Annotated in this window: 54 protein-coding genes (2 of these 54 running past the window's edge); 24 read left to right on the forward strand and 30 right to left on the reverse strand. The window is 58.5% G+C overall.

Annotated elements, in window-relative coordinates; all coding sequences use genetic code 11:
• The 3 genes from ACQR3R_RS10380 to ACQR3R_RS10390 all read left to right on the forward strand — a co-directional run.
• A protein-coding gene (locus tag ACQR3R_RS10380; RefSeq protein WP_428272027.1) for a diguanylate cyclase domain-containing protein crosses the window boundary here: on the forward strand, positions 1-739 show its 3' portion. It extends 197 nt beyond the left edge of the window; the window shows 739 of its 936 coding nt (coding positions 198-936); the start codon falls outside the window, past its left edge; it ends in the stop codon at positions 737-739.
• Between the two features lie 284 nt (positions 740-1023).
• Positions 1024-1899, forward strand: coding sequence for a 4-hydroxy-tetrahydrodipicolinate synthase (gene dapA, locus ACQR3R_RS10385; protein ID WP_428272028.1), 876 nt, complete (start codon positions 1024-1026; stop codon positions 1897-1899).
• A gap of 60 nt (positions 1900-1959) precedes the next feature.
• On the forward strand, positions 1960-2334 hold the full coding sequence (locus ACQR3R_RS10390) for a DUF2784 family protein (RefSeq protein WP_428272029.1): 375 nt from the start codon (positions 1960-1962) through the stop codon (positions 2332-2334).
• A gap of 13 nt (positions 2335-2347) precedes the next feature.
• Here ACQR3R_RS10390 and ACQR3R_RS10395 read toward each other — a convergent pair whose 3' ends face one another.
• Entirely contained in the window at positions 2348-3925 is a 1578-nt protein-coding gene (locus ACQR3R_RS10395; protein ID WP_428272030.1) for a diguanylate cyclase, read from the reverse strand.
• 15 nt (positions 3926-3940) lie between these two features.
• The gene (locus ACQR3R_RS10400) at positions 3941-4516 is read right to left on the reverse strand and encodes a DUF3087 family protein (RefSeq protein ID WP_428272031.1); all 576 of its coding nucleotides are present in this window, start codon (positions 4514-4516) and stop codon (positions 3941-3943) included.
• Between the two features lie 171 nt (positions 4517-4687).
• On the opposite strand from ACQR3R_RS10400, the gene ppnN reads away from it, so the two are divergent.
• On the forward strand, positions 4688-6061 hold the full coding sequence (gene ppnN / locus ACQR3R_RS10405) for a nucleotide 5'-monophosphate nucleosidase PpnN (RefSeq protein ID WP_428272032.1): 1374 nt from the start codon (positions 4688-4690) through the stop codon (positions 6059-6061).
• A 73-nt stretch (positions 6062-6134) separates the two neighbouring features.
• Here the strand turns inward: ppnN and ACQR3R_RS10410 are convergent, their stop codons facing one another.
• From ACQR3R_RS10410 to ACQR3R_RS10420, 3 genes are all read right to left on the reverse strand, one after another.
• On the reverse strand, positions 6135-7559 hold the full coding sequence (locus ACQR3R_RS10410; protein WP_428272033.1) for an FAD/NAD(P)-binding protein: 1425 nt from the start codon (positions 7557-7559) through the stop codon (positions 6135-6137).
• A gap of 384 nt (positions 7560-7943) precedes the next feature.
• Positions 7944-9998 carry a cytochrome P450 gene (locus ACQR3R_RS10415; protein ID WP_428272034.1) on the reverse strand — a complete coding sequence of 685 codons (2055 nt, stop codon included), beginning with the start codon at positions 9996-9998 and terminating at the stop codon, positions 7944-7946.
• A 371-nt stretch (positions 9999-10369) separates the two neighbouring features.
• Positions 10370-10933, reverse strand: a complete 564-nt coding sequence (locus ACQR3R_RS10420; RefSeq protein WP_428272035.1) for a helix-turn-helix domain-containing protein — start codon at positions 10931-10933, stop codon at positions 10370-10372.
• 93 nt (positions 10934-11026) lie between these two features.
• Here ACQR3R_RS10420 and ACQR3R_RS10425 point away from each other — a divergent pair, with 93 nt between their 5' ends.
• From ACQR3R_RS10425 to ACQR3R_RS10455, 7 genes are all read left to right on the forward strand, one after another.
• Positions 11027-11959 carry an EamA family transporter gene (locus ACQR3R_RS10425; RefSeq protein ID WP_428272036.1) on the forward strand — a complete coding sequence of 311 codons (933 nt, stop codon included), beginning with the start codon at positions 11027-11029 and terminating at the stop codon, positions 11957-11959.
• A 539-nt stretch (positions 11960-12498) separates the two neighbouring features.
• Positions 12499-15417, forward strand: coding sequence for a monovalent cation/H+ antiporter subunit A (locus ACQR3R_RS10430; protein WP_428272037.1), 2919 nt, complete (start codon positions 12499-12501; stop codon positions 15415-15417).
• Entirely contained in the window at positions 15417-15761 is a 345-nt protein-coding gene (locus ACQR3R_RS10435) for a Na+/H+ antiporter subunit C (protein WP_428272038.1), read from the forward strand. The genes ACQR3R_RS10430 and ACQR3R_RS10435 overlap by 1 nt, the downstream gene beginning before the upstream one ends.
• Positions 15758-17443 carry a monovalent cation/H+ antiporter subunit D gene (locus ACQR3R_RS10440; RefSeq protein ID WP_428272039.1) on the forward strand — a complete coding sequence of 562 codons (1686 nt, stop codon included), beginning with the start codon at positions 15758-15760 and terminating at the stop codon, positions 17441-17443. Before ACQR3R_RS10435 ends, ACQR3R_RS10440 begins: the two co-directional genes overlap by 4 nt.
• A complete protein-coding gene (locus tag ACQR3R_RS10445) occupies positions 17440-17928 on the forward strand; it encodes a Na+/H+ antiporter subunit E (RefSeq protein WP_428272040.1) in 489 nt (162 codons plus the stop codon). The genes ACQR3R_RS10440 and ACQR3R_RS10445 overlap by 4 nt, the downstream gene beginning before the upstream one ends.
• Positions 17925-18203 (forward strand): K+/H+ antiporter subunit F, encoded by a 279-nt coding sequence (locus ACQR3R_RS10450; protein WP_428272041.1) that lies wholly within the window; start codon positions 17925-17927, stop codon positions 18201-18203. The genes ACQR3R_RS10445 and ACQR3R_RS10450 overlap by 4 nt, the downstream gene beginning before the upstream one ends.
• Positions 18200-18619 (forward strand): Na+/H+ antiporter subunit G, encoded by a 420-nt coding sequence (locus ACQR3R_RS10455; RefSeq protein ID WP_428272043.1) that lies wholly within the window; start codon positions 18200-18202, stop codon positions 18617-18619. The genes ACQR3R_RS10450 and ACQR3R_RS10455 overlap by 4 nt, the downstream gene beginning before the upstream one ends.
• Here the strand turns inward: ACQR3R_RS10455 and ACQR3R_RS10460 are convergent.
• The 3 genes from ACQR3R_RS10460 to ACQR3R_RS10470 form a co-directional block, all read right to left on the reverse strand.
• Complete coding sequence (locus ACQR3R_RS10460) at positions 18562-18999, reverse strand: DUF3995 domain-containing protein (protein WP_428272044.1); 438 nt, start codon at positions 18997-18999, stop codon at positions 18562-18564. The genes ACQR3R_RS10455 and ACQR3R_RS10460 overlap by 58 nt on opposite strands.
• Positions 19000-19101: 102 nt before the next feature.
• A complete protein-coding gene (locus ACQR3R_RS10465) occupies positions 19102-20118 on the reverse strand; it encodes a glycine betaine ABC transporter substrate-binding protein (protein WP_428272045.1) in 1017 nt (338 codons plus the stop codon).
• Positions 20119-20269: 151 nt separating this feature from the next.
• Positions 20270-20740, reverse strand: a complete 471-nt coding sequence (locus ACQR3R_RS10470) for a hypothetical protein (protein ID WP_428272046.1) — start codon at positions 20738-20740, stop codon at positions 20270-20272.
• An 805-nt stretch (positions 20741-21545) separates the two neighbouring features.
• Between ACQR3R_RS10470 and ACQR3R_RS10475 the strand changes: the two genes are divergently transcribed.
• Complete coding sequence (locus ACQR3R_RS10475) at positions 21546-21776, forward strand: hypothetical protein (protein ID WP_428272047.1); 231 nt, start codon at positions 21546-21548, stop codon at positions 21774-21776.
• Between the two features lie 129 nt (positions 21777-21905).
• Complete coding sequence (locus tag ACQR3R_RS10480) at positions 21906-22145, forward strand: DUF2789 family protein (RefSeq protein WP_428272049.1); 240 nt, start codon at positions 21906-21908, stop codon at positions 22143-22145.
• A gap of 80 nt (positions 22146-22225) precedes the next feature.
• Here ACQR3R_RS10480 and ACQR3R_RS10485 read toward each other — a convergent pair whose 3' ends face one another.
• The 14 genes from ACQR3R_RS10485 to ACQR3R_RS10550 all read right to left on the reverse strand — a co-directional run bounded on the left by ACQR3R_RS10485 (position 22226) and on the right by ACQR3R_RS10550 (position 40002).
• Positions 22226-23782, reverse strand: coding sequence for a methyl-accepting chemotaxis protein (locus ACQR3R_RS10485; RefSeq protein WP_428272050.1), 1557 nt, complete (start codon positions 23780-23782; stop codon positions 22226-22228).
• A 245-nt stretch (positions 23783-24027) separates the two neighbouring features.
• A complete protein-coding gene (locus ACQR3R_RS10490; protein ID WP_007907888.1) occupies positions 24028-24432 on the reverse strand; it encodes a TraR/DksA family transcriptional regulator in 405 nt (134 codons plus the stop codon).
• 327 nt (positions 24433-24759) lie between these two features.
• The gene (locus ACQR3R_RS10495) at positions 24760-25782 is read right to left on the reverse strand and encodes an ABC transporter permease subunit (RefSeq protein ID WP_428272051.1); all 1023 of its coding nucleotides are present in this window, start codon (positions 25780-25782) and stop codon (positions 24760-24762) included.
• A 48-nt stretch (positions 25783-25830) separates the two neighbouring features.
• Positions 25831-27396 carry an ATP-binding cassette domain-containing protein gene (locus tag ACQR3R_RS10500; RefSeq protein WP_428272052.1) on the reverse strand — a complete coding sequence of 522 codons (1566 nt, stop codon included), beginning with the start codon at positions 27394-27396 and terminating at the stop codon, positions 25831-25833.
• A gap of 70 nt (positions 27397-27466) precedes the next feature.
• Positions 27467-28393 carry a substrate-binding domain-containing protein gene (locus tag ACQR3R_RS10505; protein ID WP_428272053.1) on the reverse strand — a complete coding sequence of 309 codons (927 nt, stop codon included), beginning with the start codon at positions 28391-28393 and terminating at the stop codon, positions 27467-27469.
• Positions 28394-28548: 155 nt separating this feature from the next.
• A complete protein-coding gene (locus ACQR3R_RS10510) occupies positions 28549-29601 on the reverse strand; it encodes a Gfo/Idh/MocA family protein (RefSeq protein ID WP_428272055.1) in 1053 nt (350 codons plus the stop codon).
• 48 nt (positions 29602-29649) lie between these two features.
• Entirely contained in the window at positions 29650-30510 is an 861-nt protein-coding gene (locus ACQR3R_RS10515; protein ID WP_428272056.1) for a TIM barrel protein, read from the reverse strand.
• Between the two features lie 140 nt (positions 30511-30650).
• Entirely contained in the window at positions 30651-31661 is a 1011-nt protein-coding gene (locus ACQR3R_RS10520) for a bifunctional inositol 2-dehydrogenase/D-chiro-inositol 1-dehydrogenase (protein WP_428272057.1), read from the reverse strand.
• 40 nt (positions 31662-31701) lie between these two features.
• On the reverse strand, positions 31702-33633 hold the full coding sequence (gene iolD / locus ACQR3R_RS10525) for a 3D-(3,5/4)-trihydroxycyclohexane-1,2-dione acylhydrolase (decyclizing) (protein WP_428272058.1): 1932 nt from the start codon (positions 33631-33633) through the stop codon (positions 31702-31704).
• Positions 33634-33817: 184 nt separating this feature from the next.
• Entirely contained in the window at positions 33818-34639 is an 822-nt protein-coding gene (locus ACQR3R_RS10530; RefSeq protein WP_428272059.1) for a TIM barrel protein, read from the reverse strand.
• Between the two features lie 24 nt (positions 34640-34663).
• Complete coding sequence (locus ACQR3R_RS10535) at positions 34664-36166, reverse strand: CoA-acylating methylmalonate-semialdehyde dehydrogenase (protein WP_428272060.1); 1503 nt, start codon at positions 36164-36166, stop codon at positions 34664-34666.
• Between the two features lie 31 nt (positions 36167-36197).
• Positions 36198-37007, reverse strand: coding sequence for a 5-deoxy-glucuronate isomerase (gene iolB / locus ACQR3R_RS10540; RefSeq protein WP_428272061.1), 810 nt, complete (start codon positions 37005-37007; stop codon positions 36198-36200).
• Positions 37004-37897, reverse strand: a complete 894-nt coding sequence (iolE, locus tag ACQR3R_RS10545) for a myo-inosose-2 dehydratase (protein ID WP_428272062.1) — start codon at positions 37895-37897, stop codon at positions 37004-37006. The genes iolB and iolE overlap by 4 nt, the downstream gene beginning before the upstream one ends.
• Positions 37898-38064: 167 nt before the next feature.
• Positions 38065-40002: a bifunctional 5-dehydro-2-deoxygluconokinase/5-dehydro-2-deoxyphosphogluconate aldolase gene (locus tag ACQR3R_RS10550; RefSeq protein WP_428272063.1), complete on the reverse strand. Its 1938-nt coding sequence runs from the start codon at positions 40000-40002 to the stop codon at positions 38065-38067.
• A gap of 308 nt (positions 40003-40310) precedes the next feature.
• Here ACQR3R_RS10550 and ACQR3R_RS10555 point away from each other — a divergent pair, with 308 nt between their 5' ends.
• Both ACQR3R_RS10555 and ACQR3R_RS10560 read left to right on the forward strand, forming a co-directional pair.
• Positions 40311-41231 carry an SIS domain-containing protein gene (locus ACQR3R_RS10555; RefSeq protein WP_428272064.1) on the forward strand — a complete coding sequence of 307 codons (921 nt, stop codon included), beginning with the start codon at positions 40311-40313 and terminating at the stop codon, positions 41229-41231.
• Positions 41232-41306: 75 nt separating this feature from the next.
• Entirely contained in the window at positions 41307-41918 is a 612-nt protein-coding gene (locus ACQR3R_RS10560; RefSeq protein WP_428272065.1) for a glutathione S-transferase N-terminal domain-containing protein, read from the forward strand.
• 160 nt (positions 41919-42078) lie between these two features.
• Here the strand turns inward: ACQR3R_RS10560 and ACQR3R_RS10565 are convergent, their stop codons facing one another.
• The gene (locus tag ACQR3R_RS10565) at positions 42079-43020 is read right to left on the reverse strand and encodes a hypothetical protein (protein WP_428272066.1); all 942 of its coding nucleotides are present in this window, start codon (positions 43018-43020) and stop codon (positions 42079-42081) included.
• Positions 43021-43691: 671 nt separating this feature from the next.
• On the opposite strand from ACQR3R_RS10565, the gene ACQR3R_RS10570 reads away from it, so the two are divergent.
• Complete coding sequence (locus ACQR3R_RS10570; RefSeq protein ID WP_428272067.1) at positions 43692-44375, forward strand: winged helix-turn-helix domain-containing protein; 684 nt, start codon at positions 43692-43694, stop codon at positions 44373-44375.
• Positions 44353-45747, forward strand: coding sequence for an ATP-binding protein (locus ACQR3R_RS10575; RefSeq protein WP_428272068.1), 1395 nt, complete (start codon positions 44353-44355; stop codon positions 45745-45747). Before ACQR3R_RS10570 ends, ACQR3R_RS10575 begins: the two co-directional genes overlap by 23 nt.
• 366 nt (positions 45748-46113) lie before the next feature.
• Here ACQR3R_RS10575 and ACQR3R_RS10580 read toward each other — a convergent pair whose 3' ends face one another.
• Complete coding sequence (locus ACQR3R_RS10580; RefSeq protein ID WP_428272069.1) at positions 46114-46524, reverse strand: SRPBCC family protein; 411 nt, start codon at positions 46522-46524, stop codon at positions 46114-46116.
• A 220-nt stretch (positions 46525-46744) separates the two neighbouring features.
• On the opposite strand from ACQR3R_RS10580, the gene ACQR3R_RS10585 reads away from it, so the two are divergent.
• The 5 genes from ACQR3R_RS10585 to ACQR3R_RS10605 all read left to right on the forward strand — a co-directional run bounded on the left by ACQR3R_RS10585 (position 46745) and on the right by ACQR3R_RS10605 (position 51660).
• Positions 46745-48163 (forward strand): FAD-linked oxidase C-terminal domain-containing protein, encoded by a 1419-nt coding sequence (locus ACQR3R_RS10585; RefSeq protein ID WP_428272070.1) that lies wholly within the window; start codon positions 46745-46747, stop codon positions 48161-48163.
• A gap of 51 nt (positions 48164-48214) precedes the next feature.
• Positions 48215-49153 carry a LysR substrate-binding domain-containing protein gene (locus ACQR3R_RS10590; RefSeq protein ID WP_428272071.1) on the forward strand — a complete coding sequence of 313 codons (939 nt, stop codon included), beginning with the start codon at positions 48215-48217 and terminating at the stop codon, positions 49151-49153.
• A gap of 54 nt (positions 49154-49207) precedes the next feature.
• Positions 49208-50536, forward strand: coding sequence for an MFS transporter (locus tag ACQR3R_RS10595; protein ID WP_428272072.1), 1329 nt, complete (start codon positions 49208-49210; stop codon positions 50534-50536).
• Between the two features lie 82 nt (positions 50537-50618).
• Positions 50619-50936, forward strand: coding sequence for a DUF2388 domain-containing protein (locus ACQR3R_RS10600; RefSeq protein ID WP_428272073.1), 318 nt, complete (start codon positions 50619-50621; stop codon positions 50934-50936).
• A 64-nt stretch (positions 50937-51000) separates the two neighbouring features.
• Positions 51001-51660: an isoprenylcysteine carboxylmethyltransferase family protein gene (locus tag ACQR3R_RS10605; RefSeq protein ID WP_428272074.1), complete on the forward strand. Its 660-nt coding sequence runs from the start codon at positions 51001-51003 to the stop codon at positions 51658-51660.
• Here the strand turns inward: ACQR3R_RS10605 and ACQR3R_RS10610 are convergent.
• The 5 genes from ACQR3R_RS10610 to ACQR3R_RS10630 form a co-directional block, all read right to left on the reverse strand.
• Positions 51657-52328, reverse strand: a complete 672-nt coding sequence (locus tag ACQR3R_RS10610) for an HAD-IA family hydrolase (protein WP_428272075.1) — start codon at positions 52326-52328, stop codon at positions 51657-51659. The genes ACQR3R_RS10605 and ACQR3R_RS10610 overlap by 4 nt on opposite strands.
• Before the next feature lie 60 nt (positions 52329-52388).
• Positions 52389-52796, reverse strand: a complete 408-nt coding sequence (locus tag ACQR3R_RS10615; RefSeq protein ID WP_428272076.1) for a response regulator — start codon at positions 52794-52796, stop codon at positions 52389-52391.
• Positions 52797-52983: 187 nt separating this feature from the next.
• On the reverse strand, positions 52984-53262 hold the full coding sequence (locus ACQR3R_RS10620; protein ID WP_428272077.1) for a pentapeptide MXKDX repeat protein: 279 nt from the start codon (positions 53260-53262) through the stop codon (positions 52984-52986).
• A gap of 71 nt (positions 53263-53333) precedes the next feature.
• Positions 53334-54113: a molybdopterin-dependent oxidoreductase gene (locus ACQR3R_RS10625; RefSeq protein ID WP_428272078.1), complete on the reverse strand. Its 780-nt coding sequence runs from the start codon at positions 54111-54113 to the stop codon at positions 53334-53336.
• Entirely contained in the window at positions 54110-54730 is a 621-nt protein-coding gene (locus ACQR3R_RS10630) for a cytochrome b/b6 domain-containing protein (RefSeq protein ID WP_428272079.1), read from the reverse strand. Before ACQR3R_RS10630 ends, ACQR3R_RS10625 begins: the two co-directional genes overlap by 4 nt.
• 174 nt (positions 54731-54904) lie before the next feature.
• Between ACQR3R_RS10630 and ACQR3R_RS10635 the strand changes: the two genes are divergently transcribed.
• Entirely contained in the window at positions 54905-55840 is a 936-nt protein-coding gene (locus ACQR3R_RS10635) for a class I SAM-dependent methyltransferase (RefSeq protein WP_428272080.1), read from the forward strand.
• A gap of 12 nt (positions 55841-55852) precedes the next feature.
• Here the strand turns inward: ACQR3R_RS10635 and ACQR3R_RS10640 are convergent, their stop codons facing one another.
• Entirely contained in the window at positions 55853-56629 is a 777-nt protein-coding gene (locus ACQR3R_RS10640) for a LuxR C-terminal-related transcriptional regulator (protein WP_428272081.1), read from the reverse strand.
• A gap of 111 nt (positions 56630-56740) precedes the next feature.
• On the opposite strand from ACQR3R_RS10640, the gene ACQR3R_RS10645 reads away from it, so the two are divergent.
• Positions 56741-57671: the 5' portion of an extracellular solute-binding protein gene (locus ACQR3R_RS10645; RefSeq protein WP_428272082.1), read on the forward strand. Its footprint extends 173 nt past the window's final position; the window shows 931 of its 1104 coding nt (coding positions 1-931); its start codon is at positions 56741-56743; its stop codon lies beyond the right edge, outside the window.

The raw sequence follows: 57671 nt of genomic DNA on the forward strand, positions 1-57671 counted from the left end.
GTACGTGGTCGAGTTTTGTGTCTCGCAATCACGTGCCGGGGTAGACCACGAGGCAGATTATCGAGCGCTGACCGCAAGCGGCGACTACGTGTGGATTCGCGACGTGGTGCACGTGGTGCGCAAGGACGGCGAAGTGGAAGCGCTGGTGGGTTTCATGTTCGACATCAGCGAGCGCAAGAAGACCGAAGAGCATTTGATTCGGCTGCAAAAGCAGCTTGAAGAATATTCGTTCCAGGACGGCCTGACCGGTATCGCCAACCGGCGCATGTTCGACACCGTGCTCGAACGCGAATGGAGCAGCGCGCAACGCAGCGGTCTGCCGCTGTCGCTGTTGATTCTGGATATCGATTACTTCAAACAATTCAATGACCACTACGGGCACATAAAAGGCGATGAATGTTTGCGCACAGTGGCGCAAACCTTGTCGCTGGCGGCTAACCGACCACGGGATTTCATCGCGCGCATCGGTGGCGAAGAGTTCGTTTGGCTGCTGCCGGAATCTGACGCCGAGTCGGCGCGTCTGGTTGCCAATAAATGCCTGCACTTGATCCGTCAGCAGCACATTGCTCATCAATCGTCGCCCGTTTCACCCTTGCTCAGCCTCAGCGTGGGCGTCGGTACCACCAAAGTGAAGCCGCAAGCAACGGCACTGGATTTCGTCGAACAGGTCGATAAATTGCTGTACCGAGCCAAACACAACGGGCGGATGCGCGCAGAGTTCGCTGATTTTCGCGATTGACAAAAACCGCGCCGGCTTTTAAAACTGAGCGCCTCATTCAGGGTGTAAGTAAATATGTTCGCAACGTTAACGCTCAACACTGACGCTATTGGCTTGATTGCCAAGGCGCAAGGTTGCGTTGCGCACGCCCCTAAATCGAAGAAACAGTCGCTCATGTGACCGGGGCTCGCTGTCCCGTCAGATGAGCTGACAGGACATTGAGCGCGACGGGCACCCTTCCCCCTGCTTACTTCCTTCTACGCTTCTGACGGTGACGAAATCGGTCAACTTTCAGGAGTATGTTTATGTCAGCGTTTCAAGGTATTTGGGTTCCCATCGTCACCCCGTTTCACAACGGTGCCATCGACTTCGCGAGCCTGCGTCGACTTGTCGGCCATTTGCTGGAAAAAGGTATCGCCGGAATTGTCGTCTGCGGTACCACTGGGGAGGCGGCAGCGCTGGGGAAGCACGAGCAACTGGCCGTGCTTGATGCCGTGCTGGAGTGTGTGCCGGCGCAGCAGGTGGTGATGGGTCTGGCCGGCAATAACCTGACCGAACTGCTGCAATTTCAGAGCGAAATACTCACGCGCCCAGTGGCCGGTTTGCTGGTGCCGCCGCCGTATTACATTCGCCCGTCCCAGGCCGGCCTGGAAGCGCTTTACAAAACCGTGGCCGATGCATCCAGTGTGCCGCTGATTGTGTATGACATTCCGTATCGAACTGGGGTCGCGTTTGAACAGGCGACCCTGCTGAACATCATCGCTCACCCGCAGATCGTTGCAATCAAGGATTGCGGCGGCAATCCGGCCACTACTCTGGCGCTGCTGGCCAGCGGCAATGTCGACGTGTTGTGCGGGGAAGACGCGCAGCTGTTCAGTGCGCTGTGCCTGGGTGCCAAAGGTGCGATTGCGGCTTCAGCGCACGTTCACCCTGAACGTTTCGTTGAGTTGTACCAGCAACTGCGAGACCAGCAATTGACCGACGGCCGGGCGACGTTCTTCACACTGTTGCCGCTGATCAACAGCCTGTTCATGGAGCCCAATCCAGCCCCGGTGAAAACCGCACTGGCGCTTGAAGGCCTGATCGCCGACGAGTTGCGCGCTCCGATGCAATGCAGCAGCGCAGCCATGACTCAGCGTTTAAAGGCAGTGCTCGCGGCGTTGAACCGCACACATCGATAGAGCGCCAGCCAGCCGTGCGCGTAATATGTAGCGATTCGCCTAACGTGCCAGGGAGTGAACATGCTGTACCGGATCGCTGCGGACGGGTTGGTGCTGTTTCATCTGCTGTTCATTCTGTTCGTGCTGTTCGGCGGGCTGTTGGTGCTCAAATGGCGCCACCTGATCTGGTGGCACCTGCCCGCTGCGACGTGGGGAGTGATGGTGGAGGTTTTCCACCTGACCTGCCCGCTCACCTACTGGGAAAACCTTGCGCGGGACGCCGCCGGGCAAACTGTGTATGGCGGCGGTTTCATTGAGCATTACGTGTTGCCGGTGATTTACCCCGCTGGCCTCACGCCCACTATTCAGTTGGGCCTGGGCTGCGTGGTACTGGTCATCAACCTGTGGGTGTACGTGCGGCTGATCAGGTTGTGGCGGCTACGGCGGGCCGCTTGACGCAGGGTCGGGCTTAGTTGGCAATCACACTCATGTTCCGACCGCTGGCCTTGGCCACATACAACGCCTTGTCTGCGGCGGCGAGAAAGTCATCAGGGTGAAGCTGGGTTTCTGCTTTATAGGCGCAGACACCCAGGCTGACGGTGACCGTTCCTTCAACACCTTCGCTGTGCAAGATCCCCGCCTCTTGAACCGCATGGCGAATTTTCTCCGCCACCAGAAACGCGCCCACATAGTCCGTGCCGGGTAACACCACCGCGAACTCCTCGCCCCCATAACGGGCGGCCAGATCCCCGGGTCGCTGGATATTTTCTTTAATGATCGCGCTGATCTTGCGCAAACACACGTCCCCGGCCACGTGCCCGTATAGGTCATTGAACCGTTTGAAGTGATCGACATCGATCATCAGCAGCGCCAGTTGCACTTGGGTGCGCTTGGCCCGCCCCATTTCCGAGAGGATAAAAAGATCAAATTGACGACGATTGGAGAGCCCGGTCAGCGCATCCTCCAGCGCCAGCAATTCCAGGCCGCGATTCACTTCGAGGAGTTTTTCCTGCGCGTCCAGCAGCACCGCCTGCACCTGATTCTGCTGCCTCATCAGTCGGATCAGGCGATAGCTCAAAACCCCCAGAAAACACAGGAGCACAGTGACAATACCCGCGCTGAGCATTGATTCCTGGCGCCATCCCGCCAGCACTTCATCCTTGTCCAGCGCCACAAAAATGATCAGCGGATAACCTTCTACCCGTTGAAAACCGACCACTCGCTCGACGTTATCCATCACCGACCTGACGGTTGCCGTGCCTGAGTCGCCCTTGGGCAGCAGTTGAGTAAATAACGGGCCCTTGGCGACGCTACTGCCGATATCGGCCTCATTGAATGGCCGCCGCGCGACAATCGTGGCGTTGTCTGCGAGCAGGCTGATCACGCCGTTATGGCCCATGTCGATGCTGTCGTAGAGGTCCAGGAAGTGGCTGAGGTACAGGGTTGCCAGCGCCACGCCGGCGAAGCTGCCGTCGGGGTGATTGACGCGCCGTGACACGGTCATGATCCATTCACCGCTGGAACGGCTCTTGATCGTCGGGCCAATGTGCGGGCCACGATCGGGATTATTCAGGTGAAACTGGAAATACTCACGGTCGGCGTTATTCGCTTGCGGCAAATCAGCGCCGTTGGAGTTGACGATCCATCGACCCTTTTCGTCGTACACAAACAACCCGTGCAACTGGCGCAACTCGCTGCGCTGGGCACTGAGCAAACGTTGCATCCGGGGCTGGCGCGCCTGCTCGACACCCTCGTTCTCCAGACGCTCAACCAGCGTCAGCAACAACGTATCAGCCTGTTTGATCGACGCGTGCGCTTGCGAAGCCAGGGTTTGCGCAAGGTTGGACATGGCCACTTCCTTGTCGCGCAAATGGTATTGGCGTGAATTCCAGCCTTCCCAGATAACAATGCTGGTCATGGCCAGGCACACCGCCACCAGCAGAAACACCACGTGGCGGATCTTCAGGCGGGTCTTGACGTGTTCAGCGCCCGGTAACGCACCGGGCCGGGCATTCTCAAGACGCTTGCTGATGGACAATTGGCCCATGTCGTTCCTTTACGCTCAGGGTTTAGGCATTTGTTTCACGGCCTCGATCCACGCCGGATTCAACTGCGTCTGTTCGGTATCAATACCCAACGCCTCCATGTGCGCCTTGTGCTGCTCGATTTCACGGTTCAGTTGCCCATGATCACTTGAGTTACCGTCGAGCAGATGCATCTGAGTTAAGCCTAAATGATAAAAACGTAACAATTTGATTGCGCTCGGGTCGTCCTTGGCCACCGCGTCCGTCACCTGATGCATGACATTGGTGATGCTCATCAGGCTGCGCTTGAGCTGCCAGCCATACACCGCCGGCGCCATCCATTGCTGGGTCCAGAACGTACCGCGCATCAGTGCCGCCATCAGCAGTACCGCGACAAACACACCGCCGACGTTGAAGCGCATGTTGTCACCGCCAGGCTCGCCGAACAGCGTAACGGCCAGGGTCGCCAGCAGCATCGCCAGCGCCAGGAAAATCAGGGCGATGATCACCGTGCTGCGCCGCGTCTGTTGTCGATAGGTCTGGGCGTTCATCGGCTTGATTTCGAACATCGCGTCGGGTTTCCTTGGGTCATTGGCAAAAAGACTGCGGGGCATTATCGCCTCCCCGAGGGATTTAGCTATGCTGGGGCTCCTTTTCATCTTTTCATCGTCAAAGGGGAACATGGCGATACCTCGCAGTTCGTGCCATCTTCTTTATTGGAAACACACTATTCGGATGCCATTTGCCAATCCTCGGGTGAACGACATCGTTTTAAGGATCATTGAATGACCCAAAGACACGTAATCAACGCCTCCGTCAGCCCTAAAGGCAGCCTGGAAACACTCTCCCAACGTGAAGTACAGCAACTGAGCGAAGCCGGATCCGGCAGCACCTACACCTTATTCCGCCAGTGCGCCCTGGCCATTCTCAACACCGGCGCTCACGTTGATAACGCCAAGACCATCCTCGAAGCGTACAAAGACTTCGAGATTCGCATTCACCAACAGGATCGCGGCGTACGCCTCGAGCTGCTGAACGCCCCGGCTGACGCCTTCGTCGACGGCGAAATGATCGCCAGCACCCGCGAAATGCTCTTCAGTGCATTGCGCGACATCGTCTACACCGAAAATGAACTCGACAGCCAGCGCATCGACCTGAGCAACTCCCAGGGCATCAGCGACTATGTGTTCCACTTGCTGCGCAACGCCCGCACCCTGCGCCCAGGCGTCGAGCCGAAGATCGTGGTGTGCTGGGGCGGCCACTCGATCAACACCGAAGAATACAAATACACCAAGAAAGTCGGGCATGAACTGGGCCTGCGCAGCCTCGACATCTGCACCGGTTGCGGTCCTGGCGTAATGAAAGGCCCGATGAAAGGCGCCACCATTGCCCATGCCAAGCAACGCATCCATGGCGGACGCTACCTCGGTTTGACCGAGCCCGGCATCATCGCCGCCGAAGCGCCAAACCCGATCGTCAATGAACTGGTGATTCTGCCGGACATCGAAAAACGCCTCGAAGCTTTCGTTCGTGTAGGTCACGGCATCATCATTTTCCCGGGCGGCGCTGGCACGGCCGAAGAGTTTCTGTACCTGCTGGGCATTCTGATGCACCCGGACAACGAAGGCCTGCCCTTCCCTGTCATCCTCACCGGGCCGAAACACGCAGCGCCGTACCTGGAACAGCTGGATGCGTTCGTAGGCGCCACGCTGGGTGAAACGGCCAAGCAGCATTACGAGATCATCATCGACGACCCGACAGAAGTTGCGCGGCAGATGACCCAGGGCTTGAAAGCGGTCAAACAGTTCCGCCGCGAGCGTAACGACGCTTTCCACTTCAACTGGCTGCTGAAAATCGACGAAAGCCTGCAACGTCCGTTCGATCCAACGCACGAAAACATGGCCAACCTGAAACTCAGCCGCGACCTGCCGCCCCACGAACTCGCCGCCAACCTGCGCCGCGCGTTCTCAGGCATCGTCGCTGGCAACGTCAAGGACAAGGGCATTCGCCTGATCGAAGAACACGGTCCTTATCAGATCCGTGGCGATGCGGCGGTCATGCAGCCGCTGGATCAATTGCTCAAGGCGTTCGTTGCCCAGCACCGGATGAAATTGCCCGGCGGCGCGGCGTATGTGCCGTGTTATCAGGTGGTTGCGTAGTTATATTTTCTGAGTGATAACCGTGCGAGCCGAAGCAAACGCTTCGGCTCGTTGCATTCAGGGATGAGGTTTTTCACACCAAACGAGCAGCCAATGCCTTGGCCTGGCTCGCGACATCGGTCACCGCCGTACTCTCCCACCACATTCCGCGTAATGGCGGGCCCATGGCGAACAATCGACTGGCCACCTGGCCATCGGCAGCCAGCACGGCGCCATCCACTGCAGCCGCAATTCCCAGCGCCAAAGGCCCGGGCGAAATCAGCCCGCGTGCCAATAATTGCTGCGGCAAGCGTCGCGCAACCCTTCGCCAGTCGTACTCGATGCCACTGGAATTGATCAACGCCGCACCGCTGACCACCGAGGTAGCAGCCTCACCGCGCCGACGAATGCGAATACTGACCCCATTCCCCGGATCAGGCGCCAGCCCTTTGAACGACGCCGCCTGAATTCGCAAACGACCTTCATCGTGCAAGCGCGCAACCAACTCGGCGCTTAGCGGTGGCGAGCGGTGGTGATGACTTTCCCACCACGGCCGAACATGCCGCACGAACTGTCGACGCTGCACATCGGTTGCCTGATTCCACAAACGGCCAATGTGCGCCCGCACGGTGTCGAGCGGCGCCTGCCAGTCGACGCCTTGCGCAATGGCATCCCGGCAATGCGCACGCAGCGCGCGCAGCAATTGCCTGGGTGTGCGCAGGTTGTGATCTTCGGCGAGAAAATCCACCCAGGCTGGCGGCTGACGGCGTACGTGCGGCAGCAAGCCATGCCGGGAAAACACTTCGATAGGCCCTCGATGCCCGGCCTGTTCCAACGACACCACGGCATCGACCATGGTCAGGCCCGAACCGATGATCAGCACTGTCGACTGCGGGTCGAGTTGCTTCATTGCCGTAACGTCCCAAGGGTCGAGCGCGGCCGCATTCAAACCGCTCGATTCAGTCTGTGGCGTGCGCGCAGCGGGGAACATTCCAGTCGCCAGCACTGCCAATGAGCCCTGCAGGCGCTGCCCGTCATCCAGTGTCAACTGCACAGCATCGTTCAATACTTGCAGGTCCACAGCCTCGGCGCGCACATGCGTAACGGTTGAGCCGTTCAGCGCACCCAGCGCTTGTGCTTCGGCCAGCCGTTGTTGCACATACACACCAAACAGGCCCCGAGGCGGGAACAGTTCACTGATCGGCACGGGTTGCTCGAACGACTCCGGCCAGCCACCCGCTGCAATGTAGTCGGTCAGCCATTGGGTCAAGTCGTCAGGGTTGTCCGGGTCGACGCTCATCCGCGCCGCGTTGCCGTTGAGCGTATGGCCCAGTTCGACCGCGCTGTACGCCTCACCGCGCCCCAGCTCTGCGCGCGGTTCGATCACCAGCAGTGAACGTTTGCCGGGCAGGCGCAACAACTGCGCCGCCAGCATCGCGCCGCTGAGGCCACCACCGATGATCAGGACATCTGCGTGACGGCTGGCATCGGTCGCCTGTCCGTTTTGGGGCTCAATCATGCGGTTCTCACTGATCACTGTTTTAAGCGCCACATTAATAGGTTGGTTGGGTATCAGGAAGCTCAGGTGCTGGTCACGAGTGAGCCTGGCGCACATCCAGACCCTGTACCGGGCAATGATAGGCGCCAAATCTTCGGAGGATTCTCAAGCAGTACCAAAGTAGGACGCAGGATAAACGCCGCCCTTCACCGGGCAACTGCTCGCGCAACGTGCCCGCAACGGATCCTGTTTTGTCCACTGCGTGTTTCTGCAGGAGTCATGCCTTAAATTATTTTGTTTTTTTTCAAGGCATTAAGAAACAATCAGAGAATTGATTACAACGTTAACCGGGCAAAGTGTCGATTCACTGTTGTTCGGCGAACAGTTAGATTACGACGTGGGTTATCAGTACGGGGACGCCTGTTGCCGAACCTGCATCTGAGTCATTCCACGGAAGAATGTCCCCTGACGCCATTGAATGCTGCCGGGTATCAACTCCAGATCCAGACTTATCAATGAGGGCAAGACCAGCCGAAGCTGCATTCTCGCCAACTGTACTCCCAAGCAAGAATGAGCCCCCTGAATAAAAGCTAAATGCCGCCCTGCGTCACGTGTGATGTCCAATCGGTCCGGGTCGGGGAAAACCCGTGGATCACGATTGGCTGCCGCCAGCGAGAGCACCACCCGCTCTCCCTTGCCAATCCGCTGGCCTCGGATCTCGACTTCCTCCCGCGCAAATCGCAGCACACTGCTGGCACCCCCATCGAATCGAAGCATCTCCTCGACTGCAGACGGGGTCAGTTCCGGGTGGTCGCGCCATAGCGTTCGTTGATCCGGATTGCGCATAAGGGACAGCATCGCATTCCCGATCGTGTTGCTGGTGGTGACAAATCCTGCCAGGAAGATAAAGACGTACTGCGCCACCAACTCGTCTACGCCAAACCCTTGATCAAGGAATGTGCGGGGGCGAAGAAGATATTCATCGCTCTTGCGATCCGACCGGGATCGTTCGATATGCTCACGCATATAGACGCTGAGCTCACGAGCACTGTGTTCATACCCGCCCTGCAAGGCCTCCAAAGAGGTTGACGCAAGCACTGGGTCATGGAACGCGCTGAGATCCAGCAGTGAACCCACGTCCCGGGCCCAACGCGTCAGACGCGGCACATCGTCGTGGGGCAGTCCCATGATCTCGGCGATTGCCAGCGCTGGCACCGGCTCCGCGACATCCGCGATGATATCGGCCACAGCTCGTCGCCCCATTGAGGAAACGGCATCCGTGACCAGCTCACTCACTTTTGCGCTCCAGCGCTCTAACGCGGCAGGTCGGAAGAAGGGAGCGAACTGACGTTTCATACGTAGATGGGCATCACCTTCGGACAACATCATGAAACCTTTGAACAGCATCGCGGTGCTCTTCGCTAATCGAAATGGAGCAGGCGAACTTAACCCATTCACCGCTGATCGACTTCTGTCGACGCGCAACAAGGCTGAAGAAAAGCGAGGATCCTTCAGCACAAAGCTGACATCCTCGTATCGTGTCAGCCAATGATGTCCGCAGGTATTTCTGCAAATAGGGAATTCGTCCTGAAGACGCCTCAGGGCAGAATGTGGATTGGCCACGAAAGCGCTATTCCAACAATTCAAGATCGCGTTCTCGCCCATTACTTGCACTGGGCTGACAGCCGCAGGCCCGCGTTCGCCGGTGTTGGTTGCGACGCGCCAAGGGATGGAATGAGCATCAACGAGCAACGCGCGCAAATTTGCACCCAGCACTTGCACCTGCGGCGGGAGCAACATGGTTAAGTGATTGCCAGGCACCTCAACGAGCATTAGCTGTGGACATAGCTCGCTCCAGCCAAATCCAGGTTTGTCATTTTCCCAGGAAGTTCGCGCAGAGTGCATAACACCCAAGGGAAAACCGTCGAGCGCGCGCATTAGAGTGATGGGCACGTTCAGTGGCCTAGGGCGATAGGCCACCAGCGCTGCCATATTCGCGAGGTAAACCTGGCGCACCTTGGCATCGGGCAAATGAGTCGCGATGGAAGAGTCGGTATTTGGAGTGAATATTGCTTGAAACTTTGATAGCTCATGATTCGCCATCACATCGGGAGATTCGTCCTTATGAAGCAAAATCTCTTGTGGGAAAGCCGTATCAAGCAGGAAAAGATGCGCAACTCGCCCTCCGATGTCCCGCAACTGCTGCGCGATCTCGTAGGCCACTAAGCCCCCGAAAGAGTGGCCGGCCAACAAGTATGGTCCTTGCGGTTGAATTAGCAGGATTTCCTCAAGGAAGTGCGCCGCCATGTCCTGAACCGACACTAATGGCACGCTGCCTCGATCCATGCCTGACGAACGAAAACCAATTACCGCTCGATCCGAACCAAGCTGCGCGCTGAGTGCGCTTAAATAGGATGATTTTCCGGGCGCCCCCGGTACCAGGAACAATGGCGCAGGCATTTTCCAGCCTGGCAAGACTTGGACGCACCCGGGGTTAACGCCGTGCACTGACTCCTTAGCCTCCGCGAGTGACCTGACCGCGCATTTCTGTCCACTGAGCTGACTCATGGCTACCTCTGCACCGTTGGTCGCACCGCTTTCATTGTGACCTTTGTGCAATCACGGTTTCGCCTAGGCGCAGGAATGCGGCAAGCCGGAAACTTTCTTCAACCGGACTCGCTCGACAACTGTCTAGACGAAGTGAAAGCCATGCCAGAGCCGGTACGAGATTGTAGTAATGCTCTGAGCTGCATTTGAGGTGCTATCACCTGACCCGTCTACTGGTAGAAATAACAGGTAGGTCACCGTTTCTGATGAACGGCTATCAGCTTTTAGATCACGACGTTTCGCACAAACCGCGTCGCCACCGCTCCTTCGTTGCGATAGGAGTGCGGCTGGTTACTGGCAAACATATAAAACTCGCCCGCCGCGATTACATGCGGCGTGTCGCTGAGTAACAGCGTCAGGCAACCTTCGAAGACGTAGATCTGTTCGCTCCAGCCGTCGGCATCCGGTTGGGAGGGGTAGATTTCGCCGGGTTGCAGGCACCATTCCCACTGCTCCACTTCGCGGGTGGCGGTGGCTCTCGACAGCAGCACGGCTTTACTGCCGGGTATCTTGCCGGCCCAGGCCAGCTCATTGATGCGGCTGTGATCCCGAACGTCCGGAGCCTGGATCAAATCGCTGAAGGCAACGTCCAGTGCTTCGGCCACACGGTCGAGGGTGGTGAGGCTGACATTTTTTTCGCCAGCCTCGATGGCCACCAGCATCCTGCGGCTGACGCCGGACTTTTCGGCCAGCGTGCTTTGGCTCATGTCGGCGGCATGGCGCAGGCGCCTTACGTTCTGACTGACGTGCTGGAGAACTGAAGCCCTTTGCGCAGAATCTTTGTGCACTATATTGCTCACTTGGTGGGGTTGGGCAGTATACTGCGCAACATTCGACGCATTGTGCGTCGCCCTCAGGTAGCGCGCAAGGTTATGACGTCGGTGAACTCCTCCCAGGCTTCTTCCCGTTTCTCAAGGTTCAGCAAAGCCGAGTGCGTGCTGGTGCTGATCACCATGGTCTGGGGCGGGACCTTTTTGTTGGTACAGCATGCAATGACGGTCAGCGGGCCGATGTTTTTTGTCGGCCTGCGTTTCGCGGCGGCGGCAATCATTGTGGCAGCGTTCTCGTGGCGCCATTTACGTGACCTGACGCTGTTCGAACTGAAGGCCGGGGCCTTTATCGGGGTGGCGATCATGCTCGGTTATGGCTTGCAGACGGTTGGGTTGCAGTCCATTCCCAGCAGTCAGTCAGCGTTTATTACCGCGCTGTACGTGCCTTTTGTTCCGTTGCTGCAATGGCTGGTGATGGGTCGTCGCCCGGGGTTGATGCCGAGCATCGGGATCATGTTGGCCTTCACCGGTCTGATGCTGCTGTCGGGGCCGGCCGGGGCTTCGTTCAATTTCAGCCCGGGTGAAATCGTCACCCTGATCAGCGCCATCGCGATTGCCGCGGAGATCATTTTGATCAGTACCTATGCCGGTCAGGTTGATGTGCGGCGTGTGACAGTGGTGCAACTGGCGACCACGTCGGTGCTGGCATTCTTGATGGTGGTGCCGACCCAGGAAGTCCTCCCGGATTTTTCATGGTTCTTGCTGGCCAGTGCGTTGGGGCTGGGCGTGGCCAGTGCGGCAATTCAGGTTGCGATGAACTGGGCGCAAAAAAGTGTCTCGCCAACGCGGGCAACCTTGATTTATGCCGGTGAACCGGTGTGGGCCGGCATTGTCGGGCGCATCGCGGGTGAGCGCTTGCCGGCGATTGCGTTGCTGGGCGCAGGTTTGATTGTAGCGGCGGTAATTGTCAGTGAGCTGAAGACCAAGGGTAAAGCCAAGGCTGCACCAGCCGAAGACGCCTTGGAGCGCGAAACTCAGGGTTGAAGCTCCCTTGCTGCCAGGCGAGCCACGTACTGTCCAGGCACGAGCCAAATCTGGAGTACGCCTTGCCGCTGATGGCGACTTTGAGGGCGCCATCGCTGGCAAGCCAGACTCCTACGGATCGGTGGTGAATCCCGAATTTATGTGGTTAACGCAGATCCCGTAGGAAACCGGCTTGCCGGTGATGGCGATTCCAAAAACCCCATCGCTGGCAAGCCAGACTCCTACGGATCGGTGGTGAATCCCGAATTTATGTGATTAACGCAGATCCCGTAGGAAACCGGCTTGCCGGTGATGGCGATTCCAAAAACCCCATCGCTGGCAAGCCAGACTCCTACGGATCGGTAGTGAATCCCGGGGTTCATGCCCCGAATATTTACAAAAACGGCACGCCTGCGTTGAGCACACCGTATACAAAGCTTTGAAACAATGTGAAGCAGGCTTTTTCCGTCTACCTTGTAGGATTCTGCGACAGCTTGGTGTTTGGTAATCCGGGAGGTGGCACGTATGATGCTTCACAAACTTCCGCAGATTAGAAGCCTATGTCCCTGATAGTTCTACTGCTTCTGCCGTTTATTGGCAGCTGCGTGGCGGCCTTGCTGCCGCACAACGCGCGTAACACCGAATCTTTACTGGCTGGCCTGGTCGCCTTGATTGGCACCATCCAGGTCGCACTCTTGTACCCGCAGATCGCCCACGGTGGCGTCATCCGCGAAGAATTCTTCTGGTTGCCCAGCCTGGGTTTGAATTTTGTCCTGCGCATGGATGGTTTCGCCTGGCTGTTCTCGATGCTGGTGCTGGGCATCGGTACGCTGGTGTCGTTGTACGCCCGCTATTACATGTCTCCGGACGATCCGGTGCCGCGTTTCTTTGCGTTTTTCCTGGCGTTCATGGGCGCAATGCTTGGGTTGGTGATCTCCGGCAACCTGATTCAGATCGTGTTTTTCTGGGAGCTGACCAGCCTCTTTTCGTTCCTGTTGATCGGCTATTGGCATCACCGCGCCGATGCCCGGCGCGGCGCCTATATGGCGTTGATGGTCACGGGCGCAGGCGGATTGTGTCTGTTGGCGGGAGTCGTACTGCTCGGCCATGTGGTCGGCAGCTACGACCTGGACAAGGTCCTGGCCGCCGGCGATCTGATTCGCGCACATGCCCTCTATCCCATCCTGTTGCCTCTGATTTTGATCGGCGCGCTGAGCAAAAGCGCGCAATTCCCCTTCCACTTCTGGCTGCCCCATGCCATGGCCGCGCCGACACCGGTGTCGGCGTATCTGCACTCGGCAACCATGGTCAAGGCTGGCGTGTTCTTGCTGGCGCGGCTCTGGCCGTCGTTGTCCGGCAGCGAAGAATGGTTCTACATCGTCAGCGGCGCCGGCGCTTGTACGCTGTTGCTCGGCGCGTACTGCGCGATGTTCCAGAACGACCTCAAGGGGCTGCTGGCGTATTCCACTATCAGCCATCTGGGCTTGATCACCCTGCTGCTGGGCCTGAACAGTCCGCTGGCAGCCGTGGCTGCGGTGTTCCATATTCTCAACCACGCGACCTTCAAAGCCTCGCTGTTCATGGCCGCGGGGATCATCGACCACGAAAGTGGCACCCGCGACATTCGCAAACTCAGCGGCCTGATCAAACTGATTCCATACACCGCCACCCTGGCCATGGTCGCCAGCGCCTCGATGGCCGGCGTCCCGCTGCTAAACGGCTTCCTGTCGAAAGAGATGTTCTTCGCCGAAACCGTGTTCATCAACGCCACGGCCTGGGTCGAAATGGCGCTGCCCATCGTCGCCACCATTGCCGGCACTTTCAGCGTTGCCTATTCGCTGCGCTTCACGGTTGATGTGTTCTTCGGCCCAACCGCCACCGACCTGCCGCACACCCCGCATGAGCCGCCACGCTGGATGCGTGCACCGGTGGAACTGCTGGTGTTTGCCTGCCTGGTGGTGGGGATTTTCCCGGCGCAAGTGGTCGGCCCGTTGCTGGCCGCCGCCGCCCTGCCCGTCGTTGGCGGCACATTGCCAGAATACAGCCTGGCGATCTGGCACGGCTGGAACGCGCCCATGATCATGAGCCTGATCGCCATGTCCGGTGGCATCTTGCTGTACCTGATGCTGCGCAATCAGTTTAAACGCGGGCGTTTCAAATACCCGCCGATCATCGGCCGCTTCAACGGTAAACGACTGTTCGAGCGCAGCCTGGTGATCATGATGCGTCTGGCGCGTCGTCTCGAACGGCGGATCAGTACCAAGCGCCTGCAAACCCAGCTGTTCCTGATGGTGCTCGCGGCAGTGCTGGTCGGGTTTATTCCCATGTTCCATAGCAGCGTGAGTTGGGGTGACCGGCCGAAAATCCCGGGCTCTATCGTCTTCGTCACCCTCTGGCTGCTGGCGATTGCCTGTGCACTGGGCGCGGCGTGGCAAGCCAAGTATCACCGGCTCGCAGCCCTGACCATGGTCAGCGTGTGCGGCTTGATGACCTGCGTGACGTTCGTCTGGTTCTCGGCGCCGGATCTGGCGCTGACGCAACTGGCGGTAGAAGTGGTGACCACGGTGTTGATCCTGTTGGGCCTGCGCTGGTTGCCTCGACGGATCGAAGAGGTGTCACCGCTGCCGAGCAGTTTGCGCAAAGCGCGTATTCGTCGCCTGCGCGACTTGTTGCTGTCGATTGCGGTCGGTGGCGGCATGGCGCTGCTGTCGTACGCGATGCTGACACGCCAGACGCCTAACGATATTTCGTCGTTCTACCTCAGTCGCGCCCTGCCCGAGGGCGGCGGCAGTAACGTGGTGAACGTGATGCTGGTGGACTTCCGTGGTTTTGACACCCTGGGCGAAATCACTGTGCTGGTGGCGGTGGCCTTGACCGTGTTCGCCCTGTTGCGACGCTTCCGCCCGCCCAAGGAAAGCCTGCAATTACCCGCACAACAACGCTTGCTCGCGCCGGATGTGGTCACCGATCTGGTCAACCCGCGTCACGCCAGCGACACCGCGCTCGGCTTCATGATGGTGCCCGCAGTGCTGGTTCGCCTGCTGCTGCCGATTGCGTTTGTGGTGTCGGTCTACCTGTTCATGCGCGGCCACAATCAACCGGGCGGCGGTTTCGTTGCCGGGCTGGTGATGTCAGTGGCGTTCATCCTGCAATACATGGTTGCCGGCACGCAGTGGGTGGAGGCGCAAATGAACTTGCGCCCCTTGCGCTGGATGGGCACCGGGCTGCTGTTCGCCACGGTCACTGGCCTGGGTGCAATGGCGGTCGGCTATCCCTTCCTGACCACTCACACCTGGCACTTCGAACTGCCGGTATTGGGTGACATCCACGTGGCCAGTGCGCTGTTCTTCGACATTGGCGTGTACGCGGTCGTCGTCGGTTCGACGTTGTTGATCCTCACCGCCCTCGCCCACCAATCGGTACGGGGTCACAAGACCGCTGCCCTGCCCAAATCCGTCGCCAGCAAAGGAGCCGTCTGATGGAAGAAGTCATCGCAATCGCCATCGGCGTCCTCGCGGCGTCCGGCGTCTGGCTGGTGCTGCGGCCACGGACCTTTCAGGTAGTGATGGGTTTGTGCTTGCTGTCCTACGGCGTCAACTTGTTCATCTTCAGCATGGGCAGCCTGTTTATCGGCAGGGAGCCGATCATCAAGGACGGCGTGACCCAAGACTTGTTGCACTACACCGATCCGCTGCCGCAGGCACTGGTACTGACCGCCATCGTTATCAGCTTCGCCATGACGGCACTGTTCCTCGTGGTACTGCTGGCTTCGCGCGGTTTGACCGGGACCGACCATGTGGATGGCCGGGAGCCTAAAGAATGAATGCGATGACGCACCTGATCGCCGCACCGATTCTGCTATCGCTGCTGACCGCCGCCCTCATGCTGATGCTGGGAGAGAAACATCGGCCCCTGAAGGCCAGGATCAACCTGTGCTCCAGCCTGCTGGGGCTGGGCATTTCGGTACTGCTGCTGCAATGGACGCAAACCACTGGCGTACCCGGCTCCATTGGCGTGTATTTGCCGGGCAACTGGCAGGTTCCGTTCGGCCTGGTGCTGGTAGTCGACCGTCTCTCGGCGATGATGCTGGTGCTGACCGGCATCATCGGTGTCAGTGCGCTGCTGTTCGCCATGGCCCGTTGGGACGGCGCCGGCTCAAGCTTCCATGCCTTGTTCCAGATCCAGCTGATGGGGCTCTACGGCGCTTTCCTGACGGCCGACCTGTTCAACCTGTTCGTGTTTTTTGAAGTGCTGCTGGCCGCTTCCTATGGCTTGATGCTGCACGGGTCGGGCCGGGCCCGGGTGTCTTCGGGGCTGCATTACATCTCGATCAACCTGCTGGCCTCGTCGCTGTTCCTGATTGGCGCGGCGTTGATCTACGGTGTCACCGGCACCTTGAACATGGCCGACCTGGCATTGAAAATTCCGCTGGTGCCTGAAGCGGACCGTGGCCTGTTGCACGCCGGTGCGGCGATCCTCGCCGTGGCGTTTCTGGCCAAGGCCGGCATGTGGCCTCTGAACTTCTGGCTGGTGCCTGCCTATTGCGCAGCGAGTGCTCCAGTGGCGGCGATGTTCGCGATCATGACCAAGGTCGGCATCTACACCTTGCTGCGCTTATGGACCCTGCTGTTCTCCGGCCAGGCAGGCGCGTCGGCCTACTTTGGCGGCGATTGGCTGATCTACGGTGGCATGGCAACCATTGTTTGCGCCGCCGTGGCGATTCTGGCCGCACAACGCCTCGAACGCCTGGCCAGCCTGAGCATTCTGGTGTCGGCCGGGATTTTGCTGGCGTCCATCGGTTTCGCCCAGCCCAACCTGATCGGCGCAGCCCTGTTCTATCTGGTCAGCTCGACGCTGGCGCTGAGTGCACTGTTCTTGTTGGCAGAGCTGGTCGAACGCTCGCGGTCGGCCAATGAGATGCCATTGTTCGACGATGGCGACCTGATTGCGCGGCCACTGGAATCGTTGCAGCCACCCAAAGGCATCAACCTCGACGACGAACAAAAAGCTGTGGTCGGGCAAGTCATTCCCTGGACCATGGCCTTCCTTGGCTTGAGTTTTATTGCCTGTGCACTGCTGATCATAGGCATGCCGCCGCTTTCAGGCTTTATCGGCAAACTCGGCCTGCTGCATGCCTTGCTCAATCCGCTGGGCCTGGGCAACGGCGGTGACGAGCCGGTATCAAACGCCGCATGGGGTTTGCTGGCGCTGTTGATTATTTCCGGGCTGGCGTCGCTGATTGCCTTCTCACGCTTGGGTATCCAGCGTTTCTGGACGCCGCAAGAACGCCCGTCGCCGCTGCTGCGACGCTTCGAATGCGTACCGATCATTATTTTGCTGGGGCTGAGCGTAGCGCTGGCCTTCAAGGCCGAACCGCTGCTGCGGTATACCCAGGCCGCCGCCGATGCCCTGAACAATCCGCAGCAATACGTTATGGCCGTGCTTGGCACGCGTGCGGTACCCAGCCCTGAATCCAAAGCTGCGATGCTGGAGGTGCAGCCATGAAGCGCCTGTTTCCAGCCCCCTGGTTATCGCTGGCACTGTGGTTGTTGTGGCTGCTGCTGAACCTGTCGATCAGTCCTGGCAATCTGCTGTTGGGTGCAATCCTGGGGTTTAGCGCGCCGCTGATGATGCGCAAGTTGCGTCCACTGCCGATTCGCATTCGTCGGCCGGGCGTGATCCTGCGCCTGCTGTGCGTGGTCGGGCGAGACGTTGTGACGTCCAACCTAGCCGTCGCCTGGGGCGTGTTGAATGCCGGTCGCCGCCCGCCGCACTCACGCTTTATCAAAGTGCCGCTGGAGCTGCGCGACGCCAATGGCCTGGCCGCGCTATCGATGATCACCACGGTGGTCCCCGGCACGGTGTGGTCGGAACTGGCGCTGGATCGCAGCATTTTGTTGCTGCACATATTCGATCTGGGTGACGAGGCGCGGTTTATCGAACACTTCAAGGCGACTTACGAGCGCCCATTGATGGAGATCTTCGAATGAGCGAATTGCTGTCGAACGCGATTTTGCTGAGCCTGTTCATCTTCTCGATGGCCATGGTGCTGACGCTGATTCGCCTGTTCAAAGGGCCATCCGCCCAAGACCGGGTTCTGGCACTGGATTACATGTACATCGTCGCCATGCTGATGATGCTCACGCTGGGCATTCGCTATGCCAGCGATACGTACTTTGAAGCGGCGCTGCTGATAGCGCTGTTCGGCTTCGTCGGCTCGTTTGCCCTGGCCAAATTCCTGCTGCGCGGCGAGGTGATCGAATGAATGCTCATTTGTCTTTATGGATTGAGCTGCCGGTGGCGATTCTGCTGGTGCTCAGCAGCATGTTCGCGCTGATCGGCGCGGTCGGCCTGTTGCGCATGAAGGATTACTTTCAGCGCATGCACCCGCCAGCCTTGGCCTCAACGCTGGGCGCGTGGTGCGTGGCATTGGCCTCGATCATTTACTTTTCGGCGCTCAAGTCAACGCCGGTGCTGCATGCCTGGTTGATACCGATTCTGTTGTCGATCACGGTGCCGGTGACCACCCTGCTGCTGGCGCGCGCCGCCTTGTTTCGCAAGCGCATGGCCGGTGACGATGTACCGGCCGAAGTCAGCAGCCGGCACAACAGGGTGGCCCCGGATCAAATCCAGGCGACGGCCAGTAATCCGGCACCCAACACCACGCAAAGCGGTGAATAAGCCCAGGTATCCAGCCTGGCAAATCGCGAATCCTTGACCTGCTTGAAAAAGCCCACCAGGTTCGAGTCGCCTATCGCGCGGGCGAACATCAACATCGCAATGGCACTGATAACCCACTGCAGCGACCAATGATGAACATAGGGCAGGTACAAACCCACCCGCAGGCACACCAGCATCGCGATCAGCAATAACCCGACGGCCACCAGCAACGTGGCAAAGCCTGAAGGTTTGAAGGCCAGCCGCGACTCGCGGCCCTCCTCTGCCGGTATTCGCGGTACCGCTGCTTCACTTCCCAAGGTGCCACCCGCTGCCCAGTACAGGTGGACCAAGCTGATTAACATGAAAATTGCAGCCATCCATTGCGCGATAAGCAGGCTCATAAATTCAGACATCCAGCGTAAAATGTCGCAGCAGGATGAACCTCCCCGCGCGTTTATGTAAGCGCAGTCTCAAACGAGGAGGAACACGGACTTGGCCGGGGCTCATTTCAGTTCGGCTGAGACTTTATCCGCTACGTCTTTGGGTACCCATGCCTGCCACACTTGCGGGTGCGCCTTCATGAACGCTTCGGCTGCCTGACGCGGTGCCGTATGTTTTTCACTCATATCAGCCAATGCCTTGTTCAGCGGTTCGATCGGCAGGTCGACCTTGGCAAAGAACTCGGCAATTTGCGGGTACTGTTTCTGAAAGGGTGTAGACACACCAATCGACAGCTTGGAGGCCAGAGAGCGCGTAGGTTTCGGATTTTGGTTATCGGCGTCGGTCAGGGTTTTCCAGGCGTCTGCATCAAACGGTGGCTCTTGCAGTTGAACCAGTTTGAAGCGGCCGAGCAACGGCGTAGGTGACCAGTAATAGAAAAGGATTGGCTTGCCGCGACGAATCGAGGAGCTGATTTCCGCATCCAGTGCAGCCCCCGAACCGCTGCGGAAGTTCACGTAGCTGTCGTCCAGACCGTAGGCTTTGAGCTTCTGCTTGTTCACCACCTCAGACGTCCAGCCGATGGGGCTGTTGAGGAAACGACCTTTGCCGGGAGACTCCGGATCGCTGAACACGTCCTTGTATTTGGGCAGGTCACTGACGCTGCGCAGGCCCGGCGCCATGGGTTTGATGCCCCTGGCCGGATCGCCCTTGATCACATATTCCGGCACCCACCAACCTTCAGTAGCCCCTTTGACCGTGTCGCCCAGGCTCACAACTTTGCCTTCGGCCTCAGCCTTGACCCAGACCGGACTACGCCCCGCCCATTCCTCACCGATGACCTGAATGTCATTGCTGGCCAGCGCGGTCTCCAGAGTGATCGTCGTGCCGGGCAGCGTATCGGTCGGTAGCCCGTAGCCCTTCTCGACGATAATTCGCAGGATGTCGGTGATCAGGCTGCCGCTTTCCCAGTTCAGGTCGGCAAAATGAATAGGTGCCTGGGCCGCGAATACCGGAACCGGTGAAGCGAGTAAACCCACAGTGGCCACACTAGCGGCCAGCAACCGTCGAAGTCCTTTCATGCTTTTGCACCTCGTGCTGTTCACAGCAATAGCAGGATGGCCTGGCGAAGACCGCAAGCCTCAAAATACTCAGTCAACTGACTGTAGTAGAGGTTCCTGCTTTCGAGGGGTGTGAATCAATATTCGCAACTTTCCAGTTACGGCAACGCCATCACTCGCTGGCTTTGAAGCTCACCAGTTCGCCTTTACGCCACTTGGCAGCCTTGGCAGTGACCGCTTTCAAAGTCTTGGTCAAACCTTCCTGCAGTTGCTGATTGGCTGCAAACACCGTGACCACGCTATGGCCTTCCTTGAACACAATGGCGTGGCCATCCGCCGTGGTAACGAACGCGTAATCACCCAGCCCGTACACCGTCAGTTTGATGTCACGGAACTTGATGTCCAACTTGCCGCCTTCGCGACTGGGTAATACAGAAGCGCTGAAATGATCGCCGACTTTAAGTTTAAGCCCCGGTTTGTCATCGACAACCAGCGCCTCCTCGGTGTCGATTTCAGCGATGTAAATGCCTTCAGCGTTCTGCTCGGTGATGTAAACAAAACGCGACTGAAACTGTTTAACCAGCTTTGCGCGCAGATCACCCAGCACGAACAAAGCATGCATATCGAGATTACTTACTGCCAAGGAAACATCCCCACATTTGAAAATGATGCCGCACACGAAAAAGGCGCACGGCAGAAAAAAGCGGCAATGCCGGAGGTGTAGCCAAATGAACCTGGTTGAAGTCCCGGACGAGCAGAAAGCTCATCCGTCGCGAGGCATGAAAAGACTAATGGAATGTCACTCGCGTCGTCTTGCCTGGTGTTGGTCAGCGCTTGAGGACAAGCACCCTTTTTACGACCAGAGAAAACGGACTATCAACTTTAAGGAAAAAACGCTTCAAGAAAAGCACTTTTCCGACATATTGCCCGCAAAAAATTGATTTAGATGAACAGCGATCTCCAACCAGTGACGGTGATTCTAGAGCAGCCAGGCTCATCGAGACTACTCAAAACGACGGACATACGTCGGCTAATCAGAGAAAAGGACTTCATATGTGCACGCTGACACACTTTACACCGCCCATAAATAGAACCTTCGCCGCGTATTCGCGGCAGTCAAGACAACCCGAGTCAAACCCTGCGCCCCACAGCCGGCCAAGGTTTCAGGTAGTTCTGGCAGGCAACGCTTTCTTTCATATCAAGGAAATTTCCTCGGGACACGTAAGAGGTTTCCGCAGCGACCACAACGAAGCGTGCGCACTGGCTCGTTCTCTTGAATGACAGCGTTACCGACGTTGTCCCATTCATAGCAATAGGCGTTTCGTCATGCCGGAGACTTAACTCAGCCGCCGGCAAGCAACTACTGCCATACTGACCGGCCAATGAAACCCGTCCTCAGGCCGGACGGTGTTTACTACAACATAATATTTCCAAGGGAAGGCTGCTACGTGACGGAATTTGATATCGGTGAATTTTTTATCCGGGGCGAAGCCAGAGAGGTCGACGGTGAATTCCAGGCAGTGATTGTCATGCGCACCAAACCGCCGCTGACGACCGTGACGTATCATCAGGTCGAAAAGGACCGCTGGTTCAAAACCTCGGAAGTGGCCGCCGTTGCCGCCAAGGAAGCCGCTCAGGCATTGAAGACTGCTGTCGATGAAGGCGCATTGAAAGCCTGACACCCGGGTTTGCAGTCTATGCTCTCGCCTGCTGCAGAACATCGATCGAACTCCTGAAGCGCGGCCACCTCAGATGCAATGTGCCGCATTTCAGATCTCGTACTCGACGCGCCCCGCAAGGAGAAGAACATGGATTCACCCACACACGACTTGAAAGGTTTGTTCGACCAACTCGGCCTGGATTCCAGCGAGAAGGCAATAGACGATTTTATTGCCCGCCATTCCCCTCTGCCCGACGACAAAAAACTGATCGATGCTGACTTCTGGACGCCGCAGCAAGCAGGCTTCCTGAAAGAACAGCTGCGTGAAGACGCCGATTGGGCGCGGGTGGTCGACGACCTTAACCTGCGCATGCATCAGACTCACTAGCCCCCCGATTTAATGCAGGTTGTCTGGCCTGGCCGCGTTTAAACGCGGCAGCCAGGCAGCCCTGCAGTTTTCGCCGCTTCCTACCTCGCACTCTCCGGTTTATACCCCAGGCGCAAACCGCCCCAATGCCTTCCCTTGAGCATGATCGGCACCGAAAGGTCGTGCATCAACTCGCCTGTATCACGGGTGTAAGTCTGTAGCAAAACCGCCTGTTGATGGCTGCCACAGCGAATTCCGGTGCGGTCGGCAAACTTGCGTTTGGTGCGGTTCTGCAGGCTATCCAGTTGTACGTCGCCAGTCAGTGGCTGGCTGAAAATCTTGTTATGGGTGGGCACATAACCCTGCTGCGTGCAGGCAATCGCAAACACCAATCCCTCATGTCGCGGCAATAGCGCCTCTTGGATCGCCGGTAAAACCTGGTCGGTATAGCGGTCAAAACGGGTCTGGTATTTAGCCGGCGAGGTGTTGGGGATGGGCTGGTAGTTGCGATCGAACAAGTCATCGAGACTGGCGCGTCCCTCATCGATATCCGCTTCGAAGCGCGCTGCAATCTGAGTCGCACCCTCGCGCGCCAGGTCATAAATTCGCTGGTGATAGTCATCCAGGCCGACTTCGGCCAGACGCTCGCTGATGGTTTCTGCCTGGCCTTCCATTTGCACCGCGGCTTGAGCCAGCCGTTGCGTTTGCTGATCACTGATCGCCAGGTCGCTGCGCATTTGTTCGATGGCATGGAACAGGCTGTCAAGTTGCTCGCGATTGGTCTCGGCGCCTTTGGCAATTTCCCCAACCTGACTTTCAACGCCGGCAGCCAGGCGCGCGATGTTTTCCAGGTGCTGGCCAGTGTGCTCGACCTGCTGGACGCCAATGTCGAGGTCGCTGGACAGTTGGCGGATCTGCTCCACCACTTGCGCGGTGCGCTGCTGGATATCGGCCACCATCTCGCCGACCTCGCCGGTGGCCGTTGCGGTACGTGCCGCAAGGCCGCGAACCTCATCGGCAACCACCGCAAACCCGCGCCCGTGCTCACCGGCACGAGCGGCCTCAATCGCCGCGTTCAATGCCAGCAAATTGGTCTGGCTGGCGATGGACTGAATCACCAGGGTGACGCGCTGGATATCGTCACTGCGCACGCTCAGGGCCTCGATCAGCTCCCGGCTGTTGCTGGCGCGCTGGCTGAGTTGATGCATGCGAGCGATGGACTCGATCAACTCCGTACGCCCCGCCGCACTGCTTTGATTGGCTTCACCGGCAGCGCTGAGCGCTTGGCGGCTGAGGGTTGAAGTGGCCTGTTCGGTGGCGATCATCACTTCAGCGTTGCTGACAATCTGCGCCGCTGCGCTGAGTTGCGATTGCAGTTTATCGGCCAACTGCTTGACCGAAAACGCCACGCCAGCCGCCGATAGCGCGTTATGGCTGGTGGTGTAGGACAGATCACGCGTCAGTGTGGCGATGGCACTTGCGGAGTCTGCGACGGGTATGGGGTGTATCGCGCGCGAGCGCAACCGAGGCAGCCACACAATCAGCACGGCGGATGGCAGGCAGACGTAAAGCGACCAGCCGCCCAACGCCATGCCGCACAACAACAGCATCAGGGCGATGCTTTGCAGTGTCGGCGTCAACCAGCGGTGTTTTGACACTAAAACTGGTGCAGGCACTGGCCCAACCAGAGATCCGTCTCTCGTCATCTTGTCACCCCACGCGTCTTCTAATTGTTGTCTCTGCATTAAACGCCACTACAAGGCCATTATCCATGATCCATTAGTAGTGGGCATTGCAGCAGGTCAATAGAAGTGCAGCACTTTTGCGCAGGCGAAAAAAAGCATCGCGGGCCAGCCTTGCTCCCGAAGGAGTGGGCTTGCCCGCGATGCGGGACGCTACGAAATCAGGCCTGACGCTGGTGCTTGTCGATCTGTTCGTGACGCTCTTGTGCTTCGATGCAGTACTTGGTGGTCGGGCTGATCAGCAGGCGCTTCAGGCCAATGGCCTCGCCGCTGTCGTCGCACCAGCCAAAGCTGTCTTCCTTGATGCGCTCCAGAGCCTGTTCCAACTGAGGCAGCATGCGCTGGTCGCGATCAATCGCGTTCACCAGCCAAGTACGCTCTTCTTCAACAGACGCGGCGTCGGCCGGATCGGCTGGAGTGTCCAGGCTCTCGATGGCGATGCGGTTCTGCTCGATGCGCTCGTGGGTTTCGACTTTCATGTTTTGCAACAGCTCAGAGAAAAAAGCATGTTGCTCGGCATTCATGTAGTCATCCGCCGGCATGGCCAGCAACTTGTCCTTTGTCATTGATATCTCTATAAAAAAACGTGCATTAAGGCGAATTAGGGAGCGTTCCGGCGGACCTGAGTCGGCCATCGGAAGGGCGCCGTTTATTCCAAGCGCCACCCGGCACTCAATTTACGAGGGGCGGCAGTCTAAGGCCGACTTGCGGCCTCTGCAATTGAAAAGACAGCGAATTTGTCCGACAAAGCTTCGAAAGTGCTCTATGGCAGCCTTTGCGGTGGTTATCGGAGTGCGTTTATAGCAAGAAATTCAACCGAGCGGCTTTATATAGAAGACAAACGGACGCGCCACGCGGGTCAGGCGTGGCGCATTTACGGGGTAACTTCAAGCTCAGCGCTTGAGTTTGCGCTTGTTGCGGTATTGGTCGATGACCACCGCGACCACAATGATCAGGCCTTTGATGATGTCCTGAATATAGGCATCGACGCCGACAAAGGTAAAACCACTGGCCATGACCCCAAGGATCAACGCGCCGATGACGGTGCCGGTGATGCGCCCTACTCCGCCGGCAAGGCTGGTACCACCGATGACCGCTGCGGCAATCGCGTCCAGTTCATAGGACATGCCCATCCCGGCCTGGCCAGTGGCCGCACGCGCCGAAGCGACGACACCCGCCAACCCTGCAAGCAACCCGGCGATGCTGTAGACGATCACCAGATGGCGTTTGACGTTGATGCCCGAGGTACGCGCCGCCTGCATGTTGCCGCCGATGGCGTAGGTGTACTTGCCGTACTTGGTGTAGCGCAACGCAATGTGAAAAATCACCGCGACCACCAGGAAAATGATCACCGGCATCGCGCCGTGTCCGATTGCCGTGTAGGAATCGGACAACATGCTCACCGGTTGACCTTCGGTGTAGAACCGCGCCAGGCCACGCGCCGACACCATCATGCCGAGGGTGGCAATAAAGGGCGGAATCCCGGTGATGGCAATGATGCTGCCGTTGATCGCGCCTGCCAGTAAGCCCACGCCCAACCCGGCGATGACCGGAATCCACACCGGCAGGTCGGTCAGTGAGGGAAACACGGCACGGGCAAAGTCCGAGGTCTGGGCCAGGCTGGCAGCGATCATCGCCGATAACGCGAGGACTGAACCTGAGGAAAGGTCGATCCCGGTGGTAATGATCACCTGCGTCACGCCGATCGCCAGCAGACCAATGATCGAAACCTGCAGGATCATCAGCACTAGGCGTTGCGAGTTCATCAGGAAGCTCTGGTCGCGGACGATCCAGCCGAAGACTTCAAACACCAGGCCGATGCCGATCAATACCAAAAAAATACTCAACTCGGTGGGAAAGCGCCGGCGTCTCTTGACCGGTGCCGTGGCTGGCTTGTTTTCCAGAATCGCGTTCATAACTACTCACCCTTCTAAAAAATCCGTGTGCCGGTGTTCAGTTTTTATTTAATGGTGCAGGGACATGCCCGAGGCCAGTTGCATCACCCGCTCCGAGGTCGCCTCGGTGCGATCGAGGGTGCCCATCAGGTCGCCCTCGTGCATCACCATCACGCGGTCGCTCATGCCCAGCACTTCGGGCAACTCCGACGAAATCATGATCACTGCCATGCCTTCGCTGGCGAGCAACGAGATCAGCCGATAAATCTCGACCTTCGCGCCCACATCGATGCCTCGGGTGGGCTCGTCGAGAATCAAAATCCGTGGATTGGTCATCAACCATCGCGCCAGCAAGGCTTTCTGCTGATTGCCGCCAGACAAGGTGTCGATGCACTGTTCGAGCGAGGGGGTTTTCACCCGCAGCTTCTTGCACATGTCTTCACACAACACGCGCAGGGCTTTCTGCTGGATGAAACCGTGCCCGGCGTAATGCGGCAGCACCGCCATTTCCATGTTTTCCAGCACCGACAGGCAAGGGAACAGGCCGCTGAGCTTGCGGTCCTCGGTGAGCAGCGCAAAACCTTTCTGGATAGCCACGTGCGGGTCGCTGATGCGCACCACCTCGCCATCAAGCCGGATTTCGCCGCCGTCGCTTGGAGTAATGCCAAAAATCGCTTCGGCAACGTTGGTTCGGCCCGAGCCCATCAGCCCGGCAATGCCCAGGATCTCGCCCGCATGCAGATCAAATGAAACCCCTTTGAAAATACCCTCAAGCTTGAGGTCGCGGACCGACAGCAGCAGATCACCAATCGGCTTCTCGCGCACCGGAAACAACTGGCTCAGCTCACGGCCCACCATCATCGAAATCAGGCTGTCACCGTCCATGCTGTCGGCACGTTGCAGGCCGATGTAGGCACCGTCGCGAAACACCGCCACTTCATCGGCGATGGCGAACACTTCATTCATTTTGTGAGTGATGTAGATGATGCCTTTGCCCTGGCGCTTGAGGTCGGCAATGATCGAGAACAGATGCGCAACTTCCTTGTCGGTAATCGCCGAGGTCGGTTCGTCCATGATCAGGATGTCGGAGTCGTAGGACACCGCTTTGGCGATCTCGACCATCTGCCGCTCGGCGATGCTGAGGTTGCCGACATGTTCTTCGGGATCGAGGTTGATGCGCAGCCGTTCCAGCAGTTGCGCGGTGCAGCGGTGCATTTCGCGGTGATCAATCATGTGCAGGCCGTTGAGTTGCTCACGACCGATCCAGATGTTCTCGGCGATGCTCATGTGCGGCATCAGGTTGAGTTCCTGGTGGATCATCGCGATGCCGGCCTGAAGCGCCGCCAGTGGCGTTTCGAAAATCACCGGTTTGCCTCGCAGGCGCAATTCGCCGGCGTCCGGCTGATAAATGCCGGCGATTATTTTCATCAGGGTGGATTTGCCGGCGCCATTCTCGCCCATCAACGCCAGTACCGACCCGGGACGCACCCGAAGCTGCACGTCGGATAAGGCCACGACACCGGGAAAGCCCTTGCTGACGTTGACGATCTCCAGCAAGTACGGCTCATCGACAGGTAATGCAGTGGGCTGGACACCCGCCAACGGGGTGCTGGAAGCAGTCGCTGAAGCGAACATGATCAGGTACTCCATCAGCAAGGTCGCGGTCGCCACCTTGCGTACTTATTGTTGTTATTGAACGTACGGACTATTTGAAAGTGTCGACGTTTTGCGGAGTGATCAGGCGGTATGGCACCCAGACGTTCTGCTCCACCGGCTCGTTTTTAGCCATTTTTACCGCCGTGTCGATGGAACCGTCCGCCTGACCCTTGGCGTCCTGGAACACCGAGACCGCCATGTTGCCTTTCTTGATCGCGTTCAAGCCGTCCGGCGTACCGTCGACACCGGCAATCAGCACACTGCCCTTCTCGACACCCGCTTGCTGCAGGGCCATGCCGGCGCCAATCGCCATCTCGTCGTTGTTGGACACAATCGCATCGAACTTGCGGCCCTGGGTCAGCCAGTCATTGACCAGCGTCATGCCTTTATCGCGCAGCCAGATGCCGGTTTGCTCTTGTTCGATCTTGATGTTCGGGTACTTGGCCAACACCTCTTTTACGCCTTTGGTGCGGTTGGTGGTGGAGTTGTTGGCAAGGTCACCCAGCAAAATCACGATGTCGCCTTTGCCGCCCATTTTGTCGGCCAGGTATTGCATCTGCATTTGCCCGGCTTCGAGGTCGTTGGACGCCACGGTCACCACGCCTTTGGGCAGGTTGAGGTCATCGGGACGCCGGTTGACGTACACCAGCGGGATGCCAGCCTTGACGGCGGCTTCGGTGATTTTTTTGGTGGCTGCGGTGTCCACCGGGTTGACCACGATGGCATCGACTTTCTGGCTGATGAAGCTTTCGACCTGGCTCAGTTGCTTGACCACATCGCTGCGTGCGTCTTCGAATTGCAGCTTCACACCGTCGGGATAGGACTTGGCTTTCTGGTCCATCGATTCACGCAGGTAAGTCAGCCAGGTGTCATCGAACTGCGACATGCTGACACCGATTTTAATGTCGGCCAGCGCAGCACCGCTGGCGAACATCAGGGACAGGGCAAGTGCGGTGAAACGGATCTTGGTCTTCATGAAAAGTCTTTCTCCACATTCTTGTTGGTCTTATGGATGAGGCGTGACGATTTTCAGTAAGCGGACAAGCGGAAAAGGATTAAACGTAGCGCGTGGCAGGTCGCTGGAAACGACTCTATTGGAATATAATTTCTATATCAACTCATTTTAGAATTTTATTCTAATTTTTTTCCATGGCTTTCGACCGGGCTCAATTCCACTGTTTGCTGGCGCTCTGAGCTAAGCCGCGCAGCGTCTAACACGCGGGTGGTCGCCAGCGCATCGCGGGCATCAACGGGCGGCGGGCCACCGTCGCGCAACGCCGTTTGCAGTTGCAAATAGAACTGATGCCAGCAACCCCGTTCGGAAGGAACACGTTCGCGCACTTCACCCTGCTCGAACCAGCCCCAACGCCGGTGCTCTTCCACGCCCCAGCGTTCGCCCTCAGATTTTGGGGTGAGCCCGGCAAGCGTCAGCGCTTCCTGGCCGTCCAGCCCATCGACGCTGTAACAGCCTTGCGTCCCGGTTACCCGAAACCTTGGCCCAGGAGTGTTTTGCAGGCAACTGCCGCCCAAGTGCGAGATCACACCGCTGGCATGGGTTAGCGAAACGAAAAAGCCATTGTCGTAAGCCTGGTCTTTTTCCAGGTAATCCAGTTCGGCGTACACCCGCGTGACGGGCCCAAACAGCAGTAACGCCTGATCCACCAGATGACTGCCAAGATCGCGCAGGAATCCACCACCGCTGCCGTTGTTCACCGACTGCGGCGAGTAACGTTCCACACGTGATTCGAAACGGGTGATCTGGCCGAGCGCGCCAGATTCGATCAGCTTGCGCACCGTGAGGAAATCCGAGTCCCAGCGCCGGTTCTGATAAACGCTAAGCATCACGCCTTGGCGCTCGGCGGTGGTAATCAGCGTTTGTGCCTGCTGCGCATCGGCGGCGAACGGCTTGTCACTGACCACCGCCACGCCGTGCTCAAGACCGTCGAGCACCAGCGCCGGGCGGCCCTTGAGCGGCGTCGAGATCACCAGTACGTCGATGCCGGCCTCTACCAATTGGCCGATATTGTCGAAGGCCGGCACGCCCGGGTATTCAGTCGCCAGCAGCTGTTTACGTTCCGCCGAACGCGTGACCACACCGACAAATGTTGCCGCGGGCAGGCTGCTGATCAGCGGAGCATGGAAAAACCGGCCGCCATGGCCGTAACCGACAAGTCCGATACGCATGTAGTTCTCCTTAAAGATGAACACAGCTCCCGAGGGAGCAGCGACTATTCAACCGCACAATTCACGGGTGACGCGCTCCAGCATCATTCGGCTTGACTCGTCCGGCCGATCTTCCCAGGCGAACACCGAGACGGTGGCAATGCCATCGAACTTGATCTCGCGCAATGTGCCGAAAAACGCGTCCCAATCGACTTCGCCCTGCCCGATGTCCAGGTGTTGGTGCACCGTAGCGGTCACGCCCGGCGGGTTGACGATGTAGCGCAGGTTCGATGAAGCCTTGTGGTTGTAGGTATCGGCGATGATCAGATGGCTGAGCTTGGAGCCGGCGTACTTCAGCATCGAGGCGATATCGCCTTTGCCATCGTCGTAGAAAAAGGTGTGCGGCGCGGCGTACAGGTAGTTGATCCAGTCGCGATCGAGGCCGCGAATGATGTCCACCGACTCGTTGTTGCGCTCGCAGAAATCGTACGGGTGAGCCTGGATATCGAGCTTGACGCCTTGGCGTTCGAACTCCGGCATCAGTTCATCCATGGAGCGCATGAACTGGTTTTCGCACACCAGCGGGTTATCGGACTGCCCGGTGAATTCAGTGTTGACCAGCTCGCAGTCCATCTCCACGGCAATCTGAATCGCGCGTTTCCAGTTGCGCACCGCCGCCACGCGCAAACCTTCGTCGGCAGCGGCCCAGTGGTACATCGGTAATAAGGAAGAGAGTTTGACCCCGGTGTCGCTCAGGGCTTTGCGAAACTCCTTGATGCGCGCCTTGTCGACACGCGGCGCCTTGTAGAACGGCAGAAAGTCTTCCCGGGGCGAGAGTTCGATGTGTTGGTAACCCAACTCGGCGACCTTATCGACCATCTTGCCAAGGGACAGATTGCGGTACATGTAAGGGTCCAGTGCGATGCGCATGTTCTTGTTCTCCTTTACCCGAAATCGACGCCGCCCCCTGTAGGAGCGAGGCTTGCTTGCGAAGGCGGTGTGTCAGGCGACATTAACGTCAACTGTGCCGCCGTCTTCGCGGGCAAGCCTCGCTCCCCAGGGAATAAGGGTTAACCGTAAAAGTGTGGGCGCGCCGGCAGGCTGACTTTTACGATCTGGCCGCTGTTTTGTGCCTCGATGCAGGCATCCGCCGCCACCGCGGCTGCAAAACCGTCCCATGCCGAAGGCCCGCCGACCTGGCCGGCTCGCACACCATCGATGAACGCCTGCAACTCGACGTCGTACGCCGCAATAAACCGGTCCTTCCAGTCCATCAGAATCGCGTTGGACAACTTCGCCCCGCTGCGCATCTGAACCTGGGATGGCTCCGGCAGTTTGGCAATGCCGGTCTCGCCCACCACTTCGCACTGAATGTCATAGCCGTACTGACAGTTGACGAACACTTCAACGTCGATGCGTGTGCCCTTGGCGGTTTCCAGCAATACGATTTGCGGATCTTTCAAATGCGCGAGTGCTTTGCTGCTCTTGCGCGGGAACACCACTTGTACCGATACGTAATCGTCATCAAGCAACCAGCGCAGCACATCCAGCTCATGAATCAGGGTGTCGGTGATTGCCATGTCGGTCTTGTAGTTCTCGCCCACGCTCGGGTTGCGGTGCGCGCAGTGCAGCATCAAGGGCTCGCCGATCTGGCCGCTGTCGATCACCGACTTCAACGCGCGATAACCTTCATCGTATGGACGCATGAAACCGACCTGCACCAGGCGTTTACCGTGCGCCACTTCGGCCTCGACGATGCTGCGGCAGCCTTGCGCGGTCACCGCCAACGGTTTCTCGCAGAACACCGGTTTGCCGGCGGCAATCGCGGCCAGCACAAACTCTTCATGGCTCGGCCCCCAGGACGTGACCAGAATCGCCTCGACTTGCGGTGACTTGATCAGCGCGTGGCCATCGGGGTACACCTCGGCGGTCAGTTTCAGGTCGGCCACAACCTTGGCCGCTTGTTGCAAGTTGATGTCGGTGACGGCGACCACCTGGCTGTTGAGCAAGGTCTGGCTGCAACGACGAATGTGATCCTGGCCGATGGCCCCGGTACCGATAACGCCTAATTTGAGAGACATGCAGGGACTCCTGGAAATAGTGTTGGCAACTGTAGGGAGATCAGTACTGACGGGCCTTGGCCAGTCGTTCATTCAAGGTCTTGGCGACCGCATCGGTGCGCACGCTGGTGGACACCTGCGCCACGCCGACCCGCCACCACGACAGGTACTTGTGAATCATGGTTTTGGGCAGGACCTTGATGTCGATCAGCGTCGACACGCTCTGCAACCGTGCATCGGCCAGCGCAGCCTGCAGTTCTTCGACAGTGTTCACTGTGTAGGTCTTGCAGCCATAGGCCGCCGCACTCATGGCGAAATCCACCGGGACGAAACCGCCATCGAGCTTGCCGGTCTCAGGATTACGGAAACGGAACTCGGTGCCGAAGCTGTCCATCCCGTGTTCCATCTGCAAGTTGTTGATGCAGCCGAACGTCATGTTGTCGAGCAGCACCACGTTGATCTTGCGACGCTCTTGAATCGAGGTTGCCAATTCGGAATGCAGCATCATGTAGGAGCCGTCACCGACCAGGGCGTACACCTCACGCGCCGGCTCGGCGAGTTTTACGCCCAGCGCCGCGTTGACTTCGTAGCCCATGCACGAATAACCGTATTCCACGTGGTAGGTATTCACCCCTTTGCTGCGCCAACTGCGTTGCAAGTCGCCCGGCAAGCTACCGGCGGCGGCGACGATGATCGCGTCGTCGGCCAGGGTTTCATTAAGCACGCCCAATACACGGCTTTGCGTGAGGCACGAGCCGGTCAGCTCGATGAATTCGCGCAGGACTGCCGGGTCCATGTGGTCATTGATTTCCGGGACGAAATCCCGGCCCTGATACTCGACCTGATAGAGCCGATCAACCTCCTCATCCAGTTGCGCCTTGGCCTCGCGCGGCTGCTCGCCCCACGCACTGCGGTAATCGCCCAACACATCACTCAATGCCTGAAAACCACTTCTTGCGTCTGCCAGCAGTTGCACACCATCGAGTTTCAGCGCATCGCAAGGGCTGATATTAAGGTTGAGAAACTGCACCTCAGGGTGCTGGAACAGTGATTTGGAAGCCGTGGTGAAATCGCTGTAGCGGGTGCCGACACCGATGATCAAATCCGCGTCCTTGGCCAGCAGATTGGCCGCCAGGCAACCGGTTTCGCCGATACCGCCCATGTTCAGCGGATGGCTTGAAACGATCGCGCTCTTGCCGGCCTGGGTTTCAGCGAATGGAATATCAAAACGTTCGGCAAACGCCTGAAGGGCCGCATTGGCACCGGAGTACTTGACCCCACCGCCGCAAATGATCAGAGGCTTGCGCTTGCCGTTGAACAACGCCAGGGCATCGCCGAGCATCGCTTCGGTCGCCGGGCGACGCTCGATGCGGTGCACGCGTTTTTGCAGGAAGTAATCGGGGTAATCATAGGCCTCGGCCTGCACGTCCTGCGGCAACGCCAAGGTCACGGCGCCGGTTTCGGCGGGATCGGTGAGCACGCGCATCGCATGGATCGCGGCCGTCATCAGTTGCTCGGGACGGTTGATGCGATCCCAGTATTTGCTGACAGCCTTGAACGCATCGTTGGTGCTGATGCTCAAGTCGTGAAACTGTTCGATCTGTTGCAGCACCGGATCTGGCTGGCGACAAGCGTACACATCGCCGGGTAACAGCAGCAGCGGTATGCGGTTGGCCGTCGCCGTGGCGGCAGCGGTCAGCATGTTTGCCGCGCCCGGGCCGACCGATGAAGAACACGCGTAAATCTTGCGCCGCAGGTGCTGTTTGGCGAAACCGATTGCGGCGTGCGCCATGCCTTGTTCGTTGCGGCCCTGATGCACGATCAGGTCGCCGCTGTCCTGCTCCAGCGCCTGCCCCAGACCGAGTACGTTGCCATGGCCGAAAATGGTAAAAATCCCGGCAACGAACTTGCTCTGGACACCATCGACCTCGATGTACTGGTTATCAAGGAATTTCACCAGGGCCTGAGCCATGGTCAGTCGTGTTGTGGTCATGTTCAATCCTTCAATACACGAAGAAACTTTTGTGGAAGCGAGCTTCTGTGGCAATCCGGCTGCGAGCTTTTGTGGCGAAGGAATTCATCCCCGATGGGTGACGACGGCTGCGCAGCCGGACGGGGATAACCCCCTTACCACGAGCCTCACACTCCATCGCCCTGCACCTCGAGGAGAAATTTCATCAGCCTTGAGTTTTTTGCAGGTGCGCCATGCTGGCGCCGATGGCCTGCTGGATATCCGCCAGGCCATGCACGCTGTCGGCAAACGGTTCGAACGACAGGTAGCCGCTGTAACCGGAGCTCAGCAGGGTGTCGATCTGCGCCGCATTGCCAAGGATGTCGCCCTCGCCCACCAGCACTCGATGGCCATCGCGGATGCTGTTGAGCGGAGCGTCGGCATCTTCCACGCCCGAGATGTGCACCAGCCCGGTCAGCGCCGGAAAAAACGCCTGCTCGCCGGCCAGATGATGGTGAAAGGTATCGTGCACCAGGCGGAATACATCCAGGCCGCCAATGGCCTTGATCGCCTCCACTGCCGGTGCTTTACGGCGCAGCGAGCACTCCTCGAAACCCAGCGGCTCGACGAAGCCGAGAAGGCCGTGATCACGTAAGACAGGCGCCAGTGCGCTCAATGCGGTGCGCAGGCCTGAGGCGCGCTCGGCCTCGCTGCGCGGATCGACGCGGTCGTTCAACGGGCACAACACCAGCCCCTGCGCTCCGCAATCACGGGCATACGCCGCCAGTTTCAGCGCTTGCACACGGCGCTCGTCATTCCACACATCGAAGGGGTACAAGGCGTTGATCGACAACACGCTGATGCCCTTCGCTGCACACAACTCACGCACTCGCTCGGGTGGCGTGCCGTCCTCGATCTCGACCCCTTTGAGGTCGTTGCGGATTTCGATGGCGTCAGCCTTGAGCGCCACCGCCAGTTCAATGAACTCAGGCAGGGACAAGCGTGGGGCGACCATACGGTTCAGGGCGAAGCGCAGGGGTTTGCTCATTATTGTTGTACTCCGCAAGTGGAACTACTTGGCAGTCGGCATGCTGAATTCAGGGCCTTTGGCGATGCTGTCAGGCCAGCGTTGCATCACGCTTTTGTAACGACTGTAGAAACGAATGCCTTCTTCACCGTAAGCGTGGTGATCACCGAACAGCGAGCGCTTCCAGCCACCAAAAGAGTGCCAGGCCATCGGCACCGGAATCGGCACGTTGATGCCGACCATGCCAACCTTGATCGTGCGAGCGAAGGCGCGGGCAATGCCGCCGTCGCTGGTGAAGCACGACACGCCGTTGCCAAACTCATGGGCGTTGATCAGTGCGATCGCACTGGCAAAATCCGGCACCCGCACGATGCCCAGCACCGGACCGAAAATCTCCTGCTGGTAAATACTCATCTCGGTGGTGACGTTATCGAACAGTGTTGCGCCGACAAAAAAACCGTTCTCGGCACCCGGCACTTTAAAATGGCGCCCATCAACGATCAGCTGTGCGCCTTGCGCCACGCCCTGGTCGATAAAGCCTTCAACCTTGGCCTTGTGTTCGGCGGTCACCAACGGTCCCATGTCGCTGTCACCCAGCATGCCGTTGCCGACCTTGAGCTGATCGATGCGTGGCAGCAGTTTAGCGATCAACTGATCGCCAACATCGCCGACCGCAACTGCAATCGAAATAGCCATGCAGCGTTCGCCGGCAGAGCCGTACGCCGCGCCAATCAATGCGTCGGCCGCTTGATCGAGGTCGGCGTCAGGCATCACGATCATGTGGTTCTTCGCCCCGCCCAACGCTTGCACTCGTTTGCCGCGCGAGGTCGCCTGCTGGTGAATGTACTCGGCAATCGGCGTCGAACCGACGAACGAAATGGCCTCGATATCCGGGTGTTGCAGCAACGCGTCCACCGCGACTTTGTCACCCTGTACCACGTTGAACACACCGTCGGGCAAACCGGCTTCGGTCAGCAACCGCGCCATCAGCACACTGGCGGAAGGATCACGCTCGGAAGGCTTGAGGATGAAGCAGTTACCGGTGACCAACGCCAGCGGGATCATCCACAGCGGCACCATCACCGGAAAATTGAACGGCGTGACACCCGCGCAAACGCCCAGCGGCTGACGCAGGTTCCAGTTATCGATGCCGCCACCGATATTGTCACTGAACTCGGTTTTCAGCAGGTTCGGCGCACCGCAGGCGTATTCAACGATCTCGATGCCGCGGGTGACTTCGCCCTTGGCATCGGAGAACACCTTGCCGTGCTCGCGGCTGATGATTTCTGCCAATTCATCATGATGACGGTCAAGCAATTCCTTGAACTTGAACATCACCCGCGAACGGCGCAGCGACGATTGTTCGGACCACGCCGGGAATGCTGCAAGGGCTGAGGCAACCGCGTCGTTCACCGTTTTCTCAGTCGCAAGCCCCACGCGGGCCTGAACGCTGCCGGTGGCGGGATTGAACACGTTGCTGAACCGCTCACTGCCGTTGTCGCATACCTGACCGTCGATGTAGTGGCCTATGACCTGGGCGTCGCTCATTGTTATTCTTCTCCTTTCAAACCGTTGGAATTCAAAGATCCAGCAACCAGCTGTGCTGTGGATCGTTATGGAACTGCCACACCCGTTTCGGGCCGGCCATCACGTTCAGGTAATACGACTCGTAGCCATAGGGCACGCTGACCGGGTGATAACCCTTGGGCACCACCACCAGGTCACTGTTTTCCACGGCCATGGCCTGATCGATACTGCGATCGTCGGTGTAGACCCGCTGAAAAACGAAACCCTGAGGCGGGTTGATCTGGTGGTAATAGGTCTCTTCAAGAAAACTCTGGTGCGGTAAATCGTCAGTGTCGTGCTTGTGCGGTGGGTAGCTGGACGAATGCCCGGACGGCGTGCGCACCTCCACTACCAGCAACGAATGCGCAGGCTCGGTGTCTGGCAGGATGTCGCACACGTAGCGGGTATTGGCGCCCTTGCCGCGCACGCTGCGCTTCATGGTTTCAGGTCTGATCAGCCGTGGGCCAAGGCCATTACCCGTGGCGCCGGGCGCGGCACACACTGCAATCTGCACTTCACTTGAGGCGATAACCTGAGCCTGACTGCCAGGGGGCAGATAAGCGGCGAACGGCGATTTGTCGTCGAACACCGACTGCCGATCACCGATATCTTGCCAATCGAAACTGCCCTGCCCCGGCGCTTCGCCCTTGATGCTGGCGCGCCCACTGAGCAACACCAGGCACAGCTCTTTATCACCGGCGGCCACCGGCAAGGATTCACCCGGGCTCAGGCGATAAGCCGCGAAGCCTACGTATTCCAGCGCTGCGGCGCCCAACTCGACCATGGTCTGGCCCGACGCGTTGCTTTTAACCAGCAGGCTCATGACGCGATCCTCTCATCGAGCAACGCACGCAAAGTGTCGTAACCTTTTTTGGCGTAGACGTAACTGGGCGCAACGGCTGGGTCCTGCTCGGCTTCGACCACCAGCCAGCCGTGATAGTCGGCAGCCCACAGCACGTCGAGCAACGCCGAGAAATCAATGTCGCCATCGCCCGGCACAGTGAAGGTGCCGTTGATGATGCAGTCCGGAAAACTCCACAGGTTGTTGCGCGCCAGTTGCACCACCGGTTTGCGCACATCTTTGAAATGCACGTGACAGATGCGCTCGATGTGTTTGCGCAGCACCTGCAGCGGCTCACCTCCGCCCATATAGCAATGACCTGAATCGAACAACAGGCCGACTTCGCTGCCGGTCAATGCCATCAATTTATCGATGTCGGCCGGCGACTCGACGTAGGCGCCCATGTGATGGTGATACGCCAACCGTACACCTTGGGACAGGGTGAAGCGTGCCAGCTCAGTGAGCTTGTCGGCGTAGGCCTGCCAGGCCTGTTCGGTGTGGAAACGCGGGCGCTCGACCAGTGGAATGCGCTGGCCCTGAATCGAATCGGCGACTTCGCCGTAGACCAGCACCGTGGCGCCGTTCTTGGCCAGCAGTTCAACGTGGCTGCCGATGGCATCGATTTCTTCGGCCACCGAGCGTTGCGCCAGTCGGCTGGAGTACCAGCCAGACACCAGCGCCAGGTCATAGGGCCGCAGCACGTCACCGACGCCTTTGGCATCTTTCGGGAATTTACCGTTCAGCTCGAAACCTTCGTAACCGATTTCACGTCCTTCGCTCAGCGCGGTGCTCAGCGGCGTCTCGCCGCCGAGCGACGGCAAGTCGTCGTTGCTCCAGGAAATCGGGTTGATGCCAATTCGAATAGCGGGCATGGCTGCACCTTTTATTGTTTTACCTAATCATTGAATGCGGCACTCAACCCTGTGGGAGCGAGCCTGCTCGCGATAGCGGTGTGTCAGGCGACTTTAATATTGACTGTCAGACCGCAATCGCGAGCAGGCTCGCTCCCACAGGTTCAGTGTTCACACATTGAAAATGTTCAGCTCCGGGCTGTGCGCCAGGCATCGATCAAGCCAACAAACGTGCCCTGCACTTGGCGGATCAGTGTTTCGTCGTCGATTTCACCGGCCATCCACGCGCGGCTCGGTTCCTGGAAAATCGTGCGGCCCACCGCAAAACCGCGGCAAGTCTGGCTGTGGCTCGCTTGCACGAACCCTTCGGCCAGCGCTGCTGCTGGCGCGTTCAACCCCAGCAGCACCACGCCTCGGCAATACGGATCTCGCTCTTGAATCAGCTCGTCGAGCTGTTTCCATTCGGCGGCGCTTTGCGCTTCGATTTTCCACCAGGCCGGATAAATGCCCAGGTTGTAGAGGCGTTTAAGCGCGCGATACAACACATCCGGGTGCGTCGACGGATGGTCCTTGGGCGGAATGATTTCCAGCAGCAGTTCATGCCCGCTGACTTGCGCGGCCTCGTACAAACCCTTGATCTGCGCTTCCTGCTCCAGACGCAGCAGCGGCTCGTCGTCCGGGTGAAATTGCACCAGGCACTTGATGATTTGTTCCTGCGGCCAGGCAATCAGGTTGCTGCCGATAGAGCGACCGTGTTCGAAGGCCAATGGCCGCGAACCCTGTACCTCCACCGGTCGCGCAACCCACCAGCCACGACCTGTCGCAGCGTTCAGCGAATCCTGGCCAAAGCGCTGATCGGCCAGCAGCCCGACATCGGCTTCGATGCCTTGCGCCTTTAAGTCAGCTTCGACCCGCTCCACAGCGTTGATAAAAAGTTGTTTGAGTTCACCGATACTGCTGAGCTCACGCCCGCCCTTCTGCGCCAGCTCGACCAATTGCCCGCGATGGTCGAAGGCAAAAATGAACAACTGCTTCCACTGTTTGCGCGGCACACTTACTTGGTGCAAACGCTGCAATACCGCGTCCTGATCCGGGCGCGTAATAGGCACCGGGCTGCTGAACAGATAGTCGAGTTCGGCGCGGGTCGGCATTGCCGGGGCACACGCATGGCGCGACACCACCAGGCCTCCGCAGGCATTGGCCAACTGGCAGCAGCGCTCGTCACTGGCATCTTCCAGCCAACCGGCGAGGAAACCCGACATAAAGGCATCGCCGGCCCCCAACACGTTAAGCACTTCTACCCGAACCCCGGGATACAGCGCGCCATCTTCGAGGCGCACCGGAATCACCCCGTGAATCACGGTGCAGCCTTGCGGGCCGAGCTTGACCACCAACGTTGCAGCGCTCAGGCGTCGGACATTGCGCAGCGCAGTGAGCAAATTTTCGGAACCGCCAGCAATCAGGAATTCTTCTTCAGTGCCTACGATCAGGTCAAAACGCGGGAGGATTTTTTGCACGTGTTGGCTGACGTTCTGATCAGCGACAAACCGCGTTTCACCGTCGGCCTTCCCCGCCAGGCCCCAGAGCACCGGGCGATAGTCGATGTCCAACACACGTTTGACGTTGTGCTTTTCGGCGTAGTCGAGCGCCTGAATGCTCGCCTTGTAGACCCCGTCGGTAGAGAAATGAGTGCCAGTGATCAGCAACGCTTTGCTGGAGGCAATAAAGGCTTCGCTGATGTCCTCGGCACGCAGTGCCATGTCGGCGCAATTTTCACGGTAGAAAACCAGCGGAAAGGTTTCACGGTCCTTGAGGCCCAGCAGCACCATGGCGGTCAGGCGCTCTGCATCGACTTTGATACCGCTGACATCACACCCTTCACGCGCCAGGGATTCCAGAAGGAAACGCCCCATGTGATCGTCCCCGACCCGGCTCAGCATCGCCGACTTGAGGCCCAATCGAGCCGTGCCAAACGCGATGTTGGCGGATGAGCCACCGAGATATTTGGCGAAGCTGCTGACATCCTCCAGCCGCGCCCCGACTTGCTGCGCATAGAGGTCGACGCCAAGGCGCCCAAGGCAAATCAAATCCAATTGACGCCCACTGGCAAAACGAGTCTGGCCCATGCTGGCTCCTGTTATTTTTATCAGCCTGCGCTCGGCGCCTTGGCGGCGCGGAACACTGTTGGTGGACGCAGACTAAAACGTTCCGGACCGAACAATCAATATTTATTCCAAATATTTTTTACGTGGAATATTTTTTCCAATAAACTGCGGTACGAGCGTTCCAGACGCAGTACATCGTTTCAGCAAGCCTGTTGGCGACCGTCAGCCGGGATTTTCTTGTGGCCTACCCTGTAGACTGCGCACAGCCAACCTATTGTCTGGGGATGACGTTTCCTGATCCCTATAAGAACAAGCCAAAAGGATTTTTTATGTCCCGCACCGATCAGCCGGCCACGAGCGAGAACACGCCTGAGAGCGATCTTGTCAGCCCCCCGATCAATGCCGAGCGTTTGCTGCAGCTGATCACCAATGAATACGAAAGCCTGCCGCGCCAGCTCAAACGCATCGCCAGTTACATGAGCCAGCAAAGCGACCGGATCATGGTTGACCGCATCAGCGATATTGCCCGCGAATGCGAAGTGCATCCGTCGGCCATCGTGCGGTTTTCCCAGCGTTTCGGCTTCAGTGGTTTCAGCGAAATGCAGACGCTGTTCCGCGAGGCGTATACGCACAAGACCACGCCGGTGCAGAACTACCAGCAACGCATTCGCAGCATGATCGCCAACAAATCGCAGAAGGCCAGCGGCGGCGACCTGGCCCGCGAGTGCATCGACGCGACCCTGTCGGGCATCGAACGACTGGGCCTGGAACTTGACGATGCGGCCTTCGACAAAGCCGTGGACCTGGTGGTGAATGCCGATAACATCTACGTGGTCGGCGTGCGCCGTTCGTTTGCGGTGGCCGATTACCTGGTTTACAACCTGCAGCACACCAACAAGCGCATTCACTTGGTCTCGGGGCTGGGCGGCAGCTATCGCGAGCAGATGCGCAGCGTGCGCGCCAACGACTTGGTGATCGCCATCAGCTTCACGCCGTACGGCAAGGAAACCCAGCACTGCCTGCGCATCGCCCAGCACCACCAGGCCAAAACCCTGATCATCACCGACAGCAACCTGTCGCCGCTGGCCAAACGCGCCAACACCGTGCTGCTGGTGAACGAAGGTTCCTCGTTCGCTTTCCGCTCGTTAAGTGCGACGTTGTGCCTGTGCCAGGCGTTGTTTATTGCCGTGGCATATCGCCTGGAACTGAAGGTCGACGAAATTCACGAACAGGTCGGATTCGACGATTAACCCGCCACCGTTTGCAGCTCGCTGAACCTCAGCTAATGTTGTCCATCCGAAATGGACATCTGCTGGAGGGTTTCAATGAAGTTGATCGGCATGCTGGATTCACCCTACGTGCGACGCGCCGCCATTTCTGCCAAATGCCTTGGCATTGAACTGGCACACGAATCGGTTTCGGTGTTTCGACACTTCGATCAATTCGAGCAGATCAACCCGGTGGTCAAGGCACCCACGCTGGTGCTGGATGATGGCGAAGTGTTGATGGATTCAACATTGATCATCGATTACCTGGAGGCACTCGCCGGGCCGGGTAAAAGCCTGATGCCCGCCCACCTCAATCAACGCGTACGCGCCTTGCACCTGATCGGCCTGGCACTGGCCGCGTGCGAGAAATCGGTACAGCTGTACTACGAACGCAATCTGCGCCCGGCCGAGATTCAGTTTGAACCGTGGGTGGAACGGGTCGAAGGGCAACTGGCGGCAGCGTATTCGGGACTCGAACGCGCACTGGAAAAACAGCCGCTGCGCACTGACGGTTCGATTGATCAGGCGGGCATCACGCTGGCGGTGGCCTGGAGCTTCACCAACCTGGTGGTGCCGGATCAGGTCGACGCTGGACGATTCCCGCTGATCAGCGCCTTCACCGCGTACGCCGAAGCGCTGGGTGTATTTGTCAGCACTCCAATTGAGTGACCCTTTAAACCAAAACGCCGCTTCTACCTGAGGTAGAAGCGGCAGAGGCATGGGCCTCAGAGGTATTGCATCAATGCATGAACAGGGCGATCAGGATGATGATCGGGATCGGTACACCGAGAAAGAACAACAGTAATGAGCGCATGAGGTTTCTCCTGGTTTAGCGAACTGGGGGCAATGAATTTGGGGTGACATAAGCATCGGATTCGACATACACCACCGCGTCCCGGCGACGACCACCGAAGGTTGCGGCGAAGCTGGCGAAGAACGCGCCGATCAGCAGTGCAACAAACATCCACAGTGCAGTCATGGCAGCGACTTTGGCAGCGGTGTCAGCAGCTTGTTGAGCAGCCTGCTTGGCATCGGCCAATGCTTTTTGAGTGCGAGCGTAGACTTCATCGACACGGCGTTCAGCATCGGCTTGCGTCAGGTTGGTCCGTTGCGCCACCAGTTGTGCCAGGTAAGTACGGTCTTCAGCCGACAATTGGCCGCCGTTGCTCAGGCTCTGCACAAAGATCCGGGTCACGGTGCTGCGGGCAGCATCATCACCCACCGCGGCAGGACGATCATCGCGGAACAGGCTGTCGACAAAGTAGCCAAACTGATCACTGTCAGTCTTGTTGGCAGCTGCGCCTGCGGCTTGAGTAGCTACACTGGCAGCACCGCCGACAGCACTGGCGCCGGCATGTATGCCACCGCTGACGATGCTGCTGACCGAACCGATAACCAGCACCGCCGTCACCAGCGTTGCCACGCACCACGACAAAAAGCCGTGGGCAGTGTCGCGAAAGTACACTTCATCGCCATGCATGTTGGCCCATTTCACACGTAGCCGGCCGGCAATATAACCACCCAGGCCTGAGGCCACTATTTGGGTGAACGCCAACCAGACAATGGTTGAAATGCCCAAACTCTTGGCGCTTATGCCTTCATTGGCCCAAGGCGAAACGGCGGAAAAACCCAAACCGAAACCGAGCAATACCAGGATCATCGATAACGCCGCAGCGGCAGCCGCACCGGCGAAAATCGCGCCCCAGGAAACGCCCGACAGCGTGCTTGATTCTTCTGCGGCAGGATAAAAACCATCAGAGGATCTATTCATTGTTGTAGCGCTCCAGGCAGGAAAGATGTTGTTACAACTTGTCGCTGGAGTAATTGCAGCAGGCGTGCCATTCGCCAGTTTTAAATAAATACTTATAATTCAATGGGTTATAAAGTTTGAACTTATAAAAACCATGCAATTTGCAATACGGCGTCGATATCAGCGGGTTTTATGCATTGCGCGGGGTTACTTGCGTTTGTAGCTCTTGTTGCCACTGGGGGTCAGGCAATAAACGCCACCTCTAGGCCCAGTGCAAAAGGTGCTGGTACCGCACGCGCAGCCATCGGCGCTTTGCAACAATGCATTTGGACGAGTGGGGTTAGTTGAGCCATAGAGGGCGGAGCAACTTTTTTTCGACGCGCTTATGGAGCCGTCATTGCACAGGAAAAGCTCACCGTCACAACGATCGATACCGCCCTTCTTCCCGGAGCATGGTGTATTGGCAGCCAGCGCGAACGAGCTGAACAGGCACATGAACAGCAAAAACATCAGCATCCAGCCGCACCGAATTATAGTGCCCACATTGCAACTCCTTATTGGTGGTATGGCCTTATGATATCAATTCTCAAGGTACAGCAATGCGCCAACATGAAAGTTAATTTAAAACGTTGCAGGCGATTCTTGGCAAAATGCCTGCACCTACGCCATGAACTAACTATCAGGCCCGCCCTATGACCCGTATCTTGACCATCGAAGACGACGCCGTGACTGCTCGCGAAATAGTGGCTGAACTGAGCAGCCATGGGCTGGACGTGGACTGGGTGGACAATGGGCGCGAAGGGCTGGAACGAGCTGTCAGTGGTCATTACGATCTGATTACCCTCGACCGCATGCTGCCCGAGCTCGACGGCCTGGCCATTGTCACTACGCTGCGGACCATGGGCGTCGCCACGCCAATTTTGATGATCAGCGCCCTCTCCGATGTCGATGAGCGTGTTCGCGGGCTGCGCGCCGGCGGCGATGACTACCTGACAAAACCGTTCGCCACTGACGAGATGGCAGCGCGGGTCGAAGTGTTGCTGCGCCGCCAGAACACCGTCAGCGCCCAAGCCACAACCCTGCGCGTGGCCGACCTGGAACTGAACCTGATCAGCCATGAGGCCAGTCGTGACGGTCAACTCCTGACGCTGTTACCCACCGAGTACAAGCTGCTGGAATTCCTGATGCGCAACACCGGGCAGATTCTGTCGCGGATGATGATTTTCGAGGAAGTCTGGGGCTATCACTTCGACCCCGGCACCAACCTGATCGACGTGCACATCGGCCGACTTCGCAAAAAAATCGACCCGCCCGGCAATGTCCCGTTGATTCGAACCGTGCGAGGCTCGGGTTATGTCATTGCTGAACCCCTCTAAAGGCTGGCGCTCTTCCAGCAGCCGTTTGCTGGCGCTCTACAGTTCACTGTTCGTGGCCTGGAGCGGGATTCTGATGGGGGTGATGTATTACGAGGTTTCCGGCTACCTGGACAACCTGGCCAAACACTCGTTGATGCAACGTCAGCACCTGTTTTCGCGCTTCTCTGGCGAACAATTGGTCGACGCCCTCGCGGCCAGCATGACCTTCGATATTCGCGGCATCGACGCCTATGGCCTGTTCGACCAGGAGCATCGTTACATCAGCGGCGCGCTGCGTGACATGCCCGAGGAACTGCCACTGGACGGCAAGATTCACATGCTCGAAGACTGCGCCGAATCCGATGACCCGACGCTGCCCGCCGACAGTTGCGACGCTGTGGCCACGCAAACGCTGGATGGTCGCTGGCTGATCCTGGTACGCGATAACGGCTCGCTGTTCGCGGTGACGCGGATCATTCTTCACGCCTTGTTCTGGGGCGTAACCCTGACCATTCTTCCCGGTATTGCCGGTTGGCATTTGCTGCGGCGTAGGCCGTTGCGGCGGATTCGAGCGATCCAGGCCAGTGCCGAAGCCATCGTTGCCGGCGATTTGACCCGGCGCTTGCCCTTGTCCAATCGCCGCGATGAACTGGACATGCTGGCGGCAATCGTCAACGCCATGCTTGAGCGCATCGAGCGCCTGATGAACGAGGTCAAGGGTGTGTGCGACAACATCGCCCATGATCTGCGCACCCCGCTCACGCGTCTGCGCGCGCAGTTGTACCGAATCCAGCAGCAGGCTGACGAGGGTTCGACACTGGCCGTGCAACTCGATTCGGTGCTGGGTGAAGCCGACACCTTAATGGCGCGCTTTCGCGGATTGTTGCGAATTTCCGAACTGGAAGATCGCCAGCGGCGTTCGGGTTTTGTGCAACTGGATCCGCTGCCGCTGCTGCAGGAACTGCATGACTTTTACCTGCCGCTGGCGGAAGAAGGCGAACTGGTTTTTCATCTGCAGCTACCAGACTCGTTGCCACCGCTCAATGGTGATCGCGCGTTACTGTTCGAGGCCATTGCCAACCTGTTGAGTAACTCGATCAAGTTCACGCCGATTGGCGGCGAAGTGATTTTGCGCGGGGTCAACGATGGCGGGCATACACGTATAGAAGTGCTCGACTCCGGACCAGGCATTGCGCTGGCCGAACGCGAGGCGGTGTTCCAGCGTTTCTACCGTGCCGAGGGCGGCAATCAGCAAAGCGGTTTTGGTTTGGGGCTGTCGATTGTGGCCGCGATTGTCAGCCTGCACGGCTATTCGCTGGACGTGGGCGAAAGCCCATCGGGCGGCGCACGGCTGGTGCTGGATTGCCGGCAGAGCCTTATTTCGAGTAACTGAAACAGACTTTTGCGACTGCTGCGCAGCCGAGCGGGAGCAAGCTCCCTCGCCACAAAGCTGAGCCACACTCCACGCTCCTGTGGCGCAGCCGAGCGGGAGCAAGCTCCCTCGCCACAAAGCTGAGCCACACTCCACACTCCTGTGGCGAGCGAGCTTGCTCGCGCTGGGTGGCGCAGCCGCCCTCATCCAGGCACCGCGTTGTTCCAGACCTACTGCGCCATTCAGGTTTACGACTGCTGCGCAGCCGAGCGGGAGCAAGCTCCCTCGCCACAAAACTAAGTAGCACTCCACACTCTTGTGGCGAGCGAGCTTGCTCGCGTTGGGTGGCGCAGCCGCCCCTAAGCAGCCGGCCACATTGATCGCTCGTTACGCAGGAAAATTGGCCTTTAGCGCTTCAACGCCGCCGCCGTAAACGCCGGCAAACAGCGCTTCCACTTCTTGCTCAGTCACGCCTTTTGCCTTGAAGCGCCCCGACCACGTTACTCGTGCGCCCTCGCCCTGCGCTTCCACCAGGATAGTCGCCAGGTAATCCGTGGCGGGAAACGGTCCCTGCACAATCGAGTAGCTGTACGTTTTGCCCGCGTTATCAAATGTCTCCAGGCGCTCGACCACCACCGCGCCGTCCACCGTTTGCAAGCTGCGCACACGCCCGCCTTCACTGAGTTCGCTTTTTGCTATCAATGGCAGCCAGTCCGGCAGCGAGCCGAAGCCGCCAATCAATTGCCACACCTGGTCGGCCGAAGCCTTGATTTCAATAGATGCTGATGCAGTGGCCATAGAGGTCAGTTCTCCTGATGAATAATGAAGTCGGCGCTTCTGGTCACTCATAGTTGACCAAGTAAGCCAGGATCGCCACCCCGCGACCCCATCTCGTTTCGAGATGGCACCATCTGAATTCAGCACTGCGAGTGTTGGCCCCAGCCTGACTAAGATAAGCACCAGCTCCCGACAAATGCCGCTTACCACCGCGCGGCGCACAATAACCGGAGATTGCTCGATGACCCTTACTGTTGCCGGCGAAAACCTGCCGCTTCCCGATAGCTTGCGTGAACAACTGAGCCAATTGCTGGGCTCACGATTTTCTACCTCGGCCAGCGTGCGCGAGCACCATGGCAGCGATATTTCCGCGCTAGACCCGATGCCACCGGACGCCGTGGCATTTGCCAAGAGCATCGACGACATCGTCAACATCAGCCAGGCCTGCTATCGCCACGATGTGCCGATGATTGCCTATGGCAGCGGCACATCGCTGGAAGGCTGGTTGCAGGCCTCTCATGGTGGCGTGAGCATCGATGTGTCGGGCATGGACCAGATCCTGGAGATTCGTGTCGACGACATGGACGTCACCGTCCAACCCGGCGTGACCCGCAAGCAGTTGAACGCAGCGCTGCACGGCACGGGTCTGTTCTTCCCGATTGATCCCGGTGCCGATGCTTCGCTGGGCGGCATGGCAGCGACCCGCGCCTCGGGGACCAACGCGGTGCGCTACGGCACCATGCGCGAAAACGTGCTGTGCATGACGGCTGTGCTGGCCGACGGTCGCGTCATCAACACCGGCGGACGCGCACGCAAATCGTCGGCCGGTTACGACCTCACGCACTTGCTGGTGGGCTCGGGTGGCACGCTCGCGACCATTGCCGAGTTGACCATCAAGCTGCACCCGATTCCCGAAGCCATTTCAGCCGCCGTGTGCCGCTTTCCAAGCGTTGACCATGCGGTACGCGCGGTGATTCAGACCATCCAGCTCGGCGTGCCAATTGCCCGCATCGAACTGCTCGACGCGCTGACCATCCGCGCCCTGAATGCCTACAGCAAAACGCAATGGCGTGAAGCTCCGTCGTTGTTTTTCGAATTACACGGCTCGCAAGCCAGTGTCGAAGAACAGGTCGAAACCGTACGCATGGTCGCAGACGAACACCAAGGGCTGGACTTCGAATGGGCGGTTCATCCGGAAGATCGCAGCCGGTTGTGGCAAGCGCGGCATGACGCCTATTTCGCCGCCCTCGCCTTGCGCCCGGGCTGTCGCGCCTTGACGACCGACGCGGTTGTGCCCATCTCGCGCCTGGCCGAGTGCATCGAAGCCACCAATGCCGACCTGACTGAAAACGGTTTTCTGGCCCCGATTTTCGGGCATGTCGGCGACGGCAACTTCCACGCACTGATTCTGGTTGATCCAGACAATGCCGCTGAAGTCGAACGCGCCGAAGCCATCGCCCACCGACTGGCCGAACGCGCCATTTCGATGCAAGGCAGTTGCACCGGGGAACACGGCATCGGCTTGACCAAACAGCATTTCATGGCGGTTGAACACGGGGTAAACGCAGTGGACGTCATGCTCGCGATCAAAGCGGCGCTGGACCCGAAACAACTGATGAACCCTGGAAAGATTTTCCCTCGCGGCCAATTGCCAGGCTGACGCGCGGTACCATCATCGGCCACGCACGTCAGAGCCCGGCAGGGAGCGCTCATGGAAATTCGCCAGATAAAATACTTCGTCGCGGTCATCGACTGCGGGAGCCTGTCCCAGGCTGCCCGCCAAGTGCACGTGGCGCAGTCGGCACTGAGTAAACAGATGTCGGCGCTGGAAGATGAGCTGGGGGTTCAGCTGTTCCATCGCAGCCACAATGGTGTAATCGCCAGCGACGCCGGCAAAGTGTTTTATGAGTATGCACAGGGCATGCTCAAACACCTGAGCGATGCCCGTGCAGCGGTCATCAGCAGCCCGGGGGCGGTGAGTGGTTCGATCGTCGTGGCGTTGCCGCAAAGTGTCGCGACCATTCTTGCCATGCCGCTGATGCGTGCCGTGGCTGCGCGTTATCCACTCGTGTCGTTTCACCTCAATGAAGAGCTGACCGGCAACGTCATGGATCAACTGGTGCACGGTCGCGTCGACCTGGCCGTGTTCACCTCCCTCGGTTTGCCGCCGCAAGTGCAGTTCAGCCCATTGATCGAAGAAGACTTTTACCTGATCCACAGGGCCAACGCGCCCGATGCGCCGCCGCCCGGTGAGGTATCGCTGGCACAAGCGCTCGCCCGGCCACTGGTGTTCCCCAGCCAGGCGCATGGCCACGCCACACGCATCCTCGTGGAGCACGCACTGAAGCAACACGGGCTGCCGCTGGGCGACATTGCGATGGAGGTCAACTCAGTGCACATCCTCAAAAGTGCAGTGGAGGCCGGAATCGGTCACAGCATCATGCCGCTGAACCTGGCCATGCGCGAAATTGAAGACGGGCGCCTGGTAGCCCATCGAATTGCGGCCAAAGGCTTGTCGCGCACGCTGGGGATTTGCAGTTGCACGGCGATGCCCACCAGCCATTTGAAAACACTGATCGGCGAGCTGATCCGCGAAGTGGTGTTGGGCATGTGCCAACGCGGTGAATGGCCGGGAAGCCGCGTCATCTGATCAATCAACCACGCTTTCATGACTGCCCCTACAACAACAAGAAAGAGGCTTGAGATGAACACACAACCGCCGCTCCCTGGCGCAATACCGGACCACGCACTGCACGCGGCCTACCGCAAAACGGCGTGGCGGATCATTCCGCTGCTGATTGTCTGCTACCTGGTGGCCTACCTGGACCGGGTCAATGTCGGCTTCGCCAAGTTGCAGATGCTCGACGACCTGAAGTTCAGCGATGCTGTTTACGGCCTGGGTGCCGGGGTGTTTTTTGTCGGTTACCTGATGTTCGAGATCCCCAGCAATATTGCGTTGCATCGCTTTGGCGCGCGCCGCTGGATAGCCCGGATCATGATCAGTTGGGGCCTGCTGTCGGCGGCGATGATGTTTGTCGAAACGCCCATGAGCTTTTACCTGCTGCGCTTTTTGATCGGCATTGCCGAAGCCGGTTTTTTCCCCGGGATTATTTTTTACCTCACGACCTGGTTTCCCAGTCACCGCCGTGGCGTGATGATTTCGCTGTTCATCGCTGCCTTGCCGATTTCGAGCATGCTGGGGTCGCTGATTTCCGGTTTGATCATGCATAACCTCGACGGCGTGGCCGGTTATGCGGGTTGGCAATGGCTGTTTGTGATTGAAGGGTTGCCTGCGGTAGTGCTCGGCGCCGCAGTGTTTTTCCTGCTGCGGGACCGTATCGCCGACGCGCACTGGCTGAGCCCCGAAGAAAAACGCGGGATGCAGGCAGCGCTGGATCGTGAAGCCAGCGACAAACCAGGGCATTCGGTGCGCGATGGCTTGTTCAACCCGAAGATCTGGTTGCTGGGTGCCGTGTATTTCTGTCTGGTGTTGGGCCAATACGTCATCAGTTTCTGGATGCCGACCATCATTCGCGACAGCGGCGTCGCCGAACCGTGGAAGATTGGCGTGCTGACCGCAATCCCCTACTCCGTCGCGGCGATCAGTATGGTCATCGTCGGGCGCAGCTCAGACCGTCACCGTGAGTACCGCTGGCACCTGGCGATGTGTGCCTGCATCGGCGCGGCGGGAGTGGTATTCGGCACGTTGTTCGGCGCTAACCTGATATTGGCGATGGTCGGCCTGACCATCGGCACCGCCGCGATGATCAGCAGCCTGCCAGTGTTTTGGGGCATGCCCACCGCCGTGGTCGGCGGTGCAGCAGCCGCTGCTGGCATCGCATTGATCAATTCGCTGGGCAACGTCGCAGGGTTCTTTAGCACCATTGTCGTTGGCTGGCTGACTCAGGTGACCGGCAACACGCAAGTCGCGATGTATTTCATGGCCGGCGTGCTGGTCATCGGCGGGCTACTGGGATTAAGCGTCTCCCAGGCACGAAATACTCCGGCCCGCGAAGCGGGCGCCTACAATTAGGTAAAGGGAACTCCTGGCGACCGCCAGGCATCCTAAGAATGTAGTACACCTTTTATGCTTCAGGCTGTCGGAGGACACCGTCATGCGCCGTCTGATTCTGATTTCCTCGTTAGTGCTGTGCTTACCGTTCGGTTCGGCTTTTGCCAAAGTGGACGCCGGCGATGTCGCAACCTCGGCCGGGGTTTCCGCATCGCTGTACTCAACCTTCAAAGATCACAAACTGATGATTCCCGCAAAAGACGACGCCTCCAGCTTCATTGCCAGTGGCGGCGCGATTCGCGGTGTTTATCTGGAGTCGGTGATGCAGAAAATTCGTCAGGACAACCCTGGTCTGAACGCCAGTGACGAAGACCTGGCCACAGCGATCCTGGTTCAGGAAGGCGTTGCTACCGGGCAATGAATGTGAAGTCTTCACATACGGGCTGTTAACGCGTGTCTAGCGTTTTCAGCCCCGTGGAATGCACATGAAAATCTCGCGCGGCTTAGCGATTACAGCTGTTCTCTCCACGCTCGCGTACCTTGCGCTGGCCGTTTGGGGAATGGGTGGTTTTAACGCTTTTTTCTCTCATGCCTCGCTGGTAATCGTTGCCGTCGCCACGATGGCCATGGCAATTGCATCGCTGTACACCGAAGTCAATTTGAGTTCCGGCGAGCACGAAGACCGAGGGAACCGGTGGGTGTTGCCGGTGTTCGGCGTGATCGGTTTATTGAGCGGGTACCTGCCCGCCTACACCGACCGGATCGAATTCTGGACCTTCGGCGGCGAAGGCGTGCGCTGGATAGGCGCGGTGGTGTTCTGCATCGGCGGTGCATTGCGATTGTGGCCGGTGTTCGTGCTAGGCAAACGCTTCAGCGGTCTGGTCGCTATCCAGCCCGGTCACAGCCTGGTGACGCACGGAATCTACCGAACCCTGCGCAACCCCAGTTATTTGGGCATATTGGTCATCGCCGTCGGCTGGGCACTGGCGTTTCGCTCAGGGGTTGGCCTGCTGCTGGCGGCACTTACGGTGATACCGCTGATCGCCCGTATCCACTCCGAAGAAGCGCTGTTACGCGCGACGTTCGGCAATGAATACGAGGCGTATTGCAGCCGCAGTTGGCGCTTGATTCCGGGGCTGTATTAGTCAGCGTGAAGCAGGCGAATGTCACCGTTGGAGTCTGCCTGTACCGTTACCGATTCATAGTCGGGCATTGTTTGGTGCGACGTCTTTATCGGGTGCTGATGGGTCGAGGTGATGATCAACAGGTCGGCGCCAGAAGCCTGCGCTGCAAGAATTCCGACTTTGGCATCTTCGAATATCAGGCACTGGGTCACATCGACACCCAGCCGTTGCGCCGCCAGCAGAAAACCTGCGGGGTCGGGTTTGCCGGCACTCACCTCTTCGGCGGTAATCATTACCGCAGGCTCCGGAATACCGGCCGCCGCCATCCTGCGCAACGCCAGTTTTCTGGGTGCAGAGGTCACAATAGCCCATTGATCGGCAGGCAATGACTTCAGGAATCGCGCCGCGCCAGCCACCTCGACGATGCCTTCCACGTCTTCGGTTTCGGCCTGGGTCACCCACGCCGCTTCAGCGTGCGCATCTATACCCGGCAATCCCTGACGGTTGACCGTGTCGATGGCGCGGGCACCGTGAATCGTCGGCAGGAACGAGGCCACCTCTAACCCGTGACGTACTGCCCACTGGGTCCAGATGCGTTCGGCGGCGGCGATGGAGTTGAGCACTGTACCGTCCATATCGAACAGAAAAGCGCGATAGGGGGTATCGAACACGGATTTTTGAGCAGACAAGGGAGAATTTCCTAACGCAAGAGCCGGACAGGTTTTGCAGCAATGTACACGACCCATGTTCTACACAGTGCGGTGAGACTTCAATGCACCTTCGACACAATCCAGTAATTGCCCGAGCGCCCACGGCTTCTTGATAAACGAAACCTCGTGCCGCACACCGGAACTCTCCGGCGTTTCAAAACCAGACATGATCATGATCGGTTTATCGGGCCAGCGGTCGCCGAACTCGTTCGCCAAATCCGCGCCGTTGCGCTTGCCCGGCATGGTGATGTCGGTGAGTAAAAGCCTGACTTCGTTCGAATGATCTTCCAGGTAAACCGCTGCCGCATCCGCGCTTTGCTGCGGCTGGACAACAAAACCTTCGTCCTGAAGAATTTCGCAGAGAAATTCAAGGATCAATGGATCATCCTCAACCACAAGAATCAACTCGCCAGGAAGCTGCTCGCCCGCCGTTGATAATGGACTCATAACCGTGCCACTCCCTGATTGCCTAATGATTTCGCGGGCTCAAATCCGCTGCCTACAGGTATGAGCAGCGTATTGCGGGGAAATTCATTTTTGATACAACCAGGCGACGAAAATCAATTAAAGCAGCGTGAAACGAACACATCATGCGGGAATGACTGCAACCACATTCCCGCATGACGGTGCTGGATTACTGCGACATGTCATCCTTCTTCATTGTGTCTTTGGACATCGCGTCTTTCTTCATGCCGTCCTTGGACATGGTGTCTTTTTTCATCGCATCCTTGGACATCGAATCTTTGGTCATGGCGTCCTTTTTCATCGTGTCTTTCTTCATGGTGTCTTTGGACATCGAGTCTTTGCTCATGCTGTCGTTGCTCATGCCGTTGTTGGTGGTATCGGCGGCAAAAACACTGGCAGCGCCCACAGCGAGGCACATGGACAGAACGACGGTGGTCAACTTTTTCATGGTGTAACTCCTTGAAGCACAGGTTGCGAATGAACGCAGCGTGAGCTGCGCGGTGAAGTAGCCAGGCGCCGTCAGCTGCCACCGAACCAGTTGTAGCCCTGGTCTTCCCAGTAGCCGCCGCTGTAGGTGTTACTGACGAAAATCGCCTGAATGTGTTTGGGATTCTTGTAGCCAAGCTTGGTCGGCATGCGCAGCTTCATCGGGAAGCCGTATTCGCGAGGCAGCACCGCGCCGTCATAGGTCAGCGCCAGCAGGGTTTGCGAGTGCAGCGCGGTGGCCATGTCGATGCTGGTGTAGTAGTCGTCGGCGCATTTGAAACCGACGTATTTAGCGTCTGTGTCCGCGCCGACGCGCTTCAGAAAATCACTGAAGCGCACGCCGCCCCAGCGGCCGATGGCGCTCCAGCCTTCCACACAAATATGCCGGGTGATTTGCTCGTTCTGGGCCATGGCGCGCAGCTCTTCGAGGCGCCAACTGCGTTTGTCGGCGACCAACCCGGTCACTTCCAGCCGAAAACCTTGTTCCTCAACCGTGGGCGCTTCATCGATGCCGTAGAAGGCATTGAACGGAAACGGCCGGGTAATCATCGATGCCGGGTAAGTCGGCGCCAGTGCGTTGGGATTGAACAGCCAGCCCTGCACCCGGTCATTGAGCCGCGACATAGAGGACAGCGCGGTGTCCACGCTTTCGTTATCGGTCAGGTTGCAGCCCGACAACATCGCCACGCCGCCGAGGGTCAGGCCACGCATCAGGAACGAGCGCCGTGAGCGGTCTTCGATCTGTGGTGCGAGAATTTTGCGGGCGTCCTTGAGAATGGATGATTCATCCAGGCCTTCTATGCGCTTTTTCATACGTGCTCCTTGCGCCCGAACAGCATGGTCAACAGTGTCTTAGGAACCAGCGCGACCATCACCAGGTGCACCGCGACGAAGGCCATCAACAGCGACATGGCGATGAAGTGCACATGCCGTGCGGTGTCGTAACCGCCAAGTAATTCTCGCAGCAGCGGGAATTGAACCGACTTCCACAACACCAGTCCCGAGACCACCAGCAGCGTGATGTCGAGCATCACAAACAGGTACGCCACACGTTGCACCTGGTTGTAGTGGCTCAAGTCGGCGTGCCCCAGCCGCCCTCTCAGCGCCGCCCAAAGGTCATGTGCCAGCCCCTTCGGCGACACCGGAAAGAACCTTCGTGCCAGGCGGCCACTGCTCAAATTGATGATCAGGTAAATGAGGCCATTGATGGCCAGGAACCACATCGCCGCGAAGTGCCATTGCAATGCGCCGCCAAGCCAGCCACCGAGCGTAATGCCGTTGGGAAAACTGAAACCGTAAAGCGGCGAGGCGTTATAGATGCGCCAACCGCTGGTGACCATCACCAGCACCGCCAAGGCATTCAGCCAGTGAGTCAGCCGTAGCCAGCGCGGATGAGTGCTGACCGTGGAAGAGGCAGGTATCTGCGACATGGTGGGCTCCCGGCGGTTGTTGTTGTTCGTTGGGGCCGAGTATGGAGGCCGACTGATCGCCAAATCCTCACGTAAAGTTAAATTAAACGTGATAACTCCAAAGCTTGGCGCCATCCGCTTTTGCGCGGTAAATGTGGTTAAAATGCCGCCCCCTCAAATAGCCGACCCAGCCCGATGAACTCACAAGCGCTCGCCCTGCTCCACGACCACCTGCTGACAGCACTGGCTGCGCCTCCCGCAGAAACCCGTCGGTTGTTCCACGGGCGCGGGCGATGCTGGCCGGGACTGGAGCAGTTGACCGTCGATTGGTTGCAGGGCGTGGTCCTGGTATCGCTGTTCAAGGAGCCGGAAGCGGCGCAACTGCAAGACTTGCAGCAAGAGTTGATGCAGCTCACGCAGTCACCGGCATGGGCGACATCCGGTGCGCACACCCTGGCGTTGCAACATCGCTACCTGCTGCAAAGCACCACCGAATGGCTACTCGGGGAGGCGCTTGAAGAAAGGGTCATCACCGAGGGTGGCTTGCGTTATCGGGTAGACCTGGGCCGCAAACAAAACACCGGGCTGTTTCTCGACATGCGCTATGGCCGTGACTGGGTAAAGGCCAATGCCCAGGGCAAACGGGTATTGAACCTGTTCGCCTACACCTGTGGTTTTTCAGTGGCGGCCATCGAGGGCGGCGCCTCGCACGTGGTCAATCTGGACATGTCGAGCCCGGCGCTGAACCGTGGTCGTGATAACCACCGACTCAACTCACATGACATGAGCAAGGTGACGTTTCTGGGCCACGACCTGTTCAAGTCCTGGGGCAAAGTGATCGGCAAGGGTCCCTATGACCTGGTGATCATCGACCCGCCGTCCTTTCAAAAAGGCAGTTTTCTGCTGACCAAGGACTACCAGCGCGTGCTGCGTCGGTTGCCGGAATTGCTCAGCCCGCAAGGCACGGTATTGGCGTGCATGAACGACCCTGCATTTGGCGCCGACTTTTTGATCGATGGCGTCACGCGTGAAGCGCCAAGCCTGCGCTTCGAACAGCGGTTGCAGAACCCACCCGAATTTCCGGATGCCGATGTTGAATGCGGGCTGAAGGCACTGGTGTTTCGTCAATAAAGCGTTTGCGGCTTAACGCGGTGTCAGCACCAGGGCAAATAACTCTCCGTGCCCGGTCACATTGAGCTTGTGATAAAGATTGCGCCGATGGACCTTCACCGTTTCCGGGGAAATATCCATCTGCTGAGCGATTGCCTTACTGGAAAAGCCCTGCAGGATCAGCCGCGCCGTGTCGACCTCGCGCACTGTCAGGCGCGCATCGAAGCGATCCAGCAGGCTTGCCAGATCGCCTGACACAGCCTCCACCGCCGGACCTTCCGGCGCCATCAATTGCAGATGCCGGCGCATGGCCGCCAGCACCCAGTCACGCACACTCAGCAGGCGACCTTGTTCTTCGAGGGAGAAACCTGTCGAGCGTCCCAGTGACAAACCGAGCACGCCACCACCGCCGATATTGACCATGTATTGCAACTCATCCGCGCCCACCACCGAGCGGAAATAACTCAGGTAATACTCGCTTTGCTGAAACTGGTCGGGCGCCACTGAGTCGAGGCTGTGCAAACCGTCGGCTATGCCGGCGCAGGCAGCCTGATAAAACGGATCGAGCAAATACATGCCGGCGCGATAATCGGCCAGTTCTTCCTGTTCGGCGCCGATGGCGCGGTAATCGAAATCAATCAACAGGCGCGGCACACGCCCAGCCTGCATCACCGCCACCAGGGCGTTGTCCAGCGGCACCAGCAAACGCAGGGTATCGACCATTGCACGCCAGAAACCCTCCTGCCCCAGTGCACCAAATACCCGTGCCAGCCCATGGTGCAGCGGTAGCTCTTTTAACAACGCGTCCACGCACTACCCCTTTCGTGTAACCCATGATGGGAATGGGTGAAGATCACCCGGATCGATACGCTGCGTACTCTTGAACATCACCGGCCTGCAGCAGGCCAGGAGTGCCGCATCATGAGTCGTCGCCGCTCGCCTTTCAATCCTGGATTGTGCGCCTGTTTATGCGTTTCGTTGTCGGCGGTTGCCGCTGATGGCCCGACCGTTCACGTCTATAACTGGTACGACTACATCGGCCCTACAACGCTGCAAGACTTCAAGCGCGACACCGGTATTGCGACGGTCTACGACACTTTTGACAGCGGCGAGGTACTGGAAGCCAAGCTGATGACAGGCCACAGCGGTTACGATGTGGTGGTGGCCAGCAACTTCATTCTACCGGCGCTGATCAAGGCGGGTGCGTTGCAGAAACTGGATCGCAGCCAGTTGCCCAACCTGCATCACATCGATCCGGTGCTCATGGAAAAACTGCGCGCCAATGACCCCGACAATCAATACGCCGTGCCGTATTTGTGGGGCACCGACGGCATTGGCTACAACGTAGACAAGGTTCGCCAAGCGCTCGGCGAGCAGGCCCCGGTGAACTCCTGGGACCTGTTGTTCAAAGAACAGAACCTGGCGAAGCTCAGCCAATGTGGCGTAGGGATTCTGGATGCTCCGGCAGAAGTCATGCCCATCGCCCTGCACTACCTCGGTTTGTCGCCCAATAGCAGCAACCCCGCCGATTATAAAAAAGCTGAAGCACTGCTGTTGAAGCTGCGCCCCTATATCACTTACTTCAACTCGTCGAAGATCCAGACCGACCTGGCCAACGGCGATATCTGCGTCGCACTCACCTGGTCCGGCACGGTGTTCGGTGCCATGCAAGCCGCCAATGAGGCTGGCAAGGGAGTGAAAATCGAATACAGCATTCCTGTCGAAGGTGCGCCGTTGTGGTCCGACAACCTGGTGATGGTCAACGACAGCAACAATCCCAAGCAAGGCTTGGCCTTCATCAACTATCTGCTGCGCCCGGAAGTCATCGCATCGGCGACCAGCCTGGCACTCA

The sequence above is a fragment of the Gordonia sp. IEGM753 genome (genome assembly GCF_050321825.1).
In the GTDB taxonomy this organism is placed as follows: domain Bacteria; phylum Pseudomonadota; class Gammaproteobacteria; order Pseudomonadales; family Pseudomonadaceae; genus Aquipseudomonas.

Bases quoted from the DNA above. Each gene is read 5' to 3' on its own strand.
- dapA (WP_428272028.1), top strand. From the start codon at position 1,024: ATGTCAGCGTTTCAAGGTATTTGGGTTCCCATCGTCACCCCGTTTCAC.
- ACQR3R_RS10390 (WP_428272029.1), top strand. From the start codon at position 1,960: ATGCTGTACCGGATCGCTGCGGACGGGTTGGTGCTGTTTCATCTGCTG.
- ACQR3R_RS10395 (WP_428272030.1), bottom strand. From the start codon at position 3,925: ATGGGCCAATTGTCCATCAGCAAGCGTCTTGAGAATGCCCGGCCCGGT.
- ACQR3R_RS10400 (WP_428272031.1), bottom strand. From the start codon at position 4,516: ATGCCCCGCAGTCTTTTTGCCAATGACCCAAGGAAACCCGACGCGATG.
- ppnN (WP_428272032.1), top strand. From the start codon at position 4,688: ATGACCCAAAGACACGTAATCAACGCCTCCGTCAGCCCTAAAGGCAGC.
- ACQR3R_RS10410 (WP_428272033.1), bottom strand. From the start codon at position 7,559: ATGATTGAGCCCCAAAACGGACAGGCGACCGATGCCAGCCGTCACGCA.
- ACQR3R_RS10415 (WP_428272034.1), bottom strand. From the start codon at position 9,998: ATGCCTGCGCCATTGTTCCTGGTACCGGGGGCGCCCGGAAAATCATCC.
- ACQR3R_RS10430 (WP_428272037.1), top strand. From the start codon at position 12,499: ATGTCCCTGATAGTTCTACTGCTTCTGCCGTTTATTGGCAGCTGCGTG.
- ACQR3R_RS10435 (WP_428272038.1), top strand. From the start codon at position 15,417: ATGGAAGAAGTCATCGCAATCGCCATCGGCGTCCTCGCGGCGTCCGGC.
- ACQR3R_RS10440 (WP_428272039.1), top strand. From the start codon at position 15,758: ATGAATGCGATGACGCACCTGATCGCCGCACCGATTCTGCTATCGCTG.
- ACQR3R_RS10445 (WP_428272040.1), top strand. From the start codon at position 17,440: ATGAAGCGCCTGTTTCCAGCCCCCTGGTTATCGCTGGCACTGTGGTTG.
- ACQR3R_RS10450 (WP_428272041.1), top strand. From the start codon at position 17,925: ATGAGCGAATTGCTGTCGAACGCGATTTTGCTGAGCCTGTTCATCTTC.
- ACQR3R_RS10455 (WP_428272043.1), top strand. From the start codon at position 18,200: ATGAATGCTCATTTGTCTTTATGGATTGAGCTGCCGGTGGCGATTCTG.
- ACQR3R_RS10460 (WP_428272044.1), bottom strand. From the start codon at position 18,999: ATGAGCCTGCTTATCGCGCAATGGATGGCTGCAATTTTCATGTTAATC.
- ACQR3R_RS10465 (WP_428272045.1), bottom strand. From the start codon at position 20,118: ATGAAAGGACTTCGACGGTTGCTGGCCGCTAGTGTGGCCACTGTGGGT.
- ACQR3R_RS10480 (WP_428272049.1), top strand. From the start codon at position 21,906: ATGGATTCACCCACACACGACTTGAAAGGTTTGTTCGACCAACTCGGC.
- ACQR3R_RS10490 (WP_007907888.1), bottom strand. From the start codon at position 24,432: ATGACAAAGGACAAGTTGCTGGCCATGCCGGCGGATGACTACATGAAT.
- ACQR3R_RS10495 (WP_428272051.1), bottom strand. From the start codon at position 25,782: ATGAACGCGATTCTGGAAAACAAGCCAGCCACGGCACCGGTCAAGAGA.
- ACQR3R_RS10500 (WP_428272052.1), bottom strand. From the start codon at position 27,396: ATGTTCGCTTCAGCGACTGCTTCCAGCACCCCGTTGGCGGGTGTCCAG.
- ACQR3R_RS10505 (WP_428272053.1), bottom strand. From the start codon at position 28,393: ATGAAGACCAAGATCCGTTTCACCGCACTTGCCCTGTCCCTGATGTTC.
- ACQR3R_RS10510 (WP_428272055.1), bottom strand. From the start codon at position 29,601: ATGCGTATCGGACTTGTCGGTTACGGCCATGGCGGCCGGTTTTTCCAT.
- ACQR3R_RS10515 (WP_428272056.1), bottom strand. From the start codon at position 30,510: ATGCGCATCGCACTGGACCCTTACATGTACCGCAATCTGTCCCTTGGC.
- ACQR3R_RS10520 (WP_428272057.1), bottom strand. From the start codon at position 31,661: ATGTCTCTCAAATTAGGCGTTATCGGTACCGGGGCCATCGGCCAGGAT.
- iolD (WP_428272058.1), bottom strand. From the start codon at position 33,633: ATGACCACAACACGACTGACCATGGCTCAGGCCCTGGTGAAATTCCTT.
- ACQR3R_RS10530 (WP_428272059.1), bottom strand. From the start codon at position 34,639: ATGAGCAAACCCCTGCGCTTCGCCCTGAACCGTATGGTCGCCCCACGC.
- ACQR3R_RS10535 (WP_428272060.1), bottom strand. From the start codon at position 36,166: ATGAGCGACGCCCAGGTCATAGGCCACTACATCGACGGTCAGGTATGC.
- iolB (WP_428272061.1), bottom strand. From the start codon at position 37,007: ATGAGCCTGCTGGTTAAAAGCAACGCGTCGGGCCAGACCATGGTCGAG.
- iolE (WP_428272062.1), bottom strand. From the start codon at position 37,897: ATGCCCGCTATTCGAATTGGCATCAACCCGATTTCCTGGAGCAACGAC.
- ACQR3R_RS10550 (WP_428272063.1), bottom strand. From the start codon at position 40,002: ATGGGCCAGACTCGTTTTGCCAGTGGGCGTCAATTGGATTTGATTTGC.
- ACQR3R_RS10555 (WP_428272064.1), top strand. From the start codon at position 40,311: ATGTCCCGCACCGATCAGCCGGCCACGAGCGAGAACACGCCTGAGAGC.
- ACQR3R_RS10560 (WP_428272065.1), top strand. From the start codon at position 41,307: ATGAAGTTGATCGGCATGCTGGATTCACCCTACGTGCGACGCGCCGCC.
- ACQR3R_RS10565 (WP_428272066.1), bottom strand. From the start codon at position 43,020: ATGAATAGATCCTCTGATGGTTTTTATCCTGCCGCAGAAGAATCAAGC.
- ACQR3R_RS10570 (WP_428272067.1), top strand. From the start codon at position 43,692: ATGACCCGTATCTTGACCATCGAAGACGACGCCGTGACTGCTCGCGAA.
- ACQR3R_RS10575 (WP_428272068.1), top strand. From the start codon at position 44,353: ATGTCATTGCTGAACCCCTCTAAAGGCTGGCGCTCTTCCAGCAGCCGT.
- ACQR3R_RS10580 (WP_428272069.1), bottom strand. From the start codon at position 46,524: ATGGCCACTGCATCAGCATCTATTGAAATCAAGGCTTCGGCCGACCAG.
- ACQR3R_RS10585 (WP_428272070.1), top strand. From the start codon at position 46,745: ATGACCCTTACTGTTGCCGGCGAAAACCTGCCGCTTCCCGATAGCTTG.
- ACQR3R_RS10590 (WP_428272071.1), top strand. From the start codon at position 48,215: ATGGAAATTCGCCAGATAAAATACTTCGTCGCGGTCATCGACTGCGGG.
- ACQR3R_RS10595 (WP_428272072.1), top strand. From the start codon at position 49,208: ATGAACACACAACCGCCGCTCCCTGGCGCAATACCGGACCACGCACTG.
- ACQR3R_RS10600 (WP_428272073.1), top strand. From the start codon at position 50,619: ATGCGCCGTCTGATTCTGATTTCCTCGTTAGTGCTGTGCTTACCGTTC.
- ACQR3R_RS10605 (WP_428272074.1), top strand. From the start codon at position 51,001: ATGAAAATCTCGCGCGGCTTAGCGATTACAGCTGTTCTCTCCACGCTC.
- ACQR3R_RS10615 (WP_428272076.1), bottom strand. From the start codon at position 52,796: ATGAGTCCATTATCAACGGCGGGCGAGCAGCTTCCTGGCGAGTTGATT.
- ACQR3R_RS10620 (WP_428272077.1), bottom strand. From the start codon at position 53,262: ATGAAAAAGTTGACCACCGTCGTTCTGTCCATGTGCCTCGCTGTGGGC.
- ACQR3R_RS10625 (WP_428272078.1), bottom strand. From the start codon at position 54,113: ATGAAAAAGCGCATAGAAGGCCTGGATGAATCATCCATTCTCAAGGAC.
- ACQR3R_RS10630 (WP_428272079.1), bottom strand. From the start codon at position 54,730: ATGTCGCAGATACCTGCCTCTTCCACGGTCAGCACTCATCCGCGCTGG.
- ACQR3R_RS10635 (WP_428272080.1), top strand. From the start codon at position 54,905: ATGAACTCACAAGCGCTCGCCCTGCTCCACGACCACCTGCTGACAGCA.